43 protein-coding genes (1 of these 43 only partly in view) are annotated in these 51,080 nt (G+C 63.4%); 20 read left to right on the top strand and 23 right to left on the bottom strand.

What is annotated here, in order from left to right:
* Positions 1–37, bottom strand: the start of a protein-coding gene (locus tag K5607_RS01020; protein ID WP_221047953.1) for a PilZ domain-containing protein. 281 nt of this gene lie to the left of the window's left edge; 37 of the gene's 318 nt are visible here — the first part of the coding sequence; the start codon lies at positions 35–37; its stop codon lies beyond the left edge, outside the window.
* 106 nt (positions 38–143) lie between these two features.
* On the opposite strand from K5607_RS01020, the gene xseA reads away from it, so the two are divergent.
* The 6 genes from xseA to K5607_RS00990 all read left to right on the top strand — a co-directional run bounded on the left by xseA (position 144) and on the right by K5607_RS00990 (position 5,193).
* Positions 144–1,496 carry an exodeoxyribonuclease VII large subunit gene (xseA, locus tag K5607_RS01015; RefSeq protein WP_221047952.1) on the top strand — a complete coding sequence of 451 codons (1,353 nt, stop codon included), beginning with the start codon at positions 144–146 and terminating at the stop codon, positions 1,494–1,496.
* Positions 1,489–2,367: a peptidoglycan DD-metalloendopeptidase family protein gene (locus K5607_RS01010; RefSeq protein ID WP_221047951.1), complete on the top strand. Its 879-nt coding sequence runs from the start codon at positions 1,489–1,491 to the stop codon at positions 2,365–2,367. The genes xseA and K5607_RS01010 overlap by 8 nt, the downstream gene beginning before the upstream one ends.
* A gap of 41 nt (positions 2,368–2,408) precedes the next feature.
* Positions 2,409–2,816, top strand: coding sequence for a ketosteroid isomerase-related protein (locus tag K5607_RS01005; RefSeq protein ID WP_054773688.1), 408 nt, complete (start codon positions 2,409–2,411; stop codon positions 2,814–2,816).
* A 109-nt stretch (positions 2,817–2,925) separates the two neighbouring features.
* Positions 2,926–3,531: a GNAT family N-acetyltransferase gene (locus tag K5607_RS01000; RefSeq protein WP_221047950.1), complete on the top strand. Its 606-nt coding sequence runs from the start codon at positions 2,926–2,928 to the stop codon at positions 3,529–3,531.
* Positions 3,531–4,409: a carbon-nitrogen hydrolase family protein gene (locus tag K5607_RS00995; RefSeq protein WP_054773689.1), complete on the top strand. Its 879-nt coding sequence runs from the start codon at positions 3,531–3,533 to the stop codon at positions 4,407–4,409. The genes K5607_RS01000 and K5607_RS00995 overlap by 1 nt, the downstream gene beginning before the upstream one ends.
* Positions 4,410–4,581: 172 nt before the next feature.
* Positions 4,582–5,193, top strand: coding sequence for a hypothetical protein (locus K5607_RS00990; RefSeq protein ID WP_221047949.1), 612 nt, complete (start codon positions 4,582–4,584; stop codon positions 5,191–5,193).
* 57 nt (positions 5,194–5,250) lie between these two features.
* On the opposite strand, the gene K5607_RS00985 is transcribed toward K5607_RS00990, so the two are convergent.
* The 11 genes from K5607_RS00985 to K5607_RS00935 form a co-directional block, all read right to left on the bottom strand.
* On the bottom strand, positions 5,251–7,368 hold the full coding sequence (locus tag K5607_RS00985; protein ID WP_221047948.1) for an HlyD family efflux transporter periplasmic adaptor subunit: 2,118 nt from the start codon (positions 7,366–7,368) through the stop codon (positions 5,251–5,253).
* Positions 7,353–8,741: an efflux RND transporter periplasmic adaptor subunit gene (locus K5607_RS00980; RefSeq protein ID WP_221047947.1), complete on the bottom strand. Its 1,389-nt coding sequence runs from the start codon at positions 8,739–8,741 to the stop codon at positions 7,353–7,355. Before K5607_RS00980 ends, K5607_RS00985 begins: the two co-directional genes overlap by 16 nt.
* A gap of 2 nt (positions 8,742–8,743) precedes the next feature.
* Positions 8,744–9,523: an efflux RND transporter periplasmic adaptor subunit gene (locus K5607_RS00975; RefSeq protein ID WP_221047946.1), complete on the bottom strand. Its 780-nt coding sequence runs from the start codon at positions 9,521–9,523 to the stop codon at positions 8,744–8,746.
* A 29-nt stretch (positions 9,524–9,552) separates the two neighbouring features.
* Positions 9,553–11,175, bottom strand: a complete 1,623-nt coding sequence (locus K5607_RS00970) for a TolC family protein (protein ID WP_221047945.1) — start codon at positions 11,173–11,175, stop codon at positions 9,553–9,555.
* Positions 11,176–11,247: 72 nt separating this feature from the next.
* Positions 11,248–19,752 (bottom strand): DUF4347 domain-containing protein, encoded by an 8,505-nt coding sequence (locus K5607_RS00965; RefSeq protein ID WP_221047944.1) that lies wholly within the window; start codon positions 19,750–19,752, stop codon positions 11,248–11,250.
* A 213-nt stretch (positions 19,753–19,965) separates the two neighbouring features.
* Positions 19,966–21,093, bottom strand: coding sequence for a TIGR03032 family protein (locus tag K5607_RS00960; RefSeq protein ID WP_221047943.1), 1,128 nt, complete (start codon positions 21,091–21,093; stop codon positions 19,966–19,968).
* A gap of 62 nt (positions 21,094–21,155) precedes the next feature.
* Positions 21,156–21,449: a DUF6916 family protein gene (locus tag K5607_RS00955; protein WP_156302908.1), complete on the bottom strand. Its 294-nt coding sequence runs from the start codon at positions 21,447–21,449 to the stop codon at positions 21,156–21,158.
* Positions 21,450–21,508: 59 nt separating this feature from the next.
* Positions 21,509–22,036, bottom strand: a complete 528-nt coding sequence (locus K5607_RS00950) for a GNAT family N-acetyltransferase (RefSeq protein WP_246598923.1) — start codon at positions 22,034–22,036, stop codon at positions 21,509–21,511.
* Positions 22,037–22,039: 3 nt separating this feature from the next.
* Positions 22,040–22,612 (bottom strand): phage tail protein, encoded by a 573-nt coding sequence (locus K5607_RS00945; protein ID WP_221047942.1) that lies wholly within the window; start codon positions 22,610–22,612, stop codon positions 22,040–22,042.
* A 26-nt stretch (positions 22,613–22,638) separates the two neighbouring features.
* Positions 22,639–23,181, bottom strand: coding sequence for a phage tail protein (locus tag K5607_RS00940; protein WP_221047941.1), 543 nt, complete (start codon positions 23,179–23,181; stop codon positions 22,639–22,641).
* A gap of 50 nt (positions 23,182–23,231) precedes the next feature.
* On the bottom strand, positions 23,232–23,786 hold the full coding sequence (locus K5607_RS00935; RefSeq protein ID WP_082411531.1) for a phage tail protein: 555 nt from the start codon (positions 23,784–23,786) through the stop codon (positions 23,232–23,234).
* A 540-nt stretch (positions 23,787–24,326) separates the two neighbouring features.
* Here K5607_RS00935 and K5607_RS00930 point away from each other — a divergent pair.
* The 4 genes from K5607_RS00930 to K5607_RS00915 all read left to right on the top strand — a co-directional run bounded on the left by K5607_RS00930 (position 24,327) and on the right by K5607_RS00915 (position 27,288).
* On the top strand, positions 24,327–24,914 hold the full coding sequence (locus tag K5607_RS00930; RefSeq protein WP_054773679.1) for an aspartyl/asparaginyl beta-hydroxylase domain-containing protein: 588 nt from the start codon (positions 24,327–24,329) through the stop codon (positions 24,912–24,914).
* A gap of 63 nt (positions 24,915–24,977) precedes the next feature.
* Complete coding sequence (locus tag K5607_RS00925) at positions 24,978–25,193, top strand: hypothetical protein (RefSeq protein WP_054773678.1); 216 nt, start codon at positions 24,978–24,980, stop codon at positions 25,191–25,193.
* Positions 25,190–26,158 carry a sulfotransferase gene (locus tag K5607_RS00920; protein ID WP_221047940.1) on the top strand — a complete coding sequence of 323 codons (969 nt, stop codon included), beginning with the start codon at positions 25,190–25,192 and terminating at the stop codon, positions 26,156–26,158. The genes K5607_RS00925 and K5607_RS00920 overlap by 4 nt, the downstream gene beginning before the upstream one ends.
* Before the next feature lie 131 nt (positions 26,159–26,289).
* Complete coding sequence (locus K5607_RS00915; protein WP_221047939.1) at positions 26,290–27,288, top strand: DUF4124 domain-containing protein; 999 nt, start codon at positions 26,290–26,292, stop codon at positions 27,286–27,288.
* On the opposite strand, the gene argB is transcribed toward K5607_RS00915, so the two are convergent.
* The 4 genes from argB to coaBC form a co-directional block, all read right to left on the bottom strand.
* On the bottom strand, positions 27,274–28,179 hold the full coding sequence (gene argB, locus K5607_RS00910; protein WP_221047938.1) for an acetylglutamate kinase: 906 nt from the start codon (positions 28,177–28,179) through the stop codon (positions 27,274–27,276). The genes K5607_RS00915 and argB overlap by 15 nt on opposite strands.
* Positions 28,180–28,314: 135 nt before the next feature.
* The gene (gene dut / locus K5607_RS00905; RefSeq protein ID WP_221047937.1) at positions 28,315–28,770 is read right to left on the bottom strand and encodes a dUTP diphosphatase; all 456 of its coding nucleotides are present in this window, start codon (positions 28,768–28,770) and stop codon (positions 28,315–28,317) included.
* 266 nt (positions 28,771–29,036) lie between these two features.
* Positions 29,037–29,348: a c-type cytochrome gene (locus tag K5607_RS00900; protein ID WP_054773682.1), complete on the bottom strand. Its 312-nt coding sequence runs from the start codon at positions 29,346–29,348 to the stop codon at positions 29,037–29,039.
* 113 nt (positions 29,349–29,461) lie between these two features.
* Positions 29,462–30,676 carry a bifunctional phosphopantothenoylcysteine decarboxylase/phosphopantothenate--cysteine ligase CoaBC gene (gene coaBC / locus K5607_RS00895; RefSeq protein ID WP_221047936.1) on the bottom strand — a complete coding sequence of 405 codons (1,215 nt, stop codon included), beginning with the start codon at positions 30,674–30,676 and terminating at the stop codon, positions 29,462–29,464.
* Positions 30,677–30,809: 133 nt separating this feature from the next.
* Here coaBC and radC point away from each other — a divergent pair, with 133 nt between their 5' ends.
* The gene (radC, locus tag K5607_RS00890) at positions 30,810–31,484 is read left to right on the top strand and encodes a RadC family protein (RefSeq protein ID WP_221047935.1); all 675 of its coding nucleotides are present in this window, start codon (positions 30,810–30,812) and stop codon (positions 31,482–31,484) included.
* A gap of 67 nt (positions 31,485–31,551) precedes the next feature.
* Here radC and K5607_RS00885 read toward each other — a convergent pair whose 3' ends face one another.
* Positions 31,552–32,445, bottom strand: a complete 894-nt coding sequence (locus tag K5607_RS00885) for a phosphoribosylaminoimidazolesuccinocarboxamide synthase (protein ID WP_221047934.1) — start codon at positions 32,443–32,445, stop codon at positions 31,552–31,554.
* Positions 32,446–32,605: 160 nt separating this feature from the next.
* On the opposite strand from K5607_RS00885, the gene K5607_RS00880 reads away from it, so the two are divergent.
* The 4 genes from K5607_RS00880 (at position 32,606) to K5607_RS00865 (ending at position 36,649) form a co-directional block, all read left to right on the top strand.
* Entirely contained in the window at positions 32,606–33,088 is a 483-nt protein-coding gene (locus K5607_RS00880; protein ID WP_054773978.1) for a YajQ family cyclic di-GMP-binding protein, read from the top strand.
* 72 nt (positions 33,089–33,160) lie between these two features.
* Positions 33,161–34,189 carry a GGDEF domain-containing protein gene (locus tag K5607_RS00875; protein ID WP_221047933.1) on the top strand — a complete coding sequence of 343 codons (1,029 nt, stop codon included), beginning with the start codon at positions 33,161–33,163 and terminating at the stop codon, positions 34,187–34,189.
* 43 nt (positions 34,190–34,232) lie between these two features.
* Entirely contained in the window at positions 34,233–35,420 is a 1,188-nt protein-coding gene (locus K5607_RS00870; RefSeq protein WP_221047932.1) for an EAL domain-containing protein, read from the top strand.
* 2 nt (positions 35,421–35,422) lie between these two features.
* Positions 35,423–36,649: a thioredoxin domain-containing protein gene (locus tag K5607_RS00865; RefSeq protein ID WP_221047931.1), complete on the top strand. Its 1,227-nt coding sequence runs from the start codon at positions 35,423–35,425 to the stop codon at positions 36,647–36,649.
* Here the strand turns inward: K5607_RS00865 and K5607_RS00860 are convergent.
* The 3 genes from K5607_RS00860 to K5607_RS00850 all read right to left on the bottom strand — a co-directional run bounded on the left by K5607_RS00860 (position 36,611) and on the right by K5607_RS00850 (position 40,533).
* Positions 36,611–38,890, bottom strand: coding sequence for a putative bifunctional diguanylate cyclase/phosphodiesterase (locus K5607_RS00860; protein ID WP_054773834.1), 2,280 nt, complete (start codon positions 38,888–38,890; stop codon positions 36,611–36,613). The genes K5607_RS00865 and K5607_RS00860 overlap by 39 nt on opposite strands.
* Before the next feature lie 66 nt (positions 38,891–38,956).
* Positions 38,957–39,664, bottom strand: coding sequence for a LuxR C-terminal-related transcriptional regulator (locus K5607_RS00855; RefSeq protein ID WP_221047930.1), 708 nt, complete (start codon positions 39,662–39,664; stop codon positions 38,957–38,959).
* A 323-nt stretch (positions 39,665–39,987) separates the two neighbouring features.
* Complete coding sequence (locus tag K5607_RS00850) at positions 39,988–40,533, bottom strand: hypothetical protein (protein ID WP_221047929.1); 546 nt, start codon at positions 40,531–40,533, stop codon at positions 39,988–39,990.
* Between the two features lie 179 nt (positions 40,534–40,712).
* On the opposite strand from K5607_RS00850, the gene K5607_RS18155 reads away from it, so the two are divergent.
* Entirely contained in the window at positions 40,713–40,841 is a 129-nt protein-coding gene (locus K5607_RS18155) for a hypothetical protein (RefSeq protein ID WP_281427726.1), read from the top strand.
* 435 nt (positions 40,842–41,276) lie between these two features.
* A complete protein-coding gene (locus K5607_RS00845) occupies positions 41,277–41,927 on the top strand; it encodes an MBL fold metallo-hydrolase (protein WP_221047928.1) in 651 nt (216 codons plus the stop codon).
* Here the strand turns inward: K5607_RS00845 and K5607_RS00840 are convergent.
* Both K5607_RS00840 and rnd read right to left on the bottom strand, forming a co-directional pair.
* On the bottom strand, positions 41,919–43,469 hold the full coding sequence (locus K5607_RS00840) for a bifunctional aminoglycoside phosphotransferase/ATP-binding protein (protein WP_221047927.1): 1,551 nt from the start codon (positions 43,467–43,469) through the stop codon (positions 41,919–41,921). The genes K5607_RS00845 and K5607_RS00840 overlap by 9 nt on opposite strands.
* A 3-nt stretch (positions 43,470–43,472) precedes the next feature.
* A complete protein-coding gene (gene rnd, locus K5607_RS00835) occupies positions 43,473–44,648 on the bottom strand; it encodes a ribonuclease D (RefSeq protein ID WP_221047926.1) in 1,176 nt (391 codons plus the stop codon).
* A 284-nt stretch (positions 44,649–44,932) separates the two neighbouring features.
* Between rnd and K5607_RS00830 the strand changes: the two genes are divergently transcribed.
* From K5607_RS00830 to K5607_RS00820, 3 genes are all read left to right on the top strand, one after another.
* Positions 44,933–48,115 (top strand): bifunctional diguanylate cyclase/phosphodiesterase, encoded by a 3,183-nt coding sequence (locus K5607_RS00830; protein WP_221047925.1) that lies wholly within the window; start codon positions 44,933–44,935, stop codon positions 48,113–48,115.
* Positions 48,116–48,136: 21 nt separating this feature from the next.
* Positions 48,137–48,823 (top strand): DUF599 domain-containing protein, encoded by a 687-nt coding sequence (locus K5607_RS00825; protein ID WP_054774260.1) that lies wholly within the window; start codon positions 48,137–48,139, stop codon positions 48,821–48,823.
* 67 nt (positions 48,824–48,890) lie between these two features.
* Complete coding sequence (locus K5607_RS00820) at positions 48,891–49,820, top strand: hypothetical protein (protein WP_221047924.1); 930 nt, start codon at positions 48,891–48,893, stop codon at positions 49,818–49,820.
* Between the two features lie 3 nt (positions 49,821–49,823).
* On the opposite strand, the gene K5607_RS00815 is transcribed toward K5607_RS00820, so the two are convergent.
* Positions 49,824–51,038: a tetratricopeptide repeat protein gene (locus tag K5607_RS00815; RefSeq protein WP_221047923.1), complete on the bottom strand. Its 1,215-nt coding sequence runs from the start codon at positions 51,036–51,038 to the stop codon at positions 49,824–49,826.
* Positions 51,039–51,080: the final 42 nt, after the last annotated feature.

Here is a 51,080-nt window from a genome sequence, read left to right as displayed (position 1 = left end):
GCAAACTCTTACGATAGTGCTGTCGTTGCTCGTTCACGTCACATCCCCTAGGTCCCAAGTTAAATCGCGCGCAGAACACAATAACAAGGCGCGTCCCTCACCGTGAAAGACGTCGCTCGACAGCATAGTACAATGAAAGCCTTATGAGCACCGCCCCGCCATCCCGCACCATTTACAGCGTTTCCCGCCTCAACCGCGCAGCCAAGCTATTGCTGGCCGAACATTTCGATGTCGTGTGGGTGGAGGGAGAACTATCCAACCTAGCCACCCCCACATCCGGCCACCTCTATTTCACTTTAAAGGATGCGGACGCCCAAGTGCGCTGCGCGCTGTTCCGGCAACAAGCGCGCTACCTCTGCTTCCGCCCTGAAAACGGCATGCAGGTCCTCGCCCGAGCGCAAGTCAGCCTGTATGAACCGCGCGGCGACTACCAATTAGTGGTGGAATCCCTGGAACAAGCCGGCGACGGGGCTTTGCAACGGGCTTTCGAGGCGTTGAAGAAAAAATTGGCGGCGGAAGGCCTGTTCGACGCGACCCGCAAACGCCCCATCCCGCGCCTTCCGAACCGTATCGGCGTCATAACCTCGCCCACCGGCGCCGCCGTGCGCGACATCGTCACCGTGCTCAAGCGACGCTTCCCCGCCATCGCCGTGACGATCTTGCCGGTTAAAGTGCAAGGCACGGAAGCCAAGTTCGAAATCGTCAAAGCCATCCAAGCAGCGGACCGCTCCGGCTTGTGCGACGTACTGATTTTGGCGCGAGGCGGCGGCTCCCTGGAAGACTTATGGGCATTCAACGAGGAGGCTGTCGCCCGCGCCATCTACGCCTGCGAAACGCCCGTCATCACCGGCGTCGGCCATGAAATCGACTTTACCATCGCCGATTTCGTCGCCGACCTGCGCGCCCCCACGCCTTCCGCGGCGGCGGAAGCCGCCAGTCCGGACGGCGAGGCTTGGCTAGCCGGCCTGCAGCGCCTGGAATCGCGTCTGTCCCAGCGCGCACTCGCCCTGCTGCGGCAAAAAACGACGGCGCTGAATCATGCCGAGAAGCGTCTGGCGCAACAGCATCCCGCCAAGCGTTTGCAAAACCAAGCGCAGCGACTGGATGAATTGGAAGCACGCCTGCGACGCGCAGCCACCGGCGATCTACAAAGGCGCCGGCAGCGGCTGGAACGCGGCCAAGCCCGCTTGCAGCGACACGACCCGCGCCAGCATTTGGCGGTATTGCTTACCCATGCCAGCCACCTGCAACAGCGATTAAAAGCTGCTATGGCGCGCGCGCTGCAGCCCCGGCAGCAGGAGTTGGCGCGACTAAGTCACGCTTTGCAGACCATCAGCCCCTTGGCCACCCTGGGCCGGGGATACGCCATCGCCTTCCGCCAGCGGGACCGCGAAATCATCCGCTCCTTCCGCGACATCGCCCCGGGCGAACGGCTAGAGACCCGCCTGGCGGAAGGCATCGTCATCAGCACCGTAGAGGACACCCGAGATGCGTAAAACCTGGTTACTACTCGCCCTATTGCCCGGCCTCGCGGCCGCGGCGGCCCTGCCCGATGCGGATCCGGTGCCCGGCGGCATCGTGGCGCTGCCGCTGGGCGACGCCCAAACACCGGCGCCAACGGCCTACTACCAAGACAAGCGCGTCATGGTCCTCAGCCACGACAACCAATGGACGGCCCTGGTGGGCATTCCGCTGACCGCCAAACCCGGCCCGCAACAATTGACGGTACACAGCGCCTTGGGCGAGTCGACCCTGGCGTTTTCCATTAAGGATAAGCAATACCCCGCCCAATACCTCACCATACCCAATCAGCGCATGGTGAACCCCAATCCGGAAGACCAGGCACGCATCGAACGGGAGAGCAAAATCCTCGCGCAAGCCTTGTCCACATGGAGCGAACAAACCGAGGTCGACACCGACTTCCGCCTGCCGGCCCAAGGCCCGCTGAGCAGTCCCTTCGGCCTGCGGCGTTTTTTCAACAAACAACCGCGCGACCCCCACAGCGGCCTGGACATCGCCGCGCCCGCCGGGGCGCCTATCAATGCACCGGCGGACGGCCGGGTCATCAACGCCGGCGAGTATTTCTTCAACGGCAACGCCGTCTTCGTCGATCACGGACAGGGGCTGATCACCGGTTATTTCCACATGAGCCGCATCGATGCTCGCGAGGGCCAAATCGTCAGGAAAGGCGATATCCTGGGCGCCGTAGGCGCCACCGGCCGCGTCACCGGCCCCCACTTGCACTGGAACGTCTACCTTAACGGCGCCAAAGTGGACCCGGCCCTGTTCGTGGCGAGGCAACTGGCCGCGCTGAACGGCGGCGAAAAAGCCGTCACGGGTACCCCTCAGGCGGCAAAACTGCGATAATTCGCGCCTTTTATTCGGCCTAGCCACGGGAGCCAAAGCCCATGAACCAGACGATTACCCTCATCAAGAACTACTATGCCGCCTTCAATGCCGGCGACATGGACACCTTCCTGAACCTGCTCACCGACGACGTCATCCACGACATCAACCAGGGCGCCCGCGAAGTGGGCAAGGACGCTTTCCGCGCGTTCATGGACCGCATGAACGGCGCCTATAAAGAAGAGCTGGTGGACATGGTCATCATGGCCAGCGAAGACGGCAAGCGCGCCGCCGCGGAATTCGTGGTGCTGGGCGAATACCTGCGCACCGACGAAGGCCTGCCGGAAGCGCATGGACAAAAATACCGCCTGCCGGCCGGCGCCTTCTTCGACGTGCGCGACGGCAAAGTGGCCCGCATCACCAATTACTACAACCTGCAGGACTGGATCGACCAGGTCAGCAAGGGCTGATCGGCTTCGGTGTAGGCCGGAATAAGCGTAGCGTTTCCGGCAAGTCGCCGGGAACGGCTGCGCCTTATCCCGGCCTACGTGCTTTCCCAGACTCCGACAAACAAGACCCATGTCCGACATCACCATCAAGTGCCTTTCCGGCCGGGCCATCGAGCCTTACCTCTCCGATCTGGCGCGACTGCGCATCGAAGTGTTCCGAGACTTCCCCTATCTGTACGACGGCACCCAGGAGTACGAGGAAAAGTACTTGCGCACCTACGTGAATTCGCCCGACAGCGTGGTGGTGCTGGCCTATGACGGCGACACGGCGGTGGGCGCTTCCACCGGCCTGCCCATGGCGGACGAGACCGAGGAGTTCCAGCAGCCCTTCGTGGACGCCGGCTACGACCCGCAGCGCATCTTCTACTGCGCCGAATCGGTGCTGCTGAAGAGCCACCGCGGCAAAGGCATCTACAAGCATTTCTTCGACGGCCGCGAAGGCCACGCCCGCAAGCTGGGCCGTTTCGACTGGTGCACCTTCTGCTGCGTGCAGCGGCCGGAAAACCATCCGCTGCGCCCGGCCGATTACGCGCCGCTGGATCCCATCTGGAGCAAGTTCGGCTACGTCAAGCATCCCGAACTGGTCACCCACTATACCTGGAAGGACGTGGGCGAGACCGAGGAGACCGCCAAGCCGATGGTGTTCTGGCTGAAACCCCTGAAGGAGTCGACCTGATGGCCGGTTCTTTCCGCATCGCCGCCGCGCAATACGACATCGGTTTCCTGGAAAACTGGGCCAACTACGAAGCCAAAATCGCCCGCTGGGTTGCCGAAGCGGCGGCCAACGGGGCCAAGCTGCTGGTATTCCCGGAATATTTCAGCATGGAGCTGCCTTCGCTGTTCTCCAAGGAGATTTATTCCTCCCTGGACAAGCAGCTGGAGGCGATGCAGCAAGTGCTCCCCGACTTTTTCAAGCTGTTCGAGGCCCAGGCCAAACAGCACGCCGCCCACATCGTCGCCGGCAGTTTCCCTGTGCGCATGGAGGATGGCAGCTACCGCAACCGGTCCTACCTGTTCTACCCGGACGGCCGCAGCGATTTCCAGGAAAAGCTGCAGATGACCCGCTTCGAAAACGAGCAGTGGCTCATCAAAGCGGGGGACGACATCAGAGTGTTCGACACCGACCTGGGCCGCATCGGCATCAACATCTGCTACGACAGCGAATTCCCCATGATCGCCAGAAAGCAGGTGGAAGCCGGCGCCGACCTGATACTGGTGCCCAGCTGCACCGACACCCTGGCCGGCTACTGGCGGGTGCGCATCGGCTGCCAGGCCCGCGCCCTGGAAAACCAGTGCTACGTGGTGCAGTCCCCTACGGTGGGCGAGGCGCCGTGGTCGGAAGCGGTGGACGTCAACACCGGTTCGGCCGCCATCTATACGCCGGTGGACCGGGGCTTTCCCGACAACGGCGTGCTGGCCATCGGCGAATACGGCAAAACCCAGTGGGTATACGGCGACGTGGACCTGGCCAACATCGCCAAAGTGCGCCAGGACGGCCAAGTGTTCAACTACCGCGACTGGCCCAGCCAATTCCGCTGCGGTAACGCCGGCTGACCATCGAATGCTTCCGGCGGCGCCCCAGCCGCCGGAAGCCGCTCCTAATATTCCCCTAAGATTGACACCGAGGCGGCGGCAGAGAATACTCGCCGTCGGCTGCGTATGCCGCGCGGCCTGGCGGCGCCGTCCGCGCCCCATCGCAGACCAACTAAAACGGGGGAAAACCACAATGAAAAAAATCGGCACCAGCCTGATTACCCTGGCCCTGGCCCTTAGCGCCGGCGCCTGCTCCGAAGGCCAGCTTAGCAATATCGCGCAAAACGCTTTGAAGCCCCAAGCGGGCGTCGGAGGCGGCAGCGTCTCCGGGCAGGAGAGCGCCAGCGCGGCCCCGGTCACTTACAGCAATAAAGCGCGCAAATTCCACTTCACCATCCCGGCCGGCTGGGCCAAGGTGGGCGGCGATCCGGAAGGGGAAAACGCCCAGTTCCAGAAAGTGGGCGGCACTGCCTCGTTCCAGTTCCACTACACCAGCATGGCGAGCAATTTCCCGGCGGAAGCTTCCGTCAAAGCTTCCCTGACCATGGCGAAGGATGAGATAAAGCAGGGGAAAAACATCGAGGCCAAGCGCCGCGACGACAAATGCCAAAGCAATCCGAAGGTACAGTGCGCCAGAGGGTGGGAGCTGATCGACGCCGGCAAAGACGGCCACCAGCGCATCATTTGGCAGGCTTACGACAAGGACAATTACTACTACAACTTCATGGGCGCCAGCGACACGGCGGAATTCCAAAGCGTCCGCGCCGTCCTGCAAGAAATCATCAACTCCGTGAAGTTCGATTAAGCCGGCGTAAAAGCCAAGCCCCTCCTCCGAGGGGCTTCGGCGCCGATCGGACGCCGGCTAAAACCCCGACTCCCGTATCACCGCCGCCACCGCCTGCCGCCACGCGCGCAACAGCAGGCTGCGGCCGCCGGACGCGATATAAACCTGGCCTCGCAGGGTGTGCGGCAGGCGGGTCAAAATGTCAGAACGCTCCGGCTTCAACAGCACGCGGTACACGGCGCTCTCGGGCACCAAGGTAGCGTTGCCCCCCTTGCGGGCGGCCACTTCGCCGCCATAAACCGAAGCGAAATAAGGCGACAAATTGGCGGCACTGGCCCGATCGACGCGCGTGATGCGGCAATTCACCGGCGGCAAGGCGGCGTCATCCGGATAGAAGCGGCCCTCGGCGCCGTCCTCCACTTGCAACAAATCGTCCTCGGCCACATAGGCTTCCAGCTGCAAACCGGCCGGGTTGATGACCACCATCAGCCGCTCCCCCTCGCTCAGCCACTGGCCGATATTCACGTCCGGGTTCACATCCAGCACGATGCCGTCGAAACCGGCCCGCACCGCCAGCAATTTCTGCTGTCCGCGGAAACCGGCCAATTTGGCGCTGGCGCTTTCCAACTCTTTCAAAAGCACTTGGCGATTGCCGATCAATTCCTGCTCCAGGCCGTGATAAGCCAATTGCCACTGCAACAAGGACACCCGCTCGTCCGCTTGGCGGGCTTCAAACTCCAAATCCGCGGAAGAGAGGTCGGCCAGCGCCTCGCCCGCCTTCACCGCCCCGCCGGACACCACCGGCAAACGATCCAGCCGGGCGCCGAACGGCACGAAAATCTCCGCATACTCCTCCGCCTTGAGCAAGGCCGGCGCCCGCACCCGTTTCTGCCAGGGCATCAGCACCACCACCGCCAGCAACGCCACCCCCACCAGGGTCAAGCGAACGCGGCCTGGATCGAAGCCGTCGCTGGGAATATTGCGCCACGCCAGCAGCTCGGCGACGATGGGGCGCAAAACGAACCAGCCCACCTCAACCATCATCAAAATCAGCCCCAGCAGCTTGAAAGCGAAGTGGTAGACCAGCAGCGCAATCCCCAAGAACAAGGTGAACCGGTAAATCCAGGTACACCAGGCGTACAGCACAAAAAAACGCGCGGTCTTCGGCGCCAACGGCTCCGGCGGCGGCGCCTTCAGGCCGAACAGCAGACGGCGCAAGTGCCAGCGATTGTAGGCAAATGAGCGGGGCTGCAAGTTCTCCGCGCGCATCCAATCGGCCAATAGGTAATAGCCATCCATGCGCATGAAGGGATTGAGATTGATCGTCAGGGTAACGATCCAGGTGGAAGCCGCCAGCAGGAATACGCTGCTGCGCATGGGACCGTCGGGCAGGAAATTCCACAGCACCGTCGCCACGGCGGCCAGGCCCAGTTCCACCATGACCCCGGCTCCGGCGATGGCCAAACGGCTGCGGCGCCGGGTGATTTTCCAGGTTTCGCTGGCGTCGGTGTACAACACGGGAAACATCACCAAAAACGCGATGCCCATGGTCGGCACGCGGCAGCCGTGGCGATGGGCGGTGAAGGCGTGGCCCAATTCATGGGCGACCTTGGCCAGAGACAACGCTACCCCGTAATACACCATGCCCTGCCAGTTGAAGAAATGCAGGAAAGTGCCGAGAAAATGCTCCCATTGGCGCGACACCAGGTACAGCCCCGCCAAAGCGACCGCCACCATGGTCCAGGCGAAGCGCGGACTGTACATCCAGGCGACATAGGGATAAGCCCGCGCCAAGAAGCGGTCCGGGCGCAATAGCGGGATGCGGAAGAACAGGTAGTTGTGCAACAACCACACGGCCCAATGGTGGCGGGTTTTCTCCCACTGGCCGCGCAGCCAATCGCGACCAGCGGCTCCCCGCAGGCGCAACAGGTTTTGCTCCATGAGAAATTTCGCCAAGGCATGCACTTGCTCGGCGCTCACGCTCAGGGTGGTGTCCGCGTTGACCGAAGCGGCGATGTCTTCCGCATCCCCCGACGCCCAGCGGGAAACGATCTCGAACTCGCTCCAGCCGATGCGGAAGAAGCGATTATTGGCCGGATCGTGCAAAGTCCAGGAAGGGTAGCCATCGTCGCCCCTCGGCCCAGGCAGGCAATGCAGCTCCTCCCGCAGAGGCGGCAGGCTTACAACCCCAGCCATTGACGCACCGCTCCCAGCGGTCGGCGGAACAGGTAGTGGAACAAGGTGACCGGCTGGCCGTACAACTTGGCCGTGCCTTTCAATCCGATGCGGGGCGGCGCCTGGCCCGCGTCGAAGCGCGCCTTGACCAGGTAGGCCAGCACGTCCTCCGGCGTGGTCTCCGCCTGGTAGCTGGCGCGGTACAGGCGCGCCGTCATGGGATGGTGCGGGTCCACGTTAAGGAACATCACCACTTCGGCACCCGGTTCCAAATCGATGAAATCGGCGACCGGCAACTGCACCGCCAACTCCACCCGCTGGGGATCGGCCACCATGAGCAAGCGCTCGCCCACCGCCACCGGCTTGCCCATCCAATCGTGGGGGTCGCTGAAAATGGCGATGCCGGCGTGGGGCGCCTTCACCTGGGAACGCGCCATGAGATCATCCATATAAGCCACCTCGGCCGCCTGCTGGTCCATGCGGCTTTTGAGGATGGTCAGCTCCGCCCTGCTCTTATTGTCGAACACCGCTTGCTGGGCGGCGCGGCGGTACTCGGCCTCGGCGACGGCGAGGGCCTTGCGGCTGACTTCCAGACGGTTGGACAAATCGGTATCGTCCAATGTGATGAGCAACTGATCCTTGGCGACGACGTCGTTGGGCTCCAGATGGAATCGGTCCACCACGCCTTCCATGGGGGAGCGCACCACCGTCGGATCGGCCGCCACCACTTCCGCGGGGGCCAGCACCGACTGTCGCACGGGAAAACAAAATACCAGCACGATCGCCAGCATCAGCCAGCGCCGGTCGCGATCCAACACCAGCTTGCGCCACCAGGGCGGGGGCGGCGCCAGGGCATGCCAAGCGTGCTCGTAGGCGCCGGCCAATTCCTGCAACAACAAGCCCTCGCCTTCGACCCACGGCGTATCCCGGCACAACAACAAGCCGCCCAAGCCATCGCCCGCCGCCGTGCCGAAGCGCACCCATAGACCGTGCGCCGGCAGCCATTGCCCCCAGTCCTTAGCCAAGGCTTGCGGCAAGTCGCCGGCGGCCACCGGCCGTAAAACGGCAGCGTCCGTTTGCCCATCCAAATGCTCCGCCACCTGCCGCAGCCACGCCACATACGGCGCATTGGGCTCTAGCAACGCCACGCCGGAAACCGCTGCAATCCGCGAAGCCGGCCGGCGCAGCCATAGGGCCGCCTGGCGGTAGTCCAACAACTGGCGCGTCTCGTTGACGATGATGAAGGCCAGCGCATGCACGTCTTCCGCCTGACGCGCATTGCGCTGCAGCAATAGCAGGTTGCTCAGGCCAAGCAGTTGGCGTTGCTCGGGAGTCGGCGCGACGTTGTCCGCCGCGCCAGGAACAGGAGCGCCGGGGCGGGAAGGATCAGTCATGGCTAACGGGGCAGGTTGAAAACCGCTTTGCCGCTCATACCGGCCAGCAACTCGTCGTGGGGACCGACGATGCGCCCCACCACGGCAATGGACTGGCTCACCGGATCGATGCGCGCCCCCAAAGTCACCACTTCGGTTTGGTACTCCCTGCCGGTTTCCTCCACCTGCAGCGTGAACCGCGCGCCGGGCTTGAGCCAACGCAGCCACTGGGAAGGCACCAAGGCCTCCACGTCTAACTGGCTGTCGTCGAGAATCTCCATAATGGGGTTGCCCACCTGCAAGTATTGGTGGGCGTGGGCGGGAACATCCACCACCCGACCGTCGAAGGGCGCCATTATCTGGCACTTATCCAGCGAGCTGCGATACAAAGCGATGTCGGCTTGCGCTTCAGCCATTTTGGCCTGCGCCAGTTCCACCTCCAACGCGCTAGCCGATTGCAGCTTGGCCAGACGCTGGTTGACCTCGTAAGTCTTGTGGGCGCCTTGCAGCACCGCCTGGGCCTTGTGCAGCTGAGCTTGCTGGGCGGCGCAATCGAACGCCACCAACAACTGCCCTTTTTTGAAGCGCTCGCCCTTGCGCACCGTCAATTTCGCCACTTCGGCAGGCACTTCGGCGGACAAGGTGGTTTCATCCCGGGGGCTGAGCTGGGCGCGGATTTCCGTTTGCCCAGCGGACGCCGCCGGGGCGGGAGGCGGCGCATCCGCCGCCGAGGCGGCAATCGCCGACAGCCCGGCGACGGCCAACAGCGCCGCCGGGCCTATACGGCGGTCATGCTTGTGCATAGCGATTCCCAACACGCGGGGGCCGTGCCTCACAACGCCGACGCCAATCCATCCATTAAACCGGACAGCCAATCGTTGTCTTCCTGGACCTTGCCGACATCGGGCAATTCAGTCTGGTTGGCGGTATCGGTAGGCTGCGGAAACAGTCCCTTGCTCCAGTCCTGATCCACCTCGGCCAAAGCCTGGGCCAAGGCGTTGATGTCGTGGGACTGTATCGTGTCGGGCAACGGATCGAAGCCCAGGGACACGTAAACCTTACCCAGCGCCGCCTGCACATCGGAATACGATTGGTAGCGCTGCAGCAGGGTGAACACCGCGTCCACCGACGCACGAATGCGCTCCATGGGGCTGCTGGCCTGATTGTCGGCGCTGTTGACCAAATGGCGGTTGATTTGCTGATTGAGGTCGTCCAGTTCCACCGCCCGCGCATACTGCTGGCTGGCCATGTCGAGTTGCTCCTGGGCCAGATGCACCTGGGTCAGGATGGCCATGTGCGCGGCCAGGCGACGGGAGTCCGCCAAGGCTTTCTGCGTTTCGGCGTTGCTGATGGCCTGCGGCGCGGAAAGGATTTCGAACACGTTTTTGGCGATCTGCGTGCCCAGCTCGCCGAAATGCTGATTCAGCAAATAGGAGTTGCTGTCGTAATGGCCGCCGATATTCACCTCAACCCCCGGCAACAAGCGCAGCATGGCTTTGTGGACTTCCGCCGTGCCGATGCGGGTCTGATACATTTCCTCGCGCAACTCCGGACGCATCTGCAGCGCCAAATTCTCCATTTGCGCCATGGGCAGTTCCAACTTGGGCGTCGCGAAGGCTTGTTCGCCGGCCGGCACCGCCAAGGTGAACTCCTGGCCGGGCGGCAGATTGACCAAACGCATCAATTCGCTCCGAGCCAGCTTCAGCTGTTCCTGCACGCCTTCCAGCTTGCGCACGATTTCCACCAGGCTTTTTTGGTAGCGCAGGCTTTCCAGCGGCGCTTGCAGGCCCTCTTTTTGCGCCGCGCGCGCATTTTGCAGGGCGCCGCGCGCTTCCTCCAACACCGGCCGCACCACGCTTTCCATCTGCTGCGCGCCCACGGCCCGCCAGTACGCGCTACGCACGTCCTGCATCAGGTTGTGGCTGACTTTGCGGCGGTTTTCCTCGGCGATCAACGCTTTGTTGCCATCCTGCTGCGCACGGAAATAGCTGACGCCGAAGTCCAGGATATTCCAGCGGAACACCAAGTCCCCCAGATAACGGGTACGGTCCTGGGAGGTCGACGTAACCAGCGATTGGCGGCCGGTTTGTATGGAGCGGCTGCTGGACGCATTGAAGTTGTCGCGTCCCCGGTAACCGGCGGAGGCCATCAGCTCCGGTAACAAATCAAAACGGGCGATGGTGGACTGGCCTTCGGAAACAGCGCGCTCCATCATTTTGACGCGATGATCCAGATTGTATTTCAAAGCTCGCGCCATGGCCTGGTAAAGGGTCAACGCCCCGGACAACGGCTCCTGCTTATCGAACAACACGGCCTTGTCATCGGCGATAGCCTGGCTCCGCTCTTCCCGGCTTAAGGGTTCGGGCGTCAAACCGCAACCGGTCAGGCAGGCCCCCAAGGAAACACCCAGCACCAGCGGCAGCCATTGCCTGGCTTGTTGTTTCTGTTTTTTCATCTATCCATCCTTAAGGTTCTTTTCGAAATACTTTTTTCGCGTGGCCGCCGTCGGCTACTCGGCATCGGCGCCTTAAGCGCCGAACACTTCCGCCACGCTTTTGAGCAACGCCGCTTGTTGGGCGCTGAAGCCGGATTGGCGCAACTGCTCGCTGAAGGCGGGCTTGGCGGCGAATCGCGCATCCGCCACGTCGCCGGCCCATCGTCCGGCAATATCCCGCCCCGGCTGCAGCCCCGCCGCGCGAGGCGGAACACCGCCGGAGGGATTGCGCGGCGCGCCGTTTCGGCCGCCGTTGTTGCCCGCGTCGTTGGGCAATCTGGTACGCACCGCCAGCTGTATGGTCGCCTGCTTGCCGTGGGCATCGGTGACGGTCACTTTGATCACCACCGCGCCGCCTTTCACCGCGCCGTTGACGGTAAACGTGCCGGAACTTTTATCGAATTGGATCTGCGGCGGCAGGTCCTTGCCGTCGGCGGTGGTCGCCTCGTAGTGAACCCCTTCGCTCAAATCCAGTTTCGACAACGCGTCCACCGGCACCTCGAACGTGGCGCTGTCGCCAACCACGGTCATCACGTAGGTGCCGCCCCCCATCGGCATGATATCCACTCCGAAACTGTTGCCGAAGTTGAAGCCATTGGTATCCCCGCCCAGCGGGTTTTGGCCTCGATTATCACCAAACGACGACGAGTGACCGTCACCCCACGGCTCGCCCCCCCCATTGCCCTCGCCCTGCGGCCCCGACTCGCCGGACTGCGAATGCTCCTGGCTTCTTCCCTGGCCGGCACCACCGGCATTACCGCCGTTGCCGGTCATTTGGCTCAGGTTGATGCCGTTGTTGTCCTCCTCAGACTCCGAGCTGCCCGGACTGGAAGAGCTGCCTGGATTATTGACGGTAATGGTAAAACTCCGGCGCGCGCTGCTGTCGACGCCGCCGTTAGCCGTGCCACCGCTATCCCTGAGCATTACCGTCACCGTCGCCGTGCCGCTGACGCCGGTATTCGGGGTATAGGTCAAATTGCCGTTGGCGTCGATGCTGGGCTGTACGCTGAACAGCGCACTGTTGTCGTTGCTAACGGTAAAACTGACGGTCTGGTCGCTTTCGTTGGCCGCCCCCTTGCTAATGGCCGTGGCCCAACCGACGACGGTTTGCGCGCCGGAGCCGGCATTCGCCGTTTGGTCGGCGCCCGCGGTGAAACTCGGTGCGTCGTTGACGGCCGTTACGCTGGCGCTCACGCTGTTGGTGGCCCCGGCAATGGCTGTAGTGCCGCCGTTGCTCGCGCTGTTCACATTAACGCGCGTTTCCGTTCCGCCGGTGGTAGTACTGAAAGTGCCGACATAGGTGTTGTCCAACGCACGGATGCTCAACGCCGTGGGCGTGCCGTTGAAGTCGGCCACCGGCACGAAGCGCAGCAGCGTGGTGCTGGACAAAGCCAATGCCGACGCGTTGTCGCCGACCGTGCCGATCGCTTTCCAATTGGAACCGTCGCTGGAATACTGCCACGTGCCTTCCGTCGCCGCGTTGGCGCTGTTGGCCACCACCAAAACGCCCGGACTGGTGGCGCCGCCGTCAGCATCCTGGAAGTTGTATCCGCTGAGGGCATTGATGGCCGTGCCGCTGGGATTGCTGGCGTCTTCCAGCACCGCCGCCAAAGCGAGATTGCCGACACCGGTAGGAGCGTTATTGAGCACCGTGATGCCGTTGCCGGTCAGATCCGCCACCACCACCGCGGCATCCGTGCCCGCCGCCCAGTCTTCCGCCGCCGCCAGGTTGTACGTCGTGCCGCCGCTGGACGAGGTGCCGGCTTTGTTCAAAAGCAGATTAACGGCGGCCTTGTCCGTGGCGCTCAGCGTCATGGTGAACGAAGTGCCCGACGTAATTTCCACGTTCGCCGTGTCCGTCAGCGTGCGCGTTCCGCCGCCCTGGCCGGTAAACGTCAGCTTGTTGGCGACGATGTCGTTGGTCGCGCCCGACAGCTTGGTGAAGCCCGTGCCCGTCACCACCAGCGTACCGGTGCTGGCGTCGTAAGTGGCCGAGGTGATCGTCGGCGTCGCCACGTTGCTCGCCGTGATGCCGTTGCCCGTGGTGTCAGCCACCACCACCGCCGCGTCCGCACCCGCCGCCCAGTCTTCCGCCGCCGCCAGGTTGTACGTCGTGGCGCCGGTGGAGCTGGTGCCGTTCTTGTTGACGATCTGGTTGATGGCCGCTTTGTCCGTGGCGCTCAGCGTGATGGTAAACGAGGTGCCCGACGTGATATCTACGTTCGCCGTGTCCGTCAGCGTGTACGTCGAGCCGCCTTCGCCGGTGAACGTCAGCTTGTTGGCGACGATGTCGTTGGTCGCGCCCGACTTTTGCAAAAAGCCCGTGCCCGTCACCACCAGCGAGCCGGTGCTGGCGTCGTAAGTCGCCGACGTGATCGTCGGCGTCGCCACGTTGCTCGCCGTGATGCCGTTGCCCGTGGTATCCGCCACCACCACCGCCGCGTCCGCACCCGCCGCCCAGTCTTCCGCCGCCGCCAGGTTGTACGTCGTGGCGCCGGTGGAGCTGGTGCCGTTCTTGTTGACGATCTGGTTGATGGCCGCTTTGTCCGTGGCGCTCAGCGTGATGGTAAACGAGGTGCCCGACGTGATATCCACGTTCGCCGTGTCCGTCAGCGTGTACGTCGAGCCGCCTTCGCCGGTGAACGTCAGCTTGTTGGCGACGATGTCGTTGGTCGCGCCCGACTTTTGCAAAAAGCCCGTGCCCGTCACCACCAGCGAGCCGGTGCTGGCGTCGTAAGTCGCCGACGTGATCGTCGGCGTCGCCACGTTGCTCGCCGTGATGCCGTTGCCCGTGGTATCCGCCACCACCACCGCCGCGTCCGCACCCGCCGCCCAGTCTTCCGCCGCCGCCAGGTTGTACGTCGTGGCGCCGGTGGAGCTGGTGCCGTTCTTGTTGACGATCTGGTTGATGGCCGCTTTGTCCGTGGCGCTCAGCGTGATGGTAAACGAGGTGCCCGACGTGATATCCACGTTCGCCGTGTCCGTCAGCGTGTACGTCGAGCCGCCTTCGCCGGTGAACGTCAGCTTGTTGGCGACGATGTCGTTGGTCGCGCCCGACTTTTGCAAAAAGCCCGTGCCCGTCACCACCAGCGAGCCGGTGCTGGCGTCGTAAGTCGCCGACGTGATCGTCGGCGCCGCCACGTTGCTCGCCGTGATGCCGTTGCCCGTGGTATCCGCCACCACCACCGCCGCGTCCGCACCCGCCGCCCAGTCTTCCGCCGCCGCCAGGTTGTACGTCGTGGCGCCGGTGGAGCTGGTGCCGTTCTTGTTGACGATCTGGTTGATGGCCGCTTTGTCCGTGGCGCTCAGCGTGATGGTAAACGAGGTGCCCGACGTGATATCCACGTTCGCCGTGTCCGTCAGCGTGTACGTCGAGCCGCCTTCGCCCGTGAACGTCAGCTTGTTGGCGACGATGTCGTTGGTCGCGCCCGACTTTTGCAAAAAGCCCGTGCCCGTCACCACCAGCGAGCCGGTGCTGGCGTCGTAAGTGGCCGAGGTGATCGTCGGCGCCGCCACGTTGCTCGCCGTGATGCCGTTGCCGGTGGTATCCGCCACCACCACCGCCGCATCCGCACCCGCCGCCCAGTCGTCGGCCGCCGCCAGGTTGTACGTCGTGCCGCTGGTGGAACTGGTGCCGTTCTTATTGACGATCTGGTTGATGGCCGCTTTGTCCGTGGCGCTCAGCGTCAGAGTGAAGGAAGTGGCGCTGGTCAACTCCACGTTCGCGGTATCGGTCAGGGTATAGGTCGCCCCCCCCTCGCCGGTGAACGTCAGCTTGTTGGCGGTAATGTCGTTGGCCGCGCCGGCTTGGGCCTGCATATTGGTGCCGGTGACCACCAACGTGCCGGTGCTGGCATCGTAAGTGGCGGAAGTGATTTTCGGCGCGATGGACACCGTCACGCCATTGGTCGCGTCGGCGATGTTGGCGGCGGGGTCCGCGGCTCTCAGCCAATCGTCGGCGGCGGCGAGGTTATAAGTGGTGGCGTCGTTCGCGCTGGTGCCGATTTTGTTCAGCAGCGCATCGACGTTGGTTTTGTCCGCCCCCGTCAACGTAACGGTGAACGATGTTGCCGAGGTGATTTCCACGCCCGTGGCGTTGGTCAGCGTGTAAGTTCCCGCTCCCTGGCCGGTGAAGGTCAGCTTGGTGAGGTCGATGTCGTTGCTGGCACCGACTTTACTGAATAGGTTGGTGCCTGTCACCGTCAGCACCCCCGTATCGGAATCGTAGGTGGCCGAGGTGATGGTGGGCGTTTGCACGTTGCTGACCGTGATGCCGTTGCCGGTCAAATCGGCCACCACCGTCGACGCGGCGCTGCCGGCCATCCAATCCTCGGCGGCGGCCAGATTGTAGGTGGTGGCACCTGAGGACACGGTGCCGTTTTTGTTCAGCAAACCGTTAACCACCATCTGGTCGGCGGCGTTGAGAGTGACCGAGAAAGTGGTGTCGTTGGTGATCTCCACACTCGACGACGTCAGGGTATAAGTCCCGCCCTCCCCGGCTAGGGTCAGCTTGGACACGTCGACGTCGTTGCCGGCGCCGCTCTTGGACACCAAGTTGGTGCCCGTCACCGTCAATATCCCAGTGCTGGCGTCATAGGTCGCCGAAGTCACTGTGGGCGCGGCGTAGTTGCTGACGGTAATGCCGTTGCTGGTATCGCTGCCGCCGGTCGAATCGCCCCGGTTCCAGGAAGCCGCCGCCGACAAATTGTAAGTGGTGGCGCTCACCGACGCGGTGCCGTTGTTGTTCAGCAGCGCTTCCACGTTGGTCACGTCCGCGCCGCTGAGCGTTACCGAGAACGAGGTTGCCGAGGTGATTTCCACGCCGGTGGCGTTGGTGAGGGTGTAAGTCGCCCCGCCCTCGCCGGTAAACGTCAGCTTGGTCAGGTCGACGTCGTTGGTCGCGCCGCTCTTGCTGAGGAAGCCGGTGCCCGTCACCGTCAGGACGTTGGTGCTGTAATCGTAGGTGGCCGAAGTGATGGTCGGCGCCGCCACGTTGCTCACCGTGATGCCGTTGCCAGTGGTGTCCGCTACCACCACTGCCGTGTCCGCACCCGCCGCCCAGTCTTCCGCCGCCGCCAGGTTGTACGTCGTGCCGCTGGTGGAGCTGGTGCCGTTCTTGTTCATGAACAGGTTCACCGCCGCTTTGTCCGTGGCGTTCAGCGTGACGCTGAAGCTGGTGCCCGAGGTAATCTCCACGCTGCTGCTCGTCAGCGTGTACGTGCTGCCGCCTTCGCCGCTGAACGTCAGCTTCGATACGTCGATGTCGTTGGTCGCGCCGCTCTTGCTGAGGAAGCCGGTGCCCGTCACCACCAGCGTGCCCGTGCTGGCGTCGTAAGTGGCGCTGGTGATCGCCGGCGCCGCCACGTTGCTCACCGTGATGCCGTTGCCGGTGGTGTCCGCTACCACCACTGCCGTGTCCGCACCCGCCGCCCAGTCTTCCGCCGCCGCCAGGTTGTACGTCGTGCCGCTGGTGGAGCTGGTGCCGTTCTTGTTCATGAACAGGTTCACCGCCGCTTTGTCCGTGGCGTTCAGCGTGACGCTGAAGCTGGTGCCCGAGGTAATCTCCACGCTGCTGCTCGTCAGCGTGTACGTGCTGCCGCCTTCGCCGCTGAACGTCAGCTTCGATACGTCGATGTCGTTGGTCGCGCCGCTCTTGCTGAGGAAGCCGGTGCCCGTCACCACCAGCGTGCCGGTGCTGGCGTCGTAAGTCGCCGAGGTGATCGCCGGCGCCGCCACGTTGCTTACCGTGATGCCGTTGCCGGTGGTGTCCGCCACCACCACCGCCGTGTCCGCACCCGCCGCCCAGTCTTCCGCCGCCGCCAGGTTGTACGTCGTGCCGCTGGTGGAGCTGGTGCCGTTCTTGTTCATGAACAGGTTCACCGCCGCTTTGTCCGTGGCGTTCAGCGTGACGCTGAAGCTGGTGCCCGAGGTGATCTCCACGCTGCTGCTCGTCAGCGTGTACGTGCTGCCGCCTTCGCCGGTGAACGTCAGCTTCGATACGTCGATGTCGTTGGTCGCGCCGCTCTTGCTGAGGAAGCCGGTGCCCGTCACCACCAGCGTGCCGGTGCTGGCGTCGTAAGTCGCCGAGGTGATCGCCGGCGCCGCCACGTTGCTTACCGTGATGCCGTTGCCGGTGGTGTCCGCCACCACCACCGCCGTGTCCGCACCCGCCGCCCAGTCTTCCGCCGCCGCCAGGTTGTATGTCGTGCCGCTGGTGGAGCTGGTGCCGTTCTTGTTCATGAACAGGTTCACCGCCGCTTTGTCCGTGGCGTTCAGCGTGACGCTGAAGCTGGTGCCCGAGGTGATTTCCACGCTGCTGCTCGTCAGCGTGTACGTGCTGCCGCCTTCGCCGCTGAACGTCAGCTTCGATACGTCGATGTCGTTGGTCGCGCCGCTCTTGCTGAGGAAGCCGGTGCCCGTCACCACCAGCGTGCCCGTGCTGGCGTCGTAAGTCGCCGAGGTGATCGCCGGCGCCGCCACGTTGCTCACCGTGATGCCGTTGCCCGTGGTGTCCGCCAACACCACCGCCGTGTCCGCACCCGCCGCCCAGTCTTCCGCCGCCGCCAGGTTGTATGTCGTGCCGCTGGTGGAGCTGGTGCCGTTCTTGTTCATGAACAGGTTCACCGCCGCTTTGTCCGTGGCGTTCAGCGTGACGCTGAAGCTGGTGCCCGAGGTAATCTCCACGCTGCTGCTCGTCAGCGTGTACGTGCTGCCGCCTTCGCCGGTGAACGTCAGCTTCGAGACGTCGATGTCGTTGGTCGCGCCATTCAACTTCAAGAAACCGGTGCCGGTCACCACCAGCGTGCCGGTGCTGGCGTCGTAAGTGGCCGAGGTGATCGCCGGCACCGCCACGTTGCTCACCGTGATGCCGTTGCCGGTCAGGTCGGCAATATTGCCGCCGGTAATGACGGTATTCCAGTCGTCCGCCGCCGCCAGGTTGTAGGTGGTGCCGCCGGTGGAGGTGGTGCCAGCCTTGTTCATGATCTGGTTGACGGCGGCCAGATCGGTGGCGTTGAGCGTCACACTGAAGGAGGTCGCGGAAGTGATCTCCACATTGGACGAGGTGAGCGTGTAGGTCGAGCCGCCCTCGCCGGTAAAGGTCAGTTTGGACACCGTGATGTCGTTGGTCGCGCCGCTGGCTTTCACCAGGTTGGTGCCGGTGACGGTCAATGCGCCGGTGGACGCGTCGTAGGTGGCGCTGGTGATGGTGGGCGTTTGCACGTTGCTCACCGTGATGCCGTTGCCGGTCAGGTCGGCATTGGTGGTACGCGACGAATCCCAACTGGCGGCGCCGGCGAGATTGAAGGTGGTCGCGCTACCCGCCGCGGTGGTGCCGTTCTTGTTCAGCAGCCCCTCCACGTTGATCTGGTCGGCGGCGTTCAAGGTCACCGAAAAGCTGGTAGCGCTGGACGCGGTAACGTCGGCACTGGTCAGCGTGTAGGTGGCGCCGCCTTCGCCCGTTACCGTCAACTTGTTCACCGCGATGGTGTCGCCGGTGACCATGCCGGTGCCCGTCACGGTCAGCACGTTGGTGCTGGCGTCGTAGGTGGCGGAAGTGATGGCGGGGCCGGAACTGCATAATGTGGGGTGATCCGCGTCAAAACTAGCCATATTGTTCCAAGAATAATGGCCGTAGTTTCCCGTGGTGTAATCGAGATCGTAATAAGCAGAGCCATTCTTGACGCCGACCGTGGTCGTCCCTGCGCCGTCAAGGATCGTCGTGCCGTTTATATTGCCTATACCAACCACATTAACAGTGCCGGCTCCGCCCAACGAACAACCTAAGCAATGGTTGATGTCCTGCATCCCCTGCAGGGTAAAGGGCAGCACGGTGTCGATGGTGCCGGTGGTGTATTCCAAATCCCAGTCGCCGCCCAGGGCGGTGGGGCCGGTGCGGTCGGTGGAAGCCGCCACGTCCACGTCGCCCAGCATGGCGGCCAGGTCGTCGACGAATTGCTTGCCGACGTCGTTGGCGGCCACCGAGCAGCCGTAGAGCAGCAAATCGCCGCCGGGTCTCAAGGCGTCGCCGATGGCCTGCACGGCGGCGGGGTCGGCCTTGATCGCCGCATCGTCCACCGCTTGGTAACCCAAAAGGATTTTCCCCAGGTCGCCGCCTTCGGTAACCAAATGGATGGCATCCAAATCGTGGTAGCCGGACAGGGCCTGGGCCAAGCCGTCCAAGCCGCTATGTCCCCACTGCAGCACGATCACCGGGATGCTGGGATCCATGCCGGCGATAAGGGTTTGGTAATCGGCCACGGTCCAGTCCACCACGACCACTTCGTGCACCGGCGGCACAGCGGCGGGGGGAGGCGCGGAGGCCGCCGCGGCATCCAGCAGCGCTTGGGCGTCGGCCACGGCGGCGGCATCCGGGGCCGGCTGGGTAAGATCGGGCGCGGTCGCGTCGACAGTGGCGGCCGCGGCGCCGTCGTACAACAAACGCGGCTCCAAGGCGAAAGCGAACAGGGCCGGCCTCGCGGCGGCGGACAACGTTTCAGGTTGGCTGGGGGAATTGGTCAGGCGTTCGAATATGCCCATGGCGCGTCTCCTTCAAGTATCCTTCGCTTTCGCTCTATTCCACATTAACCGCAAGGGGATATGCCCGTTGCGCGATCCGTTCAGTCTAGTATAAGGCGCAACGGTATTGCGGCTACGGCCATGTTACGCCCCTCGCCGCGGTTCACAATCCCTTCCAGTCCGCGAAATACCAAAGGCATATAACACCGTTGCTGAATATGCCCGGGCATTCGCTCACTCCCCCGGCGGGCATTCCGACAAAGATACGGCGAACTCGGTTTCCGGCAAACGAAACAATGCCCGGTGCAAATCCGGCTCGCTGAACCCCGGCGTATAAGGTTTGGTTGTCCCCGGCAAAAACGCCACGTCGTACAATTCGGTTACCGGGCCTTCCAGGGTCAACCAATGCACCGATTTGCCGGAACGGGGATCGATAACCAACAAACCGCAGGTTTCCCGGATATTCTGCGACTCCAGCCGCTCTTTGATGTTCAGGCCGGAAGCAAAGGTATTCGGCCTAAGCTTGGATAGGCCGACAACGGCATAGCCATCCACGAAGCACAGACCACGGGCGAAACCGGGGCACTGGTAGACGCTGTTGAAGCGGCCGGCGGCATCCACATAACCGAGATCGCCGTCGCCGGAGTTGAGCAGCCACAGCTTGCCGTCGTGCCAACGGGGCGAATGGGGCATGGACAAACCGGAACACAGCGTTTCACCGCTGGGCACATCGACGACGCAGCCGCCGCCGCTTTTCATCTCGCGCCAACCCATGGCCGTATCGTAGCGTCCGCACAGGGTGGCGAAGGCCAGCTCGCCGTCGCGCTGCCCCATGCCGTTCAGATGGCAGCGGTCTTCCGGCGCCAGCGCGGAAATAAAACCCGGCCTCCACACCGGACGAAAGTTGTAGTGCGCGTCCAGGGCGGCGATACAGCTAAAGCGGGTATTGACGAACAGCAGCTCATGGCGCCGACCGAGAAATTGCACATCGGCCAGAATGTCGTGGGCGTCGCAGCCGCCGAGTAAATACCCCTGACGCGGCAGGTAAACGGCGTCATAGTGCCGCCCACCCAACTCGCGCGGCCCGGTATCGGCAAAACGCCAAATCTGCTGCTGGTTGGCCACCCAAAGATAATCCGCCCCCACCGCCAGGCCCATGGCGCTGCCCAGGATGCGCTCCAGGGCCAGGGTTTGGCCGTCGTCCGCCGGGGACAGCAAAAACAACCGGCCGGACTGGTAAGTGGTAAAGGCCAGGCTGCCCCCCACCGCTTGCAGCCAAGCCCCCAGCTGCGGCGAGGCATGCAGGGTGGGCTTGCCGGCCTGTTCTTGGGCGACGACGTTTTTCATGCCGACTTCGGCCATGGGGATTTCCTAGCGGTAGAGACGCCGGCGAACGGCGAAAACGATCGATCCGGGTTATCGGCTCAGTTGTAAACGGCTTGATAGATGAACCGGCCGGCCTCTTCGCCGATGGGCACCAGAAAAATCTCCAGCTCGCCCAACGCTTCGTGCCGGAGGCGATGGATGCGTTGATGCAGGAAAATCGTGTTTTCGCCGCGAAACCTTAGCTGGAAAGGCGCGCGGACTTGGCCCGGATAGGGATGGGACGGCAGCGCGCCGGCCTCGAACAAAGTCAGGGGAAACAATAAGTCGCCATCCAACACCGCGGTAAAGACGGTGTCGAGATGGGGCGTAAAAAAATCGAGGGTCGTCGTCATGAATAGGATGCGATACGAAATGGTTGCGTTCGGTTTGGCCGGGATCGACCGGGCCCTGCCTACGGCTCGCCCGGCCGCCACTCCATCAGCCAATAGGGGCCGCTGTCGCCGATTTCCTTGAAACCCAGGCGGCGGTACAGCGATTGCGCCGGGTTGAACTTCTCCACGTGGATGCTGACCGTTTGCCCCGCCGCCACGGCCTCCGCGCCCACGCCTTGCAGCAATAGGGTACCCAATCCCTGGCCGCGCACCTCCGGCAGCAGCGAAATATCGACGATGCGAATGTCGCCGGCGTCGCGATGTAAGTACAGCCGGCCCACCGGCACGCCGTCCCGTTCCAGGATCAAGAACTCTCCGGCCGCATAGTGTAAGGCGTAATGCCGGTCCTGCAGGGCGTATTGCTGGCGAAGGAAGCCGAGCTTGGCCTCCTCCGGCCAGCCGCTCGGCTCCAACTCCGGCCAACGCACCGCGGTATACAAATGCTCCAAAAACGGCCGGTCCGCCGCCGCTTCGGCGCGCAACGCGCAGCCGCGCGCCGCGAGCCCGGCCGGCGGCGCGTAACGCTGAACCGAATCGGTTTTGCCCACGGATTATGCCGGCCTGACCGGGAAATTGCCGTTCAGCGAAATGCAGAACCGCAAGGGCAGGTAGGGTTGGCGGTTTTCGTGGGGCTGAACGGGAGCACCGCCGGCGGCGCCGAAGGTCTGGGCCGCCAGGGTTACGTCGGGAACGCCGGAAGCGGTGTAAGCGCTGTAGGGAACGTTGCCAGATGCCGAGATGCTGACCGGCCGCGCCAGCCAAGAATCGCTGGCCGGTGTTCCAAGCATGCTACCGAACCCCGCAGGCCCCACGGTCTTCGTGGTCACGGTATGGGTATGGGCGGCCATTTCCCCGGTGGTAAGCGTTACCGTCTCGGCGCCCACCCGCTTGCCGATGAGGCGGGGCGTGAGGCCTGGGCCTGTGCCGGTGCCCATGGGCACTTGGCCTTGCAAATTGGGCAGGTTGAAATAGTTTTGCCCGTCCCCGCCGTAGGCGGCGCCGATAACCGCATACAGCGCCTGGTATTGGTTGATCGGCATTTGTTGGCCGTTACACAGGGCCCAGTCCATGGGCGTGTAGGTATAAGGGAGGATACGGACTTCCCCGGTGAAACTGTCTGCCATGATGAAACTCCTCGATTATCGGCCGGTTAGGCGCGTTGCGGATAGATGCCGAAGGTGGCGATGATGTAGCTCAAAGCCATGGACGGCATGACGTTGTTATGGGGCTGACTGCCACCGGTCGAGCCGTATGTCACCGCGTCCAGAGTGCTAACGGTGGGAGAGGCCGCAGTGTTGCTGAGATATTCCTTGGTGTTACCCACTGCTCGGGCAAAAGCCATATTGCTGCTGCCTGCGGGCAGGGCGTTGTCGGTAGCGTCCGAGGCCAGGGTGTTGAAGGCATGGTTATGGGCTGGCAACTGCGCATTGGTCAGAACAACGGTTTCGCTGCCGCCGGTCTGGCCCACAACGCGCGCGGTCAGGCCCGTGCCCTGGCCTTGGCCGACAGGGACGCGCCCGCGCAGGTCCGGCAGGGCAAAGGTGCTTACGCCGTCGCCCCCGTAAGTGGTGCCGAGCAGGGAGTACAACGCTTGGTACGTGGATATGCTGAGGAGCTGGCCTTGGCACAGCAGCCATTGGTCCGGGGCGTAGTCCCCCGCAAACAGGCGAATTTCGCCGAGATAATTTTGCATCGTGCTTACCTATGAAGTTGGGGAAAAACCGACAGGAACGCCTGCCCCGTTTAGTTGCGCGCCGGGAATATGCCGTTGAGCGCAATACAGAAATTGAGCACCGCGAACGGCTGCATATTGGGATGCGCCCCACCCCCTTGCCCAGAAACGGTTCCGCTATTGAGCGCCTGCACCGCCGGCGTACCGCTGAAAGCGCCATAAAGAGGAGGAGCCACGGCGGGTGATCCAGCCGGCTTGACGGAAGAGACAATGGCGTCGGCGGGCTGAGCAACGCTGCCCTGCGCCGACAGAGCTTTGACCGCGTGGCTATGGCTCGGTATTTGGTTGATGGCGAGCGTCACCGCTTCGGTGCCGCCGACATAGGACACCCCCTGCTGGTAAACGTTGCCGCTGACGGGCGACACCCCCATGGCCAACGGCACCCGCCCGCGCAAGTCGGGCAGACCGAAGGTGGTCTGGCCGTTGCCGCCGAACTGGGTTCCAAGCAGCGCATACAAGGCCGTATTCTGTTGAATTCCCATCGTCTGACCTTGGCAGAGGGCCCAATGGGCCGGCGCAAAGTCGAAACCGAACATGCGAATTTCGCCGATAAAATAGTCTGACACGGCTACCCCCTTTCCGATTCAAATAAAAAATGCAAGCCGAAACAAATCCGATGAAGCGGTTTTACCCACACCCTCCTTCCCCGTTTCGCCGATCAAAACCCAAATACACCCGCCATTCAGGCATCGAAGCCAGGAAAGACGGGCGGAAAAAGCATACACAACATCCCACATCGACGCGATATGCCAAAACGGGGTTTCAAAGGAGAATTTGCGACAAAAGTAATCCCAGGCTTACCGCTGTGTAAGCCTGGGATTACACGGCGTCATCCAAAGATTACAAATACTGGAGAAGCCGGCCATAGACAAAACGCTTTCAAAGAAAAGCACCGCCTACAACGACAACACAAAACCCAAAAAACCAAGGCGGTACAATTAAGTATTAGAAACCCCGCCGCCGCACTTTTATACCTCCCTTGCGAAAATCGACCGGCGCTATAACGCCCCCGACAAATCGCATGCGCCCAAACCGCGACAACGCACTTTGCCAAGCCTTTCTTTCCAGCGACAATATCTCGCAACCGACAACGAAACGGAGTTTGCATGGCGATTCCGACGGCTCCCGAGCCGCCCCACCCCGCTTTCCTGCGCTTGCCGATGGATTTCGATCCTCGGCGATTGGCGGACGATCTTTCCGCGGTCGACGCAAGGGAGTGGACGCCCCATTTCAATACGGGGGTTTACGAGGGCGATTGGAGCGGCGCCGCGTTGCGCGCCTCGCCCGACAGCCCCCTCGCCATCTATTCCGACCCCGGCGCCGAAACCTGGGCGGACACGCGCCTACTGGAAGGCTGCGGCTATTTTCGCGAAGTGCTGGGAACGTTCCGCTGCCCGCTGCTGTCGGTGCGGCTGCTGCGGCTGGGGCCGGGAGCGCTCATCAAAGAACATCGCGACCCCATGCTGGGCCTGGATTACGGCGAGGCGCGCCTCCACGTGGTGGTGTCCACCAACCCCGGCGTAACCTGCCGCATCGACGGCACCGAGCAACATTGGGCGGCGGGCGAATGCTGGTATGCCGACTTCAACCGCCCCCACAGCTTCGCCAACCGGGGCGAAACCGAACGGGTGCATCTGGTGCTGGACTGCAAGGCGGACGATTGGCTCCGGCAGTTGCTGGCGCAACCCCACTAACGCAGCCGACGCCGGCGGCATACCTCCTTCCATTCCGACCAACGCTGACAGACCAAACCGTTTATGCATTCGCCACAGCCCCCCATCGACCTTCTGCTGCAAACGCTACAAAACGATGCCGACCTGCACGCGCGCCTGTTCGCCATGGACGACGCCGCCGAATTTTTAAACGCCGTGTCGCGACTGGCGGAGCGGATCGGCGCGCCGGCGGACCAGGACGCTTTGCGCCAAGCCATGCAGGCCGGCCGCCGGGCGTGGTTCGAAAGGAATGTGCCGTGAGCGCCGTGGACCCATTGGCGGGCTGGGTGCCGATGTTCCTGTCGGGTCGCGGCGGGGTAGCGGCGGTGGAATGGGGCTACATGGGGGGCGAGCGCTACACCGAGCCGTTTTGCCAAGGCACGCTGCACAAGCTGGCGGCCAAACCGTTCAACCAACTATTCCGTCGGCGAAGCGGGCTGGAGCTGCTGTTGGAGCGGGCGCACGCCCACCCGGGCCTGCCGCTGAAGGGCATGGTGTTCCACATGAGCCGCTGCGGCTCCACCCTGGCGGCGCAATGGCTGGCGGCCCTGCCGGACAGCGTGGTGCTGTCGGAACCGGAGCCGGTGGACACTTTGCTGCAATGGCTGACGCCCTATACCGGCGGCGACGGTGCGGAGTATCTCCGCGCCCTGCTCGCAGCCATGGGACAACCGCGCAGGGACAGCGACCGCCACCTGTACCTTAAGACCGACTGCTGGCATATCGGCCACATCGACCGCTTGCTGGCGGCTTTCCCCGGCACGCCGTGGGCGTTCCTCTATCGCGATCCGGTGGAAGTACTGGTGTCCCAGCAACGGCAGCCGGCGCTGTATTTGGTTCCCGGCTCGATGAATGCCCACGGCCTGGCCGCGCCAGCCGAACTGCACACCGACCCGCTCGGTCACGGCGCGTGGATCTTATCCACCATCCTGGACACGGCGCGGCAGGCCATGGAACGCCACGGCGACGGCCTGCTGCTGAACTATGCCGAATTGCCGCAAGCACTAGAAAGCCGGCTGGCGCGCCATTTCGGCGTGGATTTGGCGGCGGCGGACAAGGACGCGCTGCGCGCCGCCACCGAACGCCACTCGAAGCAACAACACTTGATGTTCCAGCCGGATACCGCCGAAAAACGCGCCGCCGCCGACGAGCGGGTTTTGGCGTTGTCGGCCCGTTGGCTGGAAGAGCCCTATCGCGCCTTGGAGCGGTTGCGGCTGCAGGGCTAAACGCGACGCGAGCCGCTCGCCGCCGCAGTTGCACCCGGCGACGACTGGCGATAAATTGCCTTACCCGCGCTCTCGTGCGGGATTCGCCGCAAACCGCGGCACCACCATTCAACCGCAGGACCGTCACGCCCATGAAACGCCTTCTTATCGCTGTGCTGTGCAGCCTGGCTTTCGCCGCCTATGGAGAGGCGCCAAAAACCGAAGGGAAAAGCTTTTTCCGCTGGACGGACAAGGAAGGCAAAGTCCACTACGGCGACCGCTTGCCTCCGGAGCAGTCCCAAATCGGCGGCACCAAATACGACCCCAGCGGCCTCAATAAGCAGGTTATCGAAGGCGCCAAAACGCCGGAACAGCTGGAAGCGGAAGCCAAGCTCAAACGCTTTCGCGCGGAGCAGGAAAGGCTGCTCGCCGAGCAGTCCGATCACGACCAGGCGCTGTTACGCAGCTTCCGCAGCGAGGAAGAAGTGCGAATGGCGCTGCAAGGCAACCTCAATACCTTGAACACCCAGCTCAAGCTGATTCAGGCCAATTTGCAGCGCCAGCAAGAAAAGCTGGCTCCCCTGCAACAACAAGCCGACGGCCTGCAGAAATCCGGCAAGCCGCTGCCCAAGGAAATGGCCAAAAACCTGGAAGCGGTGCAGCGCCAAGTGGCCTCCTACCAAGAACAGATCGGCAAGAACGAAGCGGAGAAAGTGGTGTTGACCGAACGCTCGGAGCGAGATGTTGCGCGGCTGCGGGTATTGAAGACCCTCTCCAGCAACGGCCGTTCCGTCACCGAAGCGGCGAAGGGCAGCGCCATCGACTTGGTGGCCGGCGCCGTGCGCTGCAGCGACAAGGAAAGTTGCGACAAAGGCTGGAACGCGGCGCGGGAATACGCGAAAAAGCTGACGGCGGAACCGCTGACCATCGACACGGATCGCCTGCTGCGCACGGCCGAGCCCACCAGCGACAACGACTTGGCCGTCATCGTGGCGCGAATTCCCGGCCAAAACGGCGACACGCTGTTCCTCGACCTGCGCTGCGGGCGCACCAGTGTCGGCCAGGCCTTATGCGCCGGAGACAGAAGCCGGGAAATCCGCCAGGGCTTCCGCAAGGCCCTGGCGGAAACCGCCGGCCTAACGGCGCAATAGCAAGGTGCCGATGCCCTGATCGGTGAGCAGCTCCAGCAAGACGGCGTGTTCCACCCGGCCGTCGATGATATGGACGCTGCTCACCCCGCCCTTCAGGGCGTCCATGACGCACTGGGTTTTCGGGATCATGCCGCCGTGGATGGTGCCGTCGGCGATCAGCGCGTCCAATTCGGCCAGGGATAGGCCGGTGAGCAATTCGCCGTCCTTGTCCAGAATCCCGGGGGCGTTGGTGAGCAGAATCAGCTTCTCCGCCTTCAGCACCTCGGCCATCTTGCCCGCCACCAAATCGGCGTTGATGTTGTAGGAACGGCCGTCCTCGCCCACGCCGATGGGGGCGATCACCGGGATGAAGTCGCCGTGCACCAGCATGTCCACCACCGATGCGTCGATGCTCTCCACCTCGCCCACGTGGCCCAGATCGATGAGTTCCGGCGCGTTGGCTTCCGGCGAATTCTGCTTGAGGAAAATTTTCCTCGCGCGGATCAGGTCGCCGTCCTTGCCGGTCAGGCCCACCGCGCGGCCGCCGTGGCGGTTGATGAGGTTGACGATTTCCTTGTTGACCTGGCCACCCAGCACCATCTCCACCACGTCCATGGTTTCCGCGTCGGTGACGCGCATGCCTTGGATAAACTCGGAAGTCTTGCCCAAGCGCTTGAGCAAATCGCCGATCTGCGGCCCGCCGCCGTGGACAATGACCGGGTTGATGCCCACCAGCTTCAGCAGCACGATGTCGCGGGCGAAGCTGGTGGTGGCCTCGTCGGTCATGGCGTTGCCGCCGAACTTCACCACCATGGTCTTGCCGGTGAAACGCTGGATGTAGGGCAACGCCTCAGTCAAGACGTGGGCGATTTCCTGGGCGGTTTGTTGTTGCAGGGATTCTTGTTTCTTCATCGCTGAAATCTCGTTTTGGCTAAGCGGCGACCCCGCTCAGGCCGCAATGGGTTCGTAGGAAAACGGTAGGGCATCGGCCCTTTCGAAAGCAGGCACCGCCATCATGGCGCACGCCTGCCCTCTGCAAACGCCGCGTCAATGCCGTCCGGTATGGCCGAAGCCGCCTTCGGCGCGGCTGCTTTCCTCGAAGGACGCCACCTGCTCGAACGCCACTTGCAGCACCGGCACGAACACCATCTGGGCGATGCGCTCGCCGATCTCGATGCGGAACGGCTCCTTGCCGCGATTCCAGCAGGACACGAACACCTGCCCCTGGTAATCGCTGTCGATCAATCCCACCAGGTTACCCAGCACGATGCCGTGTTTATGGCCCAGTCCAGAACGGGGCAACAGCACCGCCGCCACGTTGGGATCGCCGATATGGATGGCGAGCCCGGTGGGAATCAACTGCGTATCGCCCGGCGCCAGGACCAGCGGCTCGTCCAGGCAGGCGCGCAAGTCCAGCCCAGCGGCACCGGCAGTGGCGTAATGGGGCAAAGGGATGTCGTTGCCCAGGCGGGCGTCGAGGATTTTCAGCTGGATGGTATGCACGTTCGGTTAGGCTCCCCGATGGCGTTGATGAATAACGGATTGCGCCCATTATCCTGCAAACGGAGACACCTTTCCTTATCGGAGGGCGCCGGTCCAACGATGGGCCCACTCGGTTCGCCGGGCGCATACGCTCCAGTGGGGGACGAAAAACCGGGAGGCGAAGAGAATATTCTGTGGTTCGGCGCCGTCTCGGCACAGCACATGACGAGCGCGGCCGACGAATTAAACGTCTAATCCGTCGGCCACGGCTCAGCCGACCGACCGCCTTATTTCAGGCTCAGGATCCAATGCACCAGCGTTTTGGCATCGGCCTCGGAAACGCTCGGATTCGGCGGCATCGCCATGCCGCCCCAAGCGCCGCCGCCCCCCTTGATGATTTTTTGCGCCAACTGAGCGTCGGCACCGGCCTGGCCCGCGTACTTCGCGGCGACCTGTTTGAAGCCGGGGCCTATGCCCGCTTTATCCACCGCGTGGCAACCCAGGCAATTTTTGCTCTTGGCCAACTCTTCGCTGGCCAAGGAAACGCCAGAGCTCAACAAACCGGCCATCAACAACGCAGACAGAAACAACTTCCTCATGGCATTCACCTCCTCAGGTAAAACACTTTTTGTTTTACCGGACCCGAAGGCCCGGAAAACTAACTGTAGGAGAAGCCGGCCAAAGATACAAACGCAAGGACGGTCGGCCGGGACTAGACGGCGGCGCGCGCGCCATAACGCTCGGCGATCAAATCGATCAGCCTTCCGGCCAGCACCGCTTTGGAAGCCGTGGGCAACGTGCGTCGGCCGCCCGGCCAAAACACTTCCAGCGCATTGTCGTCCTGTTCGAACGCCTTGCCCTCGCCCACCCAATTGGCCGCCACCATATCCAGGTTTTTGGCGGCCAGCTTGGCTCGGGCATAACCTTCCAGGTCGTCGGTTTCGGCGGCGAAGCCGACGGTATAGGGCTTGTCGGGCAAGGCGGCGACGGCGGCGAGGATGTCCCGGGTTTTGCGCAGGGTCAGCGTCAATTCACCGGCGGTTTTTTTTATCTTGCCGGCGGCGGCGTACTCGGGGGCGTAATCAGCCACCGCCGCCGTGCCGATATAGATGTCGTGGCTGGCGGCGCGTGCCATCACCGCCTGGTACATGTCCGCCGCGCTTTCCACCGCGACAAACTCGGCCACGGCCGGCGGCGACAAGGCCGTCGGGCCGCTCACCAGGGTAACGCGCGCCCCGGCGGCGGCGGCGGCCCGCGCCACGGCGTACCCCATCTTGCCGGAGCTGCGGTTGCTCAGGAATCGCACCGGGTCGATGGCTTCCCGCGTCGGGCCGGCGGACACCAGCACCGACAATCCTGCCAGACAGCCGGGCCGAAACAGGCCCGCCAGCGCCTCGACAACGGCGGCCGGCTCGCTCATGCGGCCCAGCCCCACTTCGCCGCAAGCCTGCTCGCCGGCTTCCGGTCCGATGAAACGCAGGCCGCGCTTTCGCAAAACATCGACATTTTCGGCGGTGGCCGGATTGGCCCACATGGCGCGGTTCATGGCCGGCGCCAGCAGGATGGGCGCTTCCGTCGCCAGGCACAGGGTGGACAGCAAATCGTCGGCCAATCCGGCACGCAGCTTGGCCAGGCAATGGGCGGTGGCCGGGGCGATGACGACGGCGTCGGCCCACCGCGCCAGGTCGATATGGCCCATGGCCGACTCTTGTCCGGCGTCCAGCAGGTCCATGGCCACCGGCTGGCCGGTAAGGGCCTGGAAGGTCAACGGCGCGATGAAGGCGGCGGCGCCCCGGCTCATGACCACCCGCACGTCGCTTCCGGCACCTTTCAACTGCCGCGCCAGCTCGGCGGCCTTGTAGGCGGCCACGCCGCCGGTGACGCCGAGGAGGATGTGTTTGCCTTGCAGGCTTGCTGTATCGGCCATTTGCTCTATCGCGAAAACGTTTTAAGCTGTATTGCAGGATAGCGGTTAGCCGCCCTCACCCAACCCCACTCCCGCCGACGGAAGTGGGAGCGAGAAGGCGGCATCACGGTTACTGTAAACGCAAGGAGGCGCCATGCCCATCACCGATTGGCCGGCCGACGAGCGGCCCCGGGAAAAACTGCTGCAGAAGGGCCCCGCCGCCCTATCGGACGCCGAGCTCCTCGCCATTTTCCTGCGTACCGGGCTGCCGGGCAAAACCGCCGTCGATTTAGCGCGCGATCTCTTGACCGGCTTCGGCTCCCTGCGGGCGCTGCTGCACGCCGACCTGCCCCAATTCAGCCGCCACCCCGGCCTGGGGCCGGCCAAATACGCCCATCTGCAAGCGGTGCTGGAAATGGCGCGGCGCCACTTGCGCGAGGAATTGCAGCGAGGCGACGCTCTGAGCAGCCCGGAACTCACCCGCGACTTCCTCGCCGCCCAGTTGCGCGGCTACCCGCACGAAGTATTCGCCTGCCTGTTCCTGGACAACCGCCACCGCGTCATCCGCTTCGAGGAGCTGTTCCGCGGCACCCTGGACGGCGCCAGCGTCTATCCCCGCGAGGTGGTGAAACAGGCATTGGCGGTGAATGCGGCGGCGGTGATCCTGGCCCACAACCACCCTGCCGGCATCAACGAGCCCAGCGACGCCGACCGCCAGCTCACCCGCCGCTTGCAGCAAGCCCTGGGGCTGGTGGACATCCGCGTGCTGGACCATTTCGTGGTGGGGGACGGAGAGGCGTTTTCCTTCGCCGAGCATGGGTTGATTTGAACCGGGCGGCGTTAGCGAATCGCCGCGCCGTCTCGCGGGGTTAGGGCCCAGCCCAACCCAACCGCCATCAGCCCTGGGTTAGCCGCTGTTCGGCTTCCAGATACTTTTCCGCCGACACCCGCATCACCGCTTCCGGCAAGTGGGGACCGGGCGCCTGCTTGTTCCAGTCCAGGGTTTCTAGGTAGTCGCGCAAATACTGCTTGTCGAAACTGGGCGGGCTGATGCCCACTTGGTATTGGTCCGCCGGCCAGAAGCGGGAGGAGTCCGGCGTCAGCGCTTCGTCGATCAGGTACAGCTTGCCGGCCTCGTCCTGGCCGAATTCGAACTTGGTGTCGGCGATGATGATGCCGCGGGTGAGGGCATATTCGGCCGCTTCCGTGTACAGCTTGAGGCTCACGTCGCGCACGGTGGCCGCCAGTTCCGCGCCCAGCAGTTCCACGGTTTTCTCGAAAGCGATGTTCTCGTCGTGGGTGCCCAGCTCCGCCTTGGTGGAAGGCGTATAAATGGCTTGCGGCAATTTTTCCGCCTGGCGCAAGCCTTCGGGAAGCTTGATGCCGCACACCGCGCCGGTTTTCTGGTAATCCTTCCAGCCGGAACCGATCAAATAGCCGCGCACGATGGCCTCCACCGGCAGCGGCTTGAGTTTTTTCACCACGATGGCGCGGCCTTGCACCTGGGCGCGGTCAGCGGCGTCCGGCACGGCCTGCTCCAGGGGCATGTCGGCCAAATGGTTGGGGATGACGTGGCCGAGACGGGAAAACCAGAAATTGGAAACGGAAGTCAGCACCCGGCCTTTGCCCGGAATGGGGTCGGGCATCACCACGTCGAAAGCGGAAATGCGGTCGGTGGTGACGATGAGCATGTGCCCGGCGTCGATGTCGTATACGTCGCGCACCTTGCCGCGGTAGCGCAGCTTGAGGCTGGAAAGGGCGGATTCAAACAAGGCGTGGGGCGCGTTCATGGAGTTCCCTGGGCTGTGCCGAAAGGGGCTAAATGATCCAGGCTGCGAGGGGATTTTGCAAGGCCGTCGCCCGCCCCCTATGGCGTGGTATTTTCCACACCGTTTGCGGCATAATGCGGTCACGATATTGTCACAATAGCGGCGAGTACCCAACGCAACCATGCCTACCTTCGACATCGTCTCCGAAATCGACCTGCACGAAGCCGCCAACGCGGTGGACCAAGCCAACCGGGAGGTTTCCACCCGTTTCGACTTCAAGGGCAGCGGCGCCCATTACGAACAAAAGGAGGCGGAAATCAAACTGTCCGCGGAAACGGAATTCCAGCTGCAACAAATGCTGGACATCCTGCAGACCAAACTGGCCAAACGCGGCGTCGACATCGCCTGCCTGGACATCGGCGACGTGCAGACGGCATTGAAGCAAGCGCGGCAGACCGTCACCCTGCGCCAGGGTATCGAGGCGGAACTGGCGAAAAAGATCACCAAAGCCATCAAGGAGAGCAAGCTCAAGGTGCAAGCCGCCATCCAGGGCGACAAAGTGCGAGTCACCGGCAAGAAGCGCGACGACTTGCAGGAAGCCATCGCCATGCTGCGGCAAGGCAAATGGGATCTGCCGTTGCAGTTCAACAACTTCCGCGACTGACGCTGCGCGACGCCTTGCGCCGCGCAACGGCCGCCCGCAATGCCGAATCAAGGACCAGGGGCTCTTGAAACCATGATTGCCGACAACGCGCCGGACTCCCAGAATCTGCTGGAATCCATTATCGGCCTTACCGAACAACGGGACCAGGCGGCGCTGGAAAGCAGCTTGATCGCCACCTTGCGCGAGCTGACCAACGCCACCCGCATCGCGCTGTACGCCCTGCCCGTCGGCGGCGACGGCATCACCCTGGTGCTCTCCCATTACGCCCAAGCGCCCAACCAGGAGCCTCCCGCCCCGGAAGCGCCGAGCCATATCCCGTTGACGCTGGCCCTGCGGGATGCGGCCTATGTTTTCCGCAGCCATTTGGAAAACGGCAAGGCGATGAAGGACGCAAGCGTCAGCATCTCTTATCCGGTGATCGGGGCGGGGGAAAAATTGTCGGGAGTATTGGTCGTGGACTATCCGGAACTATCGGATCAAGACCACCGCCTGATCGGCGCGTTTTTACGCATCTACCAAAATTACCAGGCCCTGCTGAACGAAAGCCAGCGGGACCGCCTCACCAACCTGCTCAACCGTAAAACCTTCGACGACCAAATCAACCGCATCCTGGCCGAGCAGCTGTCCGCCCACCACCGGCGCGGCGATGCCGGCGTCTATACCCTCGCCATTTTCGACATCGACCACTTCAAGCGCATCAACGACACCTTCGGCCACCTCTACGGCGACGAAGTGCTGCTGCTGTTCGCGCGGATCATGACGCAAACATTCCGCAACGACGACCTGTTGTTCCGCTTCGGCGGCGAGGAATTCGTCGCGTTGCTAAAAACGCCCGACGTCGAGAGCTGCATGAACACGCTGGAGCGTTTTCGCAAAAACGTGGAGCGCTACGCCTTTCCCCAGGTCGGCCAGGTCACCGTCAGCGGCGGCTGCGTCGGCATTACCGGCGGCGGCCTGCCCACCACGCTGATCGACCACGCCGACCAAGCGCTGTATTACTCCAAGAAAAACGGCCGGAACCAAGTCCACCGATACGAACACCTGATAGAACAAGGCCAATTGGCCGTCGTCACTCAGGAAGGCAGCGTGGACTTGTTCTAATCCGCCGGCAGCCGCCGCGACACAACTAAGGGACCAACCGCCAATGCTCGAGCAACTTCACCGACAGAAATTCTCCGTTGGCACGGTCATATTCCAAGAAGGCGACGAAGGCGACTGCGCCTATCTGATCGAGGAAGGCCGCGTCGAAGTGTGTATCGCCGTGGACGGCGAAGAGCAACGCGTCAGCCTATTGGGCCAAGGCGAACTGATCGGCGAAGTGGCCCTGGTCGACCGCCAACCGCGCACCGCCACCGTCAGGGCGGTGGAAACGGCGGTGCTGGTGCCCATCCGCCGCGACTTGGTGGACGAACTGCTGGAAAAAACCGACCCGGTCATCCGCCATTTGCTGCGGGTGGTGCTGGAACGTTTCCGCACCACCCAAAGCGGCCTGAGCTGCCGCGCGGGAAACGGCGGCAACGCCCTGCTGGAATACCCGCGCCCGCTGGATCACCTGCATGCCACGGCCACCCGCCAGCTGGCGCTGGCGGAAGACATCGCCCACGCGTTGACCACCGACCAGTTCGAAATGCACTACCAGCCCATCTGCGTGCTGCAGGACGGGCGCGTCGCCGGATTCGAAGCCCTGATCCGCTGGAACCATCCCCGCGAAGGCATGATCTCGCCGCTGGATTTCCTCTGGCTGGCCGAACAAACCGGCCAAATCCGCGCCATCGGCATGTGGACCCTGGAGCGCGCCTGCCGCGACTGGCCGGTCTTGCGCCAGGCGACCGATCATTCCTCGCCCTTCGTCAGCGTCAACCTGTCCGCCAACCAGCTCACCGGCGACCACTTCGTCCACGACGTCAAGCTGATCCTGGAACGCCATCACATGACGGCGGAAGAGCTGAAAATGGAGCTGACGGAAACCATCATCATCGGCCGGCCGGAAATCGCCTCCCAAGTGCTCAACAACCTCATCGCCCTGGGCGGCACCCTGGCGCTGGACGACTTCGGCACCGGCTACTCGGGCCTGGACTACCTGCAACGCTATCCCATCGCCACGGTCAAGATCGACCGCGCCTTCATCACGCCGCTGCTGCAAACCGCGCCCAGCTTGGAAATCGTCAACAAAACCATCGAACTCGCCCACTCCCTGGGTATGAACGTGGTGGCGGAAGGCATAGAGAATGAGGAGATCCGGCAAAAGCTGACGCAGCTCCGCTGCGACTTCGGCCAAGGCTGGCTATTCGGCAAGCCCCTGGCCCTGGACGATATCCGCAAAAGGCTTTGAGCGTGAGCCGGCCGCGACGTCACAGCGGTGTCGGCGCCCTGGAAGCCGCCCTGACGTTGCTCTGGCTGCTGGCCGCCTGCCTGGTCCCGCCCTTCCCTGCGGCGCACGCGGCGCAAACGGTGGCGGTAGAGGCCATTGTCCGCAGCGGCTGCCGCCACTGCGAGGCGGAAAAAGCCTTCCTGCAAACCCTGCGGGAAGAGGACAACGGCGTGTCCGCAGAGACTTACGACATCGCCACGGCGGAAGGCGGCCGGTTGTTTCGGGACATTACCCAGACTTACGGCTTGCCCCTCTCCCTGCCCATCACCGCCGTCGGCGGCGAGTTGCTGCAGGGCTTCGACAGCGCCGAAACCACCGGCGCGCGCATCCGCGCGCTAGTGGCGGAGCAGCGCGGCAACCCCGTGCAAGGCTTTGCGGCACTGCTGGCGGCGGCGGCCCCGACGCCGCCCCCGCAACCGCCGCCGGACCAAGCATCGCTGCTGGTAAAGCTGCCGGCGCTGGGCGTGGTGGATGTCGCCGCCTGGCCGCTACCGGCGCTGGCCTCGGTGCTGGGCTTTCTCGACGGCTTCAACCCCTGCGCCATGTGGGTGCTCGTGACGTTCCTGCTGGCGCTGACGCGGGTCGGCTCCAAACGCCGCATGTGGACGGTGGCAGGCTTGTTCATACTGGCCGAAGCGGTGATGTACTACCTGATCCTCAACGTCTGGTTCCGCGTCTGGGACTTCATCGGCCTGAGCCGCTACGTCACGCCGGCCGTGGGCATCCTGGCCGTGTGCGGCGGGCTGTTTTTCCTCTACGAGTGGTATAAGTCGCTAGGCACGGAGATGGCCTGCCGCATCGCCAGCCTGGAGCAGCGCAGCCTAGCCGTGCAGAGCATCAAGCAACTGGCGGACGCGCCCCTCACCCTGCTCACCGCCGCGGGCATCGTCGCCCTGGCGTTTTCCGTGAACGTCGCCGAATTCGCCTGCTCCATCGGTTATCCGCAGACTTTCACCAAAATCATCGAGCTCAACCGGCCGGGGATATGGGCCACGCAGTTTTATCTGGGGATTTACATTCTGTTCTACATGGCCGACGACTTCGCCGTGTTCGGCCTGGCGCTGTGGGGGTTCGACCGGATCCGGCTAACCCAGAGCTACTCCCGCTGGAGCAGCCTGTTGGGCGGCTTGCTGCTGCTGTTGCTGGGGACGCTACTGTGGTTTCGTCCCGACTGGCTGCGTTTTGGCTGACGCGGCCGCGTCTCCCGAACTTCGCGCGCCGTCCAGCAGCCAAGCGCTGAACTCCTCGTGGGGCAAAGCCTTGCTGAAGTAGTAGCCTTGTATCACCTGAGCGCCGACCTCCCTCAGGGTATTGAGCTGAGACTCCGTTTCAACGCCTTCCACCACAACCTTGATGCGAAGCTTGGATGCCATGACGATCATCGTTTCCACCAACACCCGGTCTTCCTCGTTGGTATCGATGCCGTCCACGAAAACCTTGTCGATCTTAATGTAATCGATGTCGTATTTTTTAATGTAACTCAGCGACGAATACCCGGTCCCGAAATCATCCAGCGCAATGGTGGCGCCCCGTTGCTTTAATCGCTTCAGCTTGCTGTGGCAATCCGTATGGTCGCTGATAATAACCCCTTCGGTGATCTCGAAAGTGACAAACTCGGCCGGCACTTCGGCGTCGGCTATCAGTTTCAGCATGGAATCCGCGAATCTTGGGCCAGCCAGCTGATGGGGCGACAAATTGATGCTGATCCCTATATCCCGCCGTCCCGCCGCCTGCCACTCCTTCAAGTTCTGCAGCGCCTTTTTCAATACCCAAAGCCCGATCTCCTCGATCATGCCGGCTTCTTCCGCTAGCGGAATAAACACCGCCGGGCTAACAAAGCCCAACTTGGGGTGGCGCCAGCGGATTAGAGCCTCCGCTTTGATCGGCCTTCCGGAGGCCAGGTCGACCATCGGCTGGTAGTAAACCGACAACTGATTCCGCCGCAGCGCCTGCTTCAAGCCGGCCTTGATCTGCGCGCGAGTATGAGCGGCGTAGTGGATCGACGGGGAATATCGCACGTAACGGCTGCGTCCCAGTCGCTTCGCTTCGTACATGGCCTGATCGGCGCGATTGAGCAGCGTTTTCGTGTCGTCGGCGTCGTCGGGATAAATCGCGATGCCAATGCTGGCTGACACGTGCACGACGGTGCCGGCGACGTCGTAGTCGCGGCTTAAATCCGCGATGATTTTCTCCGCGATATTGACCGCGTCCGCTTCCGACTCCATGCCCCCGGCGACCAGAACGAATTCGTCGCCGCCAAAGCGGCCCAACACATCGCCGCAACGATCGGCGGCGAGCTTGCGGGTGCACAGCTGCATGCGCCGCGCCGCCTCCCTCAACAGCAGGTCTCCGCCGGAATGGCCCAGGGTATCGTTGACGTATTTAAAATCGTCGAGATCGATGAACAGGATCGCGAACCGCGGCCCATCCTTATAAGCCTGCTGAACCGCTTTATTGATATATTCTTCGCATGAACGCCGGTTCAACAGGCCGGTCAGGGAATCATGGGAGGCTTGATAACTGATAATCCGCTGCGCGTCTTTCAAGTCGGAAATATCGGTAAACATACCGACATACCCTTCCACGCGTCCTTGGCCATCCTTGCGAGCGGTGATGGTAAGCCACTCGTAATACAATTCGCCGTTCTTTTTCCTGTTGCACGTCTCGCCGTGCCAAGTGCCGTGTTCGTACAGGGATTGCCACATATCCTTGTAAAACGCGCGGGTATGCCGTCCGGAACTCAAAATGGCCGGGGATTTCAACCAAACGTCCTCAAGGGAATACCCGGTTATCCTGGTAAACGAAGGGTTAACCGAAATGATGCGATTATCTTCGTTGGTGACGATAATCGCGCTCTGGCTGGCGTCGAACACGATCTCCGTGATGCGCAACTTATCCAAGGTTTGCCGGTGCTTAACCGCCATGGACGCCAGCGCGGACGCATCGCGCAACACTGCGCGGACGGGCTCGCCAAAACCGGACGCCCCAGGCTCGGCGAGCAGCACAAGGACGCCGTAAAAAACATTATGCTCGCTAAAGACCGGGGCGACCGCCCATCGCGGGGCCGCGCCGCCGGGGGCCGAAGCGGCCAATTCGACGATATCGCGGCGATCGAAAGCCAGCTCGGCGCAAGGTGTTAGATCGGCGCACATGCGCCACTGGGCGACGCAATCGTGAGCGGCCAAAGCGGACCGCAGAAGGGCGATGTCCGCGGGCTCGGCGCCGACGACATCGAAGAAACAAGCCGAAGCGGGATCGTAAACCAGCGCGCAGCAACCGAAACCCGGCGCCTGCATGGCCGCTTGGTCGCATAGCGTACTTAAAACCGTCAGCAGAGGCGCACCGATCAGCATCTGTTCGACCACCACCGACTTCCGGGCCCGCCAAGCGATTTCGTCTTGGCGCCCCGCCAGGCAATCGGCGTCGATCATGGCGGACTCAAGCCGATGACGCGCTCGCCTCTTCCAGCCGCGTGCCTGAACACCCCTGCCCCGCCGCTAGCCTTCGCGCACCGATCGCATCGCCGCAACGCCGTGGCGCACAACCTGCCCCCAGGCATTCGCCAGTTGACGATTGAAGTCGGGATCGTTTTTTTCCACGGCGGCCAGCAACGCGTCCAGCCAGGGATCGTAAAGGCTCGGGTCGATGTTCAGGTGCTGCCGGTCATGCAACACGCCCAACGCCCTGATCGTTTCCACCGTCACCGCCATCGGATCCCGAAAAAACAAAATCAGGGTCCGGATGGCGTAGTCCAACAAACGGGCTTGATGCTCCATGTCGGTGTTTGCGAACTTTTCCGCGACCAGCGGCGAACTGTTTAGAAAAGCCTGGTAAAAATCGCTGGCGAAGCGGCCGGTCGTTGCGCAGCGCACGTAGCTCTTATCCACCAGGGTCTGTATCCAGCTCCGAGCGTTGCTCGAAGCCGCCGGCCGGGACAACATCAGCATGGACACCTTGTCGAAACGACGGCGCTGATTGGCCCGCCTATCCGTCGTCCTGCTTACCCCGTGCGAGGAGCAGCCGCAGGCGCTGTACAGCAACACCGCCTGGGTGGTCGTTTTGGCGTTGAGTTTGCGGCGGGCGTTGGATAAATGGAAATCCAGCGTCCGCTTGGAAATGCCGATAATGTGGGCCGCTTCATCGAGCCGCTTCCCTTCGGCCAGCAGCGCGGCGCACTGCCGCTCGCGCTCTGTTAATACGCACATAGCACCCCCCAGCTATCCGATGTCTCGAAGTCGAATGCATTCGTAACACAAAAACGCCGCGTTCGCCTATATACGGCATCGCCCCTATGCGGAACCGCTTACGATAAGCATTCCTCCGACGACCCGCCGCGCGCACCCGACGCAGGTTCTTATTCCTAAGATCCCTTCGCTGCCTTGCAGCGATCATCGTCAAGCTTAGCCCGGCAAGAATCAGGACCCTGAACAGGATCGGGAGAGCATCGCGTCAATACAGCACATTGCATAGCTGGTGAAATGCGCAGGCTATGCCGGTTTTATAGCCTACGCACGCCGCGCGCGGCCGATCAAACGTTATGCCGCTGCGCGCTGCAGCCGATATCCCACACAAAACCGCTGGATATTCTGTCGAAACGTCCGCGAAAACCATAACGCAACCGCAGATCGTCCGTGGCCGCGTCCTGCGGCCTGGCGGTTTGGCAACGATATACCGGAAGCGCCGCTTTCGGGCTAGCGGCTCCCTGCGCGGCATTGCGTAAAACGATAGTGGACCGTTTCGATAATTGCGTCAAACGAACGCCCCGCGCCATGCAATAGGCTTTGGCCGCTTCAGACACCCGTAAATCGTAGCATTTCAGCTCCACCTCCGTTTCCCGGCCGTCGACGAGTATCGTATCCGCCAGCAAGGGCACCCTTGCGCATTTCCCGCAGGCTTGGCAGGCGGGCTCGCCAATCATCAAATACTTGGTTTGCCGCGCACCAACGTCCTTAACGATGACGCAGGTTCCATGGGAATCGATGGTTAACGCCTCGGAAAACACGACAATCCTGCTCGGCGCCACGTTATTCCGAAACGATGCCTGAAACTTCTCGCCGCCGTGAATTAACGGCATACTCCTAATACGATAGACAAACACTTGCACCCCACTTTGCCGCGGCGACGAACCAGCCGCGCTCCATGATTACCGATACAGCGGCGTCCGGGCCTTGCCCGCTCGAATCATTACGTCGCTGCGCCGTTCCGCCCTCATGATTCAGCCATGCATTTCGAGCGATACTCGCTGATACATTCATGGGCAAAAACCTCGTCAGCCGTATACTTTTTGCTGACCACAGCTTCTCGATCGTCATTGCAATGTATCGATATGCCGCTGGCATCGCGACACCGGCTGACAGCCGCATTGTTTCGGCAATGCTTTAAAGACATGATCTTTTTAGCTTTTTTGCAAATAAAGAATTCCATAATCCGATAGCCTTAAAGAAACATCCAAATCGAGGCGATCGCTATGCGCCGGGGCACTCAGAAGCAAGCGCTTATATACAACCGAAATGCAAGCGGGACGCACAACGTGCCGGGGATTATGGGCAACGGCCCCGAAGAAACCAGCTAGTGAAAACCTCAGAGGGCGGGAAAAACCAGGCTTTTCCCGAAAGAAACGGCGATACCGTATCCTGACTGTAACCGTACTGTCTCGGAAACGTAACAATACCCGGCCGGCCCATGATTAAAAACCCCATATCCCGTATTGGAACCTGACCTCAACAAACCTATCGCCGCGGGTTCCGGCTAAGGCCGGGAAAAACCGGCCGGCAGCGCGACGTGATGCCGACCGCCATTTCGCGGTATAGTGGATCAATGCGTTACTTCATCGTTCCCGTCACCCCTTTTCAGCAAAACTGCACACTGCTCTGGTGCGACGCCACGCTGCGAGGCGCCGTAGTGGATCCCGGCGGCGACGTGGATCAAATCCTCACCCAAGCGGAACGGCGCGGACTGACGCTGGAAAAAATCCTCGTCACCCACGGCCACATCGACCACGCCGGCGGCGTGGCGGAATTGGCGCAGCGCTTGGGCATCCCGGTGGAAGGGCCGCACAAGGAAGAGCGTTTCTGGATAGACATGCTGCCCGAGCAAGGACGCATGTTCGGACTGCCGCCGATACCCGCGTTCGAGCCGGATCGCTGGCTGGAGGATGGCGATACGGTGACGGTCGGCGAGGCGGAGTTGGAGGTGCTGCATTGCCCGGGACACACGCCCGGCCACGTGGTGTTCTATTCGCCGGCCGACCGGCTGGCCTTGGTGGGCGACGTGCTGTTCCAGGGCTCCATCGGCCGCACCGATTTCCCCCGCGGCGACTTAAACACCCTGCTGCGCTCCATCCGCGAGCGCCTCTGGCCTCTGGGCGACGACGTCGCCTTCATCCCCGGCCACGGCCCCATGTCCACATTCGGCGAGGAACGACGCTCCAATCCGTTCGTGGGAGACCGGGCGGCTCCGCTACGCTAGGCGCAAACGCCGGGCGATATCGGCCGTAAGCGCCTCCTCGCCGACGCCAGCGCCGGTATCCACCGTCACCGCGCATAGCGCCTCCTCGCCGGCCAGGGGCTCGAAAACCGCCAGCTGCCGCTCCAACACCGCCGGCGTGGCTTCGGAAGCGTCCCCGCCGGCCCTCAAGCGTTGCGCGACTCGTTCGCGCAGCAAGCCGGCGGGGGCGACGGTGTGCAGAATAAGGAAAGGAACTTCGCAAGCTTCGGCCAGACGACGAAAAGCGTCGCGATCATGCTTTCCGAGAAAGGCCGCGTCGACGATGACGGGCTGGCCGGCGCGCAACAGCGCTTCGGCGGTGTCCAGCAAATGCCGGTAGGTGCGACGGCTGGCGTCCCGGCTGTAAAGACCGTCTCCCAGGCCGGATCCGCTGGCCGCCGTCGCCGCCAGGCCGTGCAACCGCTTGCGTTCCACGTCGCTGCGCAGCCGCGCGGCCTCCAACACCTCCAGCAGCATCCCGCTCAGCCGGGTTTTGCCGCTGCCGGAAACGCCGCAGGTGATGACCAGCCAAGGCCGGCGGCCGTGGGCGATGCGTCCGGCCAGGGCCAGATAGCGCTCGCAGGCGGCCAAGGACGCGCCCTCCAAAACGGCGCCGGCGCCTAATGCCGCCACTTTGGCCCGCACCAAGGCGCGGTAAACGCGGTAGTCGTCCCACAGCGCCAAGCCGGCGTAATCGCCGGTGTGCTCCAAATAGCGGTTCAGCAACCGCCAAGCCAGGCGCGGAAGCCCGTAGGCCTCCAGGTCCATGGCGGTGAAGGCCAGCTCGCTCAGCACGTCCAGCCAGCGCAGGCCCGCGCTGAATTCGATGCAGTCGAACGGCAGGGATTTGCGCTCGTGCCAGACCAGATTGCCCAGGTGCAGATCGCCGTGGCATTCGCGCACGCGGCCCTCACGTTGGCGCTGGACCAGCAGGGCGCGCAGCCGCTCCAGCCGTTCCGTCGCCCAACGATGCAGGGCGTCGAGCTCGCGCCGTCTCGCGGAGTCGGCATCCGGCCAACGCGCCAGCAGGGGAGTGAAGTTTTCCTCGACCGCCTTGCGGAACGCCTCCGGCGCGTCTTGGCCGTCGCGAGGAGCGCGGGCGTGGAAGTCGGCCAGCAGGTCAGCCAGCGCGTCGACCTGCTCCGCGCCCAGCCGCCCCGCCTCCGCCAAGCGGCAGTAGCGGGCGTCCTCGTCGAAACGGCGCATGAGCACGGCGTATTCCTGCGCTGCGCCGGCGCCGCCCAGAATGGGCGCTTCCGCCGTGCCGGCGATGGGCAACACGTCCAGGTACAGGTCGGGCGCCAGACGGCGGTTGAGGCGCAGTTCCTCTTCGCAGTAGTGGCGGCGCTTGGCCAGGGAGGAGAAGTCGAGAAAGCCGAAGTCCACCGGCTTTTTGATCTTGTAGGCGTAGTCGCCCGCCAAAAGCACCCAGGAGATGTGGGTTTCCGCCAGCTCGACCCGATCCGCGCCGGCCGGATAAACGGCCGGGTTAAGCAGCGCCTGGATCAGCGGCGGCGGCGCCATGGCTTAGCCGGGAGGACGCGGTTCCAGGCGCAAGCGGCCGGCCACCACGCGCAAATCGTGCTCGCCGCGCAGCAGCGCCTCCAGCTCGGCCCCCACCAGGTGGTGGCGCCAGCCCTCCCGCAGCTTGCAGTTTTGCTCGCCGGCGACCAAGGCCTCCAAATCCTTGCGGCCGGCCACCACCGCCGGGTTGAGGGTATGGCGCTCGGCCAGCAGCCGCACCACGGCGCCCAACACGTCCAGCAGCGCCTCCCGCTCCGGCGTAGCCGGCGCCGAACGGGCTTTGAGCGCCAAGGGTTGCGGCGGCTGGGCGACGGCGTGGCGCACCAGGGCGCAGAGCTCGTCGCCGTGGCGTTTGAGGGTACGGTCGCCGATGGCGCGCAGGGTTTGCAGCTGCTCCATGCCTTTGGGCTGCAAGCGGGCCAGGTCGAACAACACATCGTCCTTCAACACCCAGCCGCGCGGCTGGTTTTCTTTCTGCGCGGTGCGCTCCCGCCAAGCAGCGACGGCCTGCAGCACGGACAACGCCGCGCCTTTCAGCTTGAACGCGCCGCTCAAACGCATCCAGGCGTTTTCCGGCGGATTCTCGTACAGCGCCGGGTCGCATAGCGCTTGAAAGTCGCTGGACAGCCAGTCCAAGCGTCCCAGGGCTTCCAGCCGATTGCACAACTCCGGGTACAAACGGGCCAAGTAGATGACGTCATCCGCCGCGTATTTCAGCTGATCGGCGCTTAACGGCCGCTGCGACCAATCCGTGCGGGAATGGCCTTTTTCCAGCTGCTTGCCCAGCAGCTCCTGCACCAAACCGGCGTAACCGATCTGGTCGGCATAGCCCAGCAAGGGCGCGGCGATCTGCGTGTCGAACACCGGCGCGGGCAAACGGCCGTAGCGCTGGTGAAAAATCTCCATGTCCTGGCGGGCCGCGTGCAGCACTTTGGTGACTTTGGGATCGTACAGGATGTCCAGCAGCGGCCCCAGGTCCGGCAAAGCCTGGGGATCGATGCAGGCCACGTGGCCGTCGGCGGCGATTTGCAGCAAGCAGAACTGCGGATAGTAGCTCTTGTCGCGCAGGAACTCGGTATCCATGGCCAGCCAAGTACAGCCCGCGATGGATTGGCAAAACGCATTCAGGGATGCGGCGGTGTCGATGAACAAAGGTTTGGCTGCGGATTGGGCGGACATGGCGGGCATATATCCTCGGTGAGAACCCGAATTGTAGCCGATCGGCGCACCTTCCACTAAACGAGAACCAGCGCACATTTTTATTTGGGAGCGAGCGTCAATACGCCATAAACTTCCCTACAATCGTTAATGCTATTTGCCACAGGCTGCTTTCGTCGCCCCATGACCAATCCCAAGTTCGCTGCCCGCGCCAGCCTCTTACCGGCTTCGCGCCCGCCCAAAGCAGACGAGCCTCTCCCAGCGGCGGGCCCGGCCCACCCCAACGCGCCGAGCGGAGCACCGGCATGACAAGCCCGGTACCGCCCTCTCCGCCGCAGGCGGACTCGCCTGCGCCCTCCTCCGAACACAGCGCCCGGGAACCGGCATCGCCGGCGGCGTGGACCAATGCCGCCTTCGCCCTGCTCCTGCTGGGGTTGGCGGCATCCGCTTTTTTTTCCCACCTGTCCAGCAACGCGCAACAAGACGCGGCGCAGCGGGATTTGGAAGAAGTGGGGGCCGAGAGGGCCGAAATGCTGAACATGCGGCTGCTTCGGGCGGTCGACGGGCTGCGCGCAGTCGGCGCCTTGCTCACCGTCGGCGACTCGGTCGGCCGCGACCAATTCCAAGGCTATGGGCGCGAAATGCTGCAATGGCTGCCCGAGCTCGACCGTTTGCAGTGGCAGCCGCTGGTCCCCCTCAACGAACGGGCTTCCTTCGAAGCCAAAGCGCGGCAGGACGGGATAGCCGAATTCCAATTCGTCGAAGCCGGCCCCACCGCCGGCTTCGAGCGAGCGCGGGAACGCACGGCGCATTTGCCGGTTTACTACGAAGTCACCCGCACGGCGCAGGACAGCGCGCTGGGATTCGACGTGGCCTCTAACCCGGCGCAAATGGAATACAAATGGCTGGCGGCGGATACGGGCCAAGCGACCACGTTCATCCCCTACCATTTCAGCACGCAAAAGGGCGACGCGGCGGCAACCAATAACGGCAGGGTCATCTTGTCCCTGCCGATTTACCGGAACCCGCATTTGCAGACACCGGCGGAACGCCGTCGGCAATTGCGCGGCTTCGTCGCCGCCGACCTGCGCTTGGACGACCTGGTGCAAGGCGTCATCGCCGGGCTTCCGGAGCAAGGCGTCGATGTGCTGTTCTACCTCCACACCCATCAGCACGACGAGCTGATCTACCATCGCCTGGCGAAAAACAGCGACATCGCCGTTGCCCGCAATCGCGGACTGGATTTCGTCCGCACCGTCGACGTGGCCGGCCGCCAATGGCTGTTGCAGCTACACCCCACCCCCGCTTACCTGGAAGATCGGCGCAGCCGGCAACCGGAAGTGGTGCTGGCCGTCGGCGTACTGCTCAGTTGCGCCTTCGCCGGGCATCTCTACAACACCCAGCTGCAACGGCGGCGACTGGAAAAAGCCAACGCTAAAATGCTGGAGAGCCAGGACCGCTTCAACCTGTTCATGGACAACAGCCCCGGCCTGGCCTTCGTCAAGGATGCCCAAGGCCGGCTGATCTACATCAACAAGGCCTACGCCAAAGGCTTCGGCTTCACCTCGCCGGAACAATGGCAGGGCAAAACCGACGAGGATCTGTGGCCGAAGGACGCCGCCCAAGCGTTCCGCGACAACGACCTGGCGGTATTGGCGGGCCACAAGGCCCAGGTGATGGAAGAACGGGCCGTGCGCAAGGGCCGGCTGGAGACTTGGCTGTCGGTGAAGTTCCCTTTCAGCGACCGCCACGGCAACCGCTACCTGGGCGGCATCGCCACCAACGTCACCGACCGCAAGCAGGCGGAGGAAAAACTGCGCCTGTCCGAGCAGGTGTTCAAGACCGCCTCCGAAGCCATCGTCATCACCGACGCGAACAACACCATCATCGCCGTCAACCCGGCGTTCGAGCACATCACCGGCTACAGCCAGGACGAAGTGATCGGCAAAAACCCCAAGATGCTCAGTTCCGGCCGGCAGCCGGCGGCGTTCTACCAGCGCCTGTGGCAGAGCCTGCAGGACGCCGGCTACTGGCAGGGCGAAATCTGGAACCGCCGCAAAAACGGCGAGTTCTACGTGGAATGGCTGTCCATCAGCGTGGCGCGGGACGACGCCGGCGGCATCGGCCACTACGTCGCCATTTTTTCCGACATCACTGAACGCAAGCAAGCCGAGGACCGCATCCAGTTCCTCGCCCATTACGACGAGCTGACGCAGCTGCCCAACCGCAACCTGACCCGCGACCGCATACAACAAGCCTTGCTCGCCGCCGACCGGGGCGACACCAATATGGCGGTGCTGTTCCTCGACCTGGACCGTTTCAAATTCATCAACGACTCGCTCGGCCACCACGTCGGCGACGGCTTGCTGCAGGAAGTGGCCAAGCGGGTGAGCGGCTGCCTGCGGGAAGTGGACACCGTGGGCCGCCTGGGCGGCGACGAATTCCTGGTGGTATTGCCGGAAACGGACGGCGACGGCGCCGCCCACGTGGCGCAAAAAATACTCGACACGCTGGCGGACAGCGCCATGATCGACGGGCACCCGCTGACCATATCCTCCAGCATCGGCGTGGCGATATACCCCCTGGACGGCACCGACATCGTCACGTTAATGAAAAACGCCGACTCGGCCATGTACCACGCCAAACAGGCCGGCCGCGGCGCGTACCAGTTCTTCAACGAGGAGATGAACGCCGCCGCCCACGAGCGTCTGCACCTGGAGAACGGCCTGCGCGGCGCGTTGGAGCGGGGCGAGCTGGAGCTTTACTACCAACCCAAAGTGGACATCAAGCAGCGCCGCGTCGTCGGTTGCGAAGCGCTGCTGCGCTGGAACCATCCGAAGCTGGGCATCGTCTCGCCGGTGCGCTTCATCCCGGTGGCGGAGGAATGCGGCCTAATCGTCCCCATCGGCGACTGGGCCCTGCGGGAAGCCTGCCGGCAGATGCTGGAATTCCAACGCAGCAGCGGTCAAAACCTGGTCGTGGCGGTCAACGTTTCGGCATTGCAATTCACCCAGCGCAACTTCGTCGACAGCGTGCGCCAGGCGCTGGACGAAACCGGCCTAACGCCCCAATGCTTGGAGCTGGAACTCACCGAAAGCGCGTTGATGAAGGACACCGACGGCGCCCTGGACACCCTCAAGGCGTTGAGCGATATGGGCGTCAGACTGGCGGTGGACGATTTCGGCACGGGCTATTCGTCCCTGAGCTATTTGAAGCGTTTTCCCATCAACTGCCTTAAAATCGACAAAGGTTTTGTACGCGACCTGGAAACGGACGTGGACGACGCCGCCATCGTCAATGCGGTCATCAACCTGGCGCACAGCCTGCGTTTGACCGTGGTGGGCGAGGGCGTGGAAACCGAAGGGCAGCTGCAATTCCTCCTGGAAAGAGGCTGCGAAGAAGCCCAAGGCTTTTATTTCGACCAACCGTTACGGGCCGAAGCGTTCCAAACCGTCTTGCGCAACACGCCGCCGGCCGCGACGGCATAACCCCCATTACCGACTATCCCTATGTTCGATACCGTTTTGCTCAACATCGTCGCGGTGTGCTGGTTCCTGCTCGCCTGGGCCGGCTATACCGTCTACGCCCGCCGCAAGGCCCGCACCACCGACTGCCTGTACACCGCCGTGGACAAATACGCGCGGCGCTGGATGGAGCAAATCACCCGGCGCGAAGTGCGCATCGCCGACGCCACGGCGCTGGCCACCCTGGAGCGCAACATCACCTTCTTCGCCACCAGCACCGTGCTGATCCTGGGCGGACTGCTGACCATCCTCGGCTCGCAGCAAAAAGCCATGGACGTGCTGGCCAGCATTCCGTTCGCGGCGGACCCCACGCCGGGCCTATGGGAAATCAAGCTGACCCTGCTGATCGTCGCCTTCGTCTACGCCTTCTTCACCTTCACCTGGGCCATGCGCCAAATGACCTTCGTCACCATGATGGTGGGCGGCAATCCGCTGCCGCAGGAATCGGAGGAAGAACGCAAACGCTTCGCCGACAGCACCGCGCAAGTGCTGGTGCTGGGCAGCTCCGCCTTCAACTACGGCCTGCGCACCTACTATTTCTGCCTGGGCGCCCTGGCCTGGTTCATCCACCCCCTGCTGTTCATGGCCGCCACGGTGTGGGTGGTGTGGGTGTTGTACCGGCGCGAATTCAAGTCCGACGCCTTGTTGGCGATGCTGCACCGCTTGGATTAACATGGCCCGGATCGGGGCCCGGCCCCGCCCAACCATCCGATAACAACAACATCCGGGGAGAGCAGTCATGTGGGACGTGAATTTGTTGGCGGCGGTTCGCACCATCGAAAGTACCATGCCCATGGTGATTTACCGCTTTCTGGTGAGCCTGGCGGTGGGCCTGGCCTATATGCTTTCGGTGCTGGGCGGCGCCGGCATCGGCTTCGCCATCGGCGCCTACGGCAACAACCCCGGCCCCATCGCCAGCACCGGCGCCTTTGTCGGCTTCGCCGCGTGCGTCTGGCTCGTCTACAAGATCCGCCATAGCCTGCTGCACGCCGTGCGCGCCAGCCATTTGCTCATCCTGGTGGAGAACCGCGACGGCCGCCCCTTGCCGGCCGGCCGGGCGCAAGTGGATTACGCCAAGCAGCAAACCACCGAACGCTTTCCCAGCGTAACGGAACTGGCCCGGCTGGACGACGCCCTGCGCGGCTGCCTGCGCAGCCTGCCGGCGATCGGCTGCGACTGGTCGGCCTGCTTGCCGGTCAAGCAACCGCACGTGGTGAAAGCCGTGCAAATGGCGCTGGGCCAAGTGGCCGCCAGCGTCGGCGACGTGCTGCTGGCGGCCGTATTGCGCCGCAAGGACGCCAACGCCTGGCGCTCGGGGCTCGCCGCCTTGGAATCCTGCGCCGCGCAGTGGCCGCGCTTCTATAAAAACGCCGCCTGGATGTACGGCTTCGTCTACGCCGGCTGGCTGGTGTCGTTCCTGGTCATCCAAGTGCCCGTCTTCAACATCGCCGCCGCCCTGCCCATGTCCGCCGGCATTTGGCCGCTGGTGTTCGCCATCGCGCTGTCCTGGGTGCTGAAAGCCGCTTTCCTGGAGCCCATCGCCACCGCCGCCCTGCTGGAATACTACTTCAAGCACATGGAAGGCCAAACGCCGGACGCCGCTTGCCGGGCCAAGCTGGCCGAGGTGGCCGCCTATCGGGAATTGCAGGCGCGGGCGGCGGGCAACTGAGGGTTAGTCGCGGGTGCAGCGATAGTCCCGATGCACCACGCGCCCATCCTTGCTGGGCGCGTCGGTCACCTGATGGAACGTGTCCGCATCGACGAAATCCAGGCGCCCCTCCGCGGCGACCGCCACGGCCGGCAACTTCAGCGTAAAGCGGCTCCCCCGTAGGGCGTAAGTGCCGCTCACCTCGTTGGAGGAAACGATGACGTGATCGTCATCGACAAATTCGAAACTGTCCTCGATGGCACGGCTGCGCGTGCCGTCGCCCAAAGCGGCGGTTCCCGCGCAAATCCACTTGCCGAGCAGCGAAGGCGGTTCGGCGCGCTCTTCCTCTTGCGCGGGCGCCTCGGCGGCCTCCTTCACCGGCTCCGGCGGCCGCGGCGCCTCTTCGGGGGCTTTGGCCGCCGGCGCGGGCGGGGGAGGCGCAGCCGGCGGAGCGGCGGCGACGCCCCCAGCCGGCGGCTGGTCGTTTTTCGGAGCGACCAGCAGCGCCAACGCCGCCACCTGGCCTTTCTCCGCCGCCCGCCGATACAGCGCCATGGCTTGCTGGCTGTCCTTCGGCACGCCCTGCCCCTGGGCATACAGCGTGGCGAGGTTGTACAACGCGTCGGCCTGGCCTTGATCGGCGGCTTTTTTGTACCAAGCCGCCGCCTGGGCGTAATCCTGGGGAACGGAAAACCCGCCGGCAAAGAACACCCCGAGGTTGTTCTGCGCGCCCGCGTCGTTCTGCTCGGCCGCCTTCCGGTACCAAGCCAGGGCCTGCCCATAGTCCTGCGGCACGCCCAACCCCTCCGCATACAGCTTGCCGATGGCGGATTGCGCCGCCGCATAGCCCTGATCGGCCGAGCGCCGATACCACGCCAGCGCCTGGGCATAGTCCTGCGGCACGCCGCTGCCCTTCGCATAGAGGGCGCCGACGTTGAATTGCGCCGCCGCGTGCCCTTGCTCAGCCGCTTTGCGATACCACTCCAGCGCCTGGGCATAATCCTGCCGCACGCCGCGGCCGGTGGCATACATCACGCCGAGATTGCGCTGGGCGGCCGCATTGCCCCGCTCCGCCGCCCGACGGAACCAAGACACCGCCAGCGCCGAATCCCGCGGCACGCCGCTGCCCTGCTCGTACATCATCCCCAAGTGCAGCTGCGCCAAGGCATCGCCCCCGGCGGCCAAAGGCTCGAACTCCTTCAACGCCGCCTCGAACCTGCCGGCGCGAAAAGCCGCCATGCCCTCATCGATCCCCGCCTGGGCGGTCAAAACCCACAAAAG

The sequence above is a fragment of the Methylogaea oryzae genome (genome assembly GCF_019669985.1).
GTDB lineage: Bacteria > Pseudomonadota > Gammaproteobacteria > Methylococcales > Methylococcaceae > Methylogaea > Methylogaea oryzae.
The sequence above is the reverse complement of the archived record's forward strand: the minus strand, read 5'-3'. Positions and strand labels throughout refer to the sequence as shown.

Excerpts from the sequence above, each read along its gene's own strand:
- K5607_RS00830 (WP_221047925.1), top strand. The coding sequence starts at position 44,933 with ATGACAAGCCCGGTACCGCCCTCTCCGCCGCAGGCGGACTCGCCTGCG.
- K5607_RS00880 (WP_054773978.1), top strand. The coding sequence starts at position 32,606 with ATGCCTACCTTCGACATCGTCTCCGAAATCGACCTGCACGAAGCCGCC.
- K5607_RS00820 (WP_221047924.1), top strand. The coding sequence starts at position 48,891 with ATGTGGGACGTGAATTTGTTGGCGGCGGTTCGCACCATCGAAAGTACC.
- K5607_RS00825 (WP_054774260.1), top strand. The coding sequence starts at position 48,137 with ATGTTCGATACCGTTTTGCTCAACATCGTCGCGGTGTGCTGGTTCCTG.
- K5607_RS00915 (WP_221047939.1), top strand. The coding sequence starts at position 26,290 with ATGAAACGCCTTCTTATCGCTGTGCTGTGCAGCCTGGCTTTCGCCGCC.
- argB (WP_221047938.1), bottom strand. The coding sequence starts at position 28,179 with ATGAAGAAACAAGAATCCCTGCAACAACAAACCGCCCAGGAAATCGCC.
- K5607_RS00990 (WP_221047949.1), top strand. The coding sequence starts at position 4,582 with ATGAAAAAAATCGGCACCAGCCTGATTACCCTGGCCCTGGCCCTTAGC.
- K5607_RS00870 (WP_221047932.1), top strand. The coding sequence starts at position 34,233 with ATGCTCGAGCAACTTCACCGACAGAAATTCTCCGTTGGCACGGTCATA.
- K5607_RS00875 (WP_221047933.1), top strand. The coding sequence starts at position 33,161 with ATGATTGCCGACAACGCGCCGGACTCCCAGAATCTGCTGGAATCCATT.
- K5607_RS00900 (WP_054773682.1), bottom strand. The coding sequence starts at position 29,348 with ATGAGGAAGTTGTTTCTGTCTGCGTTGTTGATGGCCGGTTTGTTGAGC.
- K5607_RS00840 (WP_221047927.1), bottom strand. The coding sequence starts at position 43,469 with ATGGCGCCGCCGCCGCTGATCCAGGCGCTGCTTAACCCGGCCGTTTAT.
- K5607_RS00930 (WP_054773679.1), top strand. The coding sequence starts at position 24,327 with ATGGCGATTCCGACGGCTCCCGAGCCGCCCCACCCCGCTTTCCTGCGC.
- K5607_RS00940 (WP_221047941.1), bottom strand. The coding sequence starts at position 23,181 with ATGCAAAATTATCTCGGCGAAATTCGCCTGTTTGCGGGGGACTACGCC.
- K5607_RS00955 (WP_156302908.1), bottom strand. The coding sequence starts at position 21,449 with ATGACGACGACCCTCGATTTTTTTACGCCCCATCTCGACACCGTCTTT.
- K5607_RS00925 (WP_054773678.1), top strand. The coding sequence starts at position 24,978 with ATGCATTCGCCACAGCCCCCCATCGACCTTCTGCTGCAAACGCTACAA.
- K5607_RS00970 (WP_221047945.1), bottom strand. The coding sequence starts at position 11,175 with ATGAAAAAACAGAAACAACAAGCCAGGCAATGGCTGCCGCTGGTGCTG.
- K5607_RS01000 (WP_221047950.1), top strand. The coding sequence starts at position 2,926 with ATGTCCGACATCACCATCAAGTGCCTTTCCGGCCGGGCCATCGAGCCT.
- xseA (WP_221047952.1), top strand. The coding sequence starts at position 144 with ATGAGCACCGCCCCGCCATCCCGCACCATTTACAGCGTTTCCCGCCTC.
- K5607_RS00995 (WP_054773689.1), top strand. The coding sequence starts at position 3,531 with ATGGCCGGTTCTTTCCGCATCGCCGCCGCGCAATACGACATCGGTTTC.
- rnd (WP_221047926.1), bottom strand. The coding sequence starts at position 44,648 with ATGTCCGCCCAATCCGCAGCCAAACCTTTGTTCATCGACACCGCCGCA.
- K5607_RS00965 (WP_221047944.1), bottom strand. The coding sequence starts at position 19,752 with ATGGGCATATTCGAACGCCTGACCAATTCCCCCAGCCAACCTGAAACG.
- K5607_RS01010 (WP_221047951.1), top strand. The coding sequence starts at position 1,489 with ATGCGTAAAACCTGGTTACTACTCGCCCTATTGCCCGGCCTCGCGGCC.
- K5607_RS00855 (WP_221047930.1), bottom strand. The coding sequence starts at position 39,664 with ATGTGCGTATTAACAGAGCGCGAGCGGCAGTGCGCCGCGCTGCTGGCC.
- K5607_RS00860 (WP_054773834.1), bottom strand. The coding sequence starts at position 38,890 with ATGATCGACGCCGATTGCCTGGCGGGGCGCCAAGACGAAATCGCTTGG.
- K5607_RS00960 (WP_221047943.1), bottom strand. The coding sequence starts at position 21,093 with ATGGCCGAAGTCGGCATGAAAAACGTCGTCGCCCAAGAACAGGCCGGC.
- K5607_RS00885 (WP_221047934.1), bottom strand. The coding sequence starts at position 32,445 with ATGAACGCGCCCCACGCCTTGTTTGAATCCGCCCTTTCCAGCCTCAAG.
- K5607_RS00845 (WP_221047928.1), top strand. The coding sequence starts at position 41,277 with ATGCGTTACTTCATCGTTCCCGTCACCCCTTTTCAGCAAAACTGCACA.
- K5607_RS01005 (WP_054773688.1), top strand. The coding sequence starts at position 2,409 with ATGAACCAGACGATTACCCTCATCAAGAACTACTATGCCGCCTTCAAT.
- K5607_RS00980 (WP_221047947.1), bottom strand. The coding sequence starts at position 8,741 with ATGACTGATCCTTCCCGCCCCGGCGCTCCTGTTCCTGGCGCGGCGGAC.
- K5607_RS00975 (WP_221047946.1), bottom strand. The coding sequence starts at position 9,523 with ATGCACAAGCATGACCGCCGTATAGGCCCGGCGGCGCTGTTGGCCGTC.
- K5607_RS18155 (WP_281427726.1), top strand. The coding sequence starts at position 40,713 with ATGGGCAAAAACCTCGTCAGCCGTATACTTTTTGCTGACCACAGCTTC.
- K5607_RS00985 (WP_221047948.1), bottom strand. The coding sequence starts at position 7,368 with ATGGCTGGGGTTGTAAGCCTGCCGCCTCTGCGGGAGGAGCTGCATTGC.
- K5607_RS00815 (WP_221047923.1), bottom strand. The coding sequence starts at position 51,038 with ATGGCGGCTTTTCGCGCCGGCAGGTTCGAGGCGGCGTTGAAGGAGTTC.
- coaBC (WP_221047936.1), bottom strand. The coding sequence starts at position 30,676 with ATGGCCGATACAGCAAGCCTGCAAGGCAAACACATCCTCCTCGGCGTC.
- K5607_RS00945 (WP_221047942.1), bottom strand. The coding sequence starts at position 22,612 with ATGGCAGACAGTTTCACCGGGGAAGTCCGTATCCTCCCTTATACCTAC.
- K5607_RS00850 (WP_221047929.1), bottom strand. The coding sequence starts at position 40,533 with ATGCCGTTAATTCACGGCGGCGAGAAGTTTCAGGCATCGTTTCGGAAT.
- radC (WP_221047935.1), top strand. The coding sequence starts at position 30,810 with ATGCCCATCACCGATTGGCCGGCCGACGAGCGGCCCCGGGAAAAACTG.